The organism is Hoylesella marshii DSM 16973 = JCM 13450, from assembly GCF_000146675.1.
In the GTDB taxonomy this organism is placed as follows: domain Bacteria; phylum Bacteroidota; class Bacteroidia; order Bacteroidales; family Bacteroidaceae; genus Prevotella; species Prevotella marshii.
The window spans coordinates 745,987-796,448 of the sequence record NZ_GL397214.1; the positions used below are offsets into that span (position 1 = coordinate 745,987).

Annotated in this window: 32 protein-coding genes and 1 riboswitch; of the genes, 11 read left to right on the forward strand and 21 right to left on the reverse strand. The window is 49.3% G+C overall.

What is annotated here, in order from left to right:
* Positions 1-63: 63 nt before the first annotated feature.
* The 8 genes from HMPREF0658_RS03170 to HMPREF0658_RS03205 all read right to left on the reverse strand — a co-directional run bounded on the left by HMPREF0658_RS03170 (position 64) and on the right by HMPREF0658_RS03205 (position 9,991).
* Positions 64-549, reverse strand: coding sequence for a DUF1896 domain-containing protein (locus tag HMPREF0658_RS03170; RefSeq protein ID WP_006948486.1), 486 nt, complete (start codon positions 547-549; stop codon positions 64-66).
* A 52-nt stretch (positions 550-601) separates the two neighbouring features.
* On the reverse strand, positions 602-1,870 hold the full coding sequence (locus tag HMPREF0658_RS03175; protein ID WP_004352898.1) for a site-specific integrase: 1,269 nt from the start codon (positions 1,868-1,870) through the stop codon (positions 602-604).
* 4 nt (positions 1,871-1,874) lie between these two features.
* Positions 1,875-3,095: a site-specific integrase gene (locus tag HMPREF0658_RS03180; RefSeq protein ID WP_006948487.1), complete on the reverse strand. Its 1,221-nt coding sequence runs from the start codon at positions 3,093-3,095 to the stop codon at positions 1,875-1,877.
* A gap of 801 nt (positions 3,096-3,896) precedes the next feature.
* On the reverse strand, positions 3,897-5,795 hold the full coding sequence (locus tag HMPREF0658_RS03185; protein WP_006948489.1) for a YgiQ family radical SAM protein: 1,899 nt from the start codon (positions 5,793-5,795) through the stop codon (positions 3,897-3,899).
* 31 nt (positions 5,796-5,826) lie between these two features.
* Positions 5,827-6,156: a hypothetical protein gene (locus HMPREF0658_RS03190; RefSeq protein WP_006948490.1), complete on the reverse strand. Its 330-nt coding sequence runs from the start codon at positions 6,154-6,156 to the stop codon at positions 5,827-5,829.
* Between the two features lie 46 nt (positions 6,157-6,202).
* Positions 6,203-9,094 (reverse strand): golvesin C-terminal-like domain-containing protein, encoded by a 2,892-nt coding sequence (locus HMPREF0658_RS03195; RefSeq protein ID WP_006948491.1) that lies wholly within the window; start codon positions 9,092-9,094, stop codon positions 6,203-6,205.
* Between the two features lie 4 nt (positions 9,095-9,098).
* Positions 9,099-9,653, reverse strand: coding sequence for a 1-acyl-sn-glycerol-3-phosphate acyltransferase (locus HMPREF0658_RS03200; RefSeq protein ID WP_024990936.1), 555 nt, complete (start codon positions 9,651-9,653; stop codon positions 9,099-9,101).
* Between the two features lie 65 nt (positions 9,654-9,718).
* Positions 9,719-9,991: a hypothetical protein gene (locus tag HMPREF0658_RS03205; protein ID WP_006948493.1), complete on the reverse strand. Its 273-nt coding sequence runs from the start codon at positions 9,989-9,991 to the stop codon at positions 9,719-9,721.
* A gap of 283 nt (positions 9,992-10,274) precedes the next feature.
* Between HMPREF0658_RS03205 and xerA the strand changes: the two genes are divergently transcribed.
* On the forward strand, positions 10,275-11,222 hold the full coding sequence (gene xerA / locus HMPREF0658_RS03210; RefSeq protein ID WP_006948495.1) for a site-specific tyrosine recombinase/integron integrase: 948 nt from the start codon (positions 10,275-10,277) through the stop codon (positions 11,220-11,222).
* A 251-nt stretch (positions 11,223-11,473) separates the two neighbouring features.
* On the opposite strand, the gene HMPREF0658_RS03215 is transcribed toward xerA, so the two are convergent.
* The 6 genes from HMPREF0658_RS03215 to HMPREF0658_RS03245 all read right to left on the reverse strand — a co-directional run bounded on the left by HMPREF0658_RS03215 (position 11,474) and on the right by HMPREF0658_RS03245 (position 23,356).
* Positions 11,474-12,721: an ABC transporter permease gene (locus tag HMPREF0658_RS03215; RefSeq protein ID WP_006948496.1), complete on the reverse strand. Its 1,248-nt coding sequence runs from the start codon at positions 12,719-12,721 to the stop codon at positions 11,474-11,476.
* A 99-nt stretch (positions 12,722-12,820) separates the two neighbouring features.
* Positions 12,821-15,019: a cytochrome c biogenesis protein CcsA gene (locus HMPREF0658_RS03220; RefSeq protein WP_006948497.1), complete on the reverse strand. Its 2,199-nt coding sequence runs from the start codon at positions 15,017-15,019 to the stop codon at positions 12,821-12,823.
* A gap of 845 nt (positions 15,020-15,864) precedes the next feature.
* Complete coding sequence (locus HMPREF0658_RS03230; RefSeq protein ID WP_006948499.1) at positions 15,865-17,592, reverse strand: di-heme oxidoredictase family protein; 1,728 nt, start codon at positions 17,590-17,592, stop codon at positions 15,865-15,867.
* Positions 17,593-17,686: 94 nt separating this feature from the next.
* A complete protein-coding gene (locus tag HMPREF0658_RS03235) occupies positions 17,687-19,033 on the reverse strand; it encodes an imelysin family protein (protein WP_006948500.1) in 1,347 nt (448 codons plus the stop codon).
* Between the two features lie 43 nt (positions 19,034-19,076).
* Positions 19,077-20,390, reverse strand: coding sequence for a hypothetical protein (locus HMPREF0658_RS03240; RefSeq protein WP_081439452.1), 1,314 nt, complete (start codon positions 20,388-20,390; stop codon positions 19,077-19,079).
* A 272-nt stretch (positions 20,391-20,662) separates the two neighbouring features.
* A complete protein-coding gene (locus HMPREF0658_RS03245) occupies positions 20,663-23,356 on the reverse strand; it encodes a C10 family peptidase (protein ID WP_244860895.1) in 2,694 nt (897 codons plus the stop codon).
* Positions 23,357-24,067: 711 nt separating this feature from the next.
* Here HMPREF0658_RS03245 and HMPREF0658_RS03255 point away from each other — a divergent pair.
* The 4 genes from HMPREF0658_RS03255 to HMPREF0658_RS03270 all read left to right on the forward strand — a co-directional run bounded on the left by HMPREF0658_RS03255 (position 24,068) and on the right by HMPREF0658_RS03270 (position 28,523).
* Complete coding sequence (locus HMPREF0658_RS03255) at positions 24,068-25,024, forward strand: LuxR C-terminal-related transcriptional regulator (RefSeq protein ID WP_006948504.1); 957 nt, start codon at positions 24,068-24,070, stop codon at positions 25,022-25,024.
* 39 nt (positions 25,025-25,063) lie between these two features.
* Positions 25,064-26,131: a mannose-1-phosphate guanylyltransferase gene (locus HMPREF0658_RS03260; RefSeq protein ID WP_006948505.1), complete on the forward strand. Its 1,068-nt coding sequence runs from the start codon at positions 25,064-25,066 to the stop codon at positions 26,129-26,131.
* A gap of 72 nt (positions 26,132-26,203) precedes the next feature.
* Positions 26,204-27,289, forward strand: coding sequence for a GDP-mannose 4,6-dehydratase (gene gmd / locus HMPREF0658_RS03265; protein ID WP_006948506.1), 1,086 nt, complete (start codon positions 26,204-26,206; stop codon positions 27,287-27,289).
* A gap of 55 nt (positions 27,290-27,344) precedes the next feature.
* Positions 27,345-28,523, forward strand: coding sequence for a GDP-L-fucose synthase family protein (locus HMPREF0658_RS03270; RefSeq protein ID WP_024990934.1), 1,179 nt, complete (start codon positions 27,345-27,347; stop codon positions 28,521-28,523).
* Positions 28,524-28,620: 97 nt separating this feature from the next.
* Here the strand turns inward: HMPREF0658_RS03270 and HMPREF0658_RS03275 are convergent, their stop codons facing one another.
* A complete protein-coding gene (locus tag HMPREF0658_RS03275; RefSeq protein WP_006948508.1) occupies positions 28,621-29,358 on the reverse strand; it encodes a nitroreductase family protein in 738 nt (245 codons plus the stop codon).
* Between the two features lie 541 nt (positions 29,359-29,899).
* Here HMPREF0658_RS03275 and HMPREF0658_RS03280 point away from each other — a divergent pair.
* The 6 genes from HMPREF0658_RS03280 (at position 29,900) to rodA (ending at position 36,350) form a co-directional block, all read left to right on the forward strand.
* Complete coding sequence (locus HMPREF0658_RS03280; protein ID WP_006948509.1) at positions 29,900-30,493, forward strand: bifunctional phosphoribosylaminoimidazolecarboxamide formyltransferase/IMP cyclohydrolase PurH; 594 nt, start codon at positions 29,900-29,902, stop codon at positions 30,491-30,493.
* Positions 30,494-30,622: 129 nt separating this feature from the next.
* Entirely contained in the window at positions 30,623-31,645 is a 1,023-nt protein-coding gene (locus tag HMPREF0658_RS03285) for a rod shape-determining protein (protein ID WP_006948510.1), read from the forward strand.
* Between the two features lie 4 nt (positions 31,646-31,649).
* Complete coding sequence (mreC, locus tag HMPREF0658_RS03290) at positions 31,650-32,516, forward strand: rod shape-determining protein MreC (protein ID WP_006948511.1); 867 nt, start codon at positions 31,650-31,652, stop codon at positions 32,514-32,516.
* Between the two features lie 11 nt (positions 32,517-32,527).
* Complete coding sequence (gene mreD / locus HMPREF0658_RS03295; RefSeq protein WP_006948512.1) at positions 32,528-33,025, forward strand: rod shape-determining protein MreD; 498 nt, start codon at positions 32,528-32,530, stop codon at positions 33,023-33,025.
* A 24-nt stretch (positions 33,026-33,049) separates the two neighbouring features.
* Positions 33,050-34,900 carry a penicillin-binding protein 2 gene (gene mrdA, locus HMPREF0658_RS03300; RefSeq protein WP_006948513.1) on the forward strand — a complete coding sequence of 617 codons (1,851 nt, stop codon included), beginning with the start codon at positions 33,050-33,052 and terminating at the stop codon, positions 34,898-34,900.
* Positions 34,881-36,350: a rod shape-determining protein RodA gene (rodA, locus tag HMPREF0658_RS03305; RefSeq protein WP_006948514.1), complete on the forward strand. Its 1,470-nt coding sequence runs from the start codon at positions 34,881-34,883 to the stop codon at positions 36,348-36,350. Before mrdA ends, rodA begins: the two co-directional genes overlap by 20 nt.
* 657 nt (positions 36,351-37,007) lie before the next feature.
* On the opposite strand, the gene HMPREF0658_RS03310 is transcribed toward rodA, so the two are convergent.
* The 6 genes from HMPREF0658_RS03310 to HMPREF0658_RS03335 form a co-directional block, all read right to left on the reverse strand.
* Positions 37,008-38,732 carry an acyl-CoA dehydrogenase family protein gene (locus HMPREF0658_RS03310; protein WP_006948515.1) on the reverse strand — a complete coding sequence of 575 codons (1,725 nt, stop codon included), beginning with the start codon at positions 38,730-38,732 and terminating at the stop codon, positions 37,008-37,010.
* Positions 38,733-38,780: 48 nt separating this feature from the next.
* Entirely contained in the window at positions 38,781-39,803 is a 1,023-nt protein-coding gene (locus HMPREF0658_RS03315) for an electron transfer flavoprotein subunit alpha/FixB family protein (RefSeq protein WP_006948516.1), read from the reverse strand.
* A 3-nt stretch (positions 39,804-39,806) separates the two neighbouring features.
* A complete protein-coding gene (locus tag HMPREF0658_RS03320) occupies positions 39,807-40,676 on the reverse strand; it encodes an electron transfer flavoprotein subunit beta/FixA family protein (RefSeq protein WP_006948517.1) in 870 nt (289 codons plus the stop codon).
* 375 nt (positions 40,677-41,051) lie between these two features.
* Entirely contained in the window at positions 41,052-41,426 is a 375-nt protein-coding gene (locus tag HMPREF0658_RS03325; RefSeq protein WP_024990933.1) for a RidA family protein, read from the reverse strand.
* Between the two features lie 222 nt (positions 41,427-41,648).
* Positions 41,649-48,230 carry a DUF4465 domain-containing protein gene (locus tag HMPREF0658_RS03330; RefSeq protein WP_006948520.1) on the reverse strand — a complete coding sequence of 2,194 codons (6,582 nt, stop codon included), beginning with the start codon at positions 48,228-48,230 and terminating at the stop codon, positions 41,649-41,651.
* A 204-nt stretch (positions 48,231-48,434) separates the two neighbouring features.
* Positions 48,435-49,493, reverse strand: coding sequence for a hypothetical protein (locus tag HMPREF0658_RS03335; RefSeq protein WP_006948522.1), 1,059 nt, complete (start codon positions 49,491-49,493; stop codon positions 48,435-48,437).
* Between the two features lie 235 nt (positions 49,494-49,728).
* Positions 49,729-49,923, reverse strand: a riboswitch (cobalamin riboswitch).
* Positions 49,924-50,462: the final 539 nt, after the last annotated feature.

Sequence of the window (50,462 nt, forward strand, 5' to 3'; positions counted from 1 at the left end):
CAGGCTGCCGTTGTACCTTTGCACGATAAGAAACGGCATCAGGGACTTTGCGTGCGCCTTTGCTTACAACGCCTTCGGGCTTGCTTCCTCTGTCAGTCTGATTGTTGGTAGGTTGTTGCTCTCGATGAGCAGCACTATCGTGCCTGTGAGTTCGGTGTAAAGACGGTCGTATTGTCCGCTTGCGGCAAATGTGTCCGTCAAACCGAACTTGTCGAATGTGGCTTGAACAGCCTTGTTCGACAACAATATGGGTGCAAGCTTCTCAGGGAGTGGTGCAGGCAGTTCCCTCTCAAACTCGTTTTCCAACACGGATACAAGCGTATCATACTTGGAAAAATGCAAACCTTGATACAATACCTCACTTGCTATGCTCTCTGCTTCGGGGTGCGAAAAACCTTGTGCCACGGCATCGCAGTAAGCAGTGAGAGCCATGTCTGCCCGTGTGGTGATAAACTCCGTGTCGTGCAATCTTTCGGGGTGATGCTCACTCATATAACTTCTTAATTTCAACCGAAAGTAGGAAAGTTCCTGTTTGTTGTTCTCTTTCATAATCGTTTGGTTTTCAATCGTGAATAATAAATGTTTGGTAATTACTTCCTTTTTATGCTTGTTGCAATGGAACGTTCTGCCGTGCTATCGACTCACAATAACCTTCAAAGGCTGAATGCTCCCTGTCTGTGAGTGCAGTCATGTCCTCCTGTATCTTGTGGTCAGTTATCTTTCCGTATATTTGTGTCGTACCGATATTGCTGTGTCCGAGCATCTTGCTGAGCGTTTCCATCGAAATACCATTGGAAAGGCAAATCGTGGTTGAGAATGTGTGGCGAGCCATGTGAAAGGTCAAGCCTTTCTCTATTCGGCATATCTGCCCGATGTTCACACAAGCTAAAGATGCCTTCCTAATTGTGAGATTGGGGAATATCAAGTCGTCCGCTTTCTTGTCCTTGATATAGAGCGAAAGGATTTGCTTGGCAATGGGCAGAAGTGGGATAATCGCTTCCACATCGGTTTTCTGCCTTTTGATGCGGATTTCCGCCGTGCCGTCAGCATTATAGATGATATGCTTCGGTTTGAGCCGTTGCATATCCACACGAGCCAAACCGGTGAAGGCACAGAAAAGGAATAGTTGCCTTGCTCGCTCAAATTGCTTGTCAATGATGGGCGTTTGTAGTACTCGTTGCAGTTCCTCGGTTGTGAGATACCTGCGTGTTCGGTGTGGTAGTTCCGCCTTGTAGTCCACAAAGGGATCGATGCGGATGTATTTCTTCTGCTGCCCGATGCCGATGATTTTCCGTAAGAAAATGACAACAATCTGAATGGTGGCAAGGGAGAGATTGCGCTCTGATTTAAGGTAGAAATCCAATCCTTCGATAAAGCCATAGTCCAGCTGTGCGTATCGAATATCTTCCTGGTCTAAGCGTTCACACAGATAGGATTTAATGAGCTGCGCTGCATAGATGTAATTGGCAAAAGTCGGCTTGGCAATCGTCAGTCCTACGCATGGACGCTTTTCTTCAATAAATAGTCGTGCTTCCTCCAAAAGAAAACCTTTGGGCTTGTCTTCTTCCATAAGTTCACGTTTCAGCAGCTCGGCAGTGATATAGCCACGTTGCCAGACTAATTCTTGATACTTCGCTTTGGCTTGTTCCTCTTTGCTTTGTAAATAGCGGTTGATTTCTTTTGTTTCTTCGCCTGTTCCTTTGCATCGTCCCTTATGGCTGTCCCAAAGTTCGGGAGCGATTTCCTTGCCCGTGCTGTATTGCACCTGCTCACCGTCTATGGTGATGCGTCCCATAATCGGGCAGCTGCCGTTTTTCTTTTGTTTGGAACGGTTGATATAGAATAGTGTCTTGAATGTGCTTCGTGCCATAATGTCAAAGTTTTAAGGTGAATGTATCTTGTATGCGTTGCTGCACTTTCTGCATATCTCGATGGATTCTCTCGGAGGAAACAGCTGCATAAATTTGTGTTGTTCTCAAATTTGTGTGTCCGAGCATACGGCTCACCGTTTCAATAGGTACACCTGCCGAAAGCGTGATAAGCGATGCAAAGGTGTGTCTTGCCATGTGAAAGGTCAGCGGAGTTTCCATCCCGATGTTTCTCTGTATGTGGTGTATGCCATTGAGGATAACATCTGTGGTCGGCACGTCAAAGACAAAACCTGCACGCTTTCCCCTGTACCGCTCCATTATCGCCCAAGCAGGAGGAAGTACCTGTACACGGTATGGGGTCTTAGTCTTCATGCGCCTACCCTTGATGCAGAGTTCACCCTCTTCCAAGACGATGTTTTCCTCTCTGAGATTGCGCACGTCAGAGATAGCCAGTCCTGAAAAGCAGGAGAAGACGAACAAATCACGGACAATGCGGTAGTTCTCCCATTCAATCTCCAAGTCAATTATCTTTTGTAGTTCGTCTTGCGTGATGCTTCTCGGCTCGCCCTTTGGTCGCTCGTAACTGTAGCCCAAGAACGGATAGAAGTCCAGCACACCTTTCTTCACCGCCATGCGGACGATGGTCTGCAAAGTAGACAAGGTACTCGATATGCTGCTGCGTTTCAGTTGGCGGTCGATGGTAAGATAATACTCAAAACCCTCGATAAAGGTATTGTCCAACTGTGAAAGGGGAATGTCGCTTACCTTGTACTTCTTTTGTACATACTCACAGAGCAGGGAGAGCTGGTAGGTACGGAGTTTGAGCGTCTTTAAGGCTCGGTCGATACCGATACGTTCCTTTGTCTGTGTGAGATACTCCCCAAAACTCTCCAAGAGCAAGGCCTGACGGTGGATTTGCCCCTGATAGGCATCCCTCACGTCGGTGGCGGTAAAGGCTTCTTCTCTTTCACTGAATTCGTGAAAGCGTGCGTGAATGAGTGCGGTGCATTCACCGAGTTTCTGATTGACAGACACCGCCATTGCACTCTTGCCGACGAGCCGTTGCTTACGACTGTCCCAAAGAGTGAGAGGAGTCTTGCACTTGGTGGAGAATCCTGAATGGGTTCTGCCCACTGAGATGCGCCCGATGACAGGCACAAGTCCTTTCTTGTCGGTTCGTTTCGCCTGAACGAAGAACGATACTTTCAGCTTGTTTTCTTTCATTTTTCTGTCGTTTTTTCTAAATTTCCTTTGTTTGCAAAGGTACAGATGAACAAGTATTCCTGAGCGATGCAGAAAAATGAAAGATGAGGAATAAACACCTAAACAACAACTATTTACATTCAATCCGTAACCCCTTTTTGCTTTTTCTTCGATGGGTTACGATTTGGTAACGGAACTCCTGCCGTTTGATGCTCGTTTTTGCTAATCCCCATAATGGCAGGAAAATGCTAAATAATGATATTTCAAATAGTTACATTCCCTGTATTTCCCTCTGTTTCCCTTAATTCTTAATGACTGATTACGCCCGCAAAGGTTGCCGACCCTTCCATGTACGAACCGTATCTGTGCCCCATACAAACGCCATCTGTACCGGATATGAATGCCGACTTATCATCCGTCACTTTACAACCTTGAGAAGTTACAATCTCTAACTTTCAGCCAGCAAAAACCAAGAAATCATCATAAAATCGGCAAAAAAAGTTATGAATGGATTACTGTCAAATACTTTTGTCCCGAACTCTCGCACGGTGCATCTTGCAATGGCCATTGATACGCTCTGCACAAAGGGTGGAGAAAGGTCTCAACGAGCGAGCCATTTTTTGCTCACCAGCAAACTTTTTTCTGCTCACCAACAAACTTTTTTCTGCTTACCAGCAGAATTTCTTTTGCTCACCAGCAGAATACAGGATGCTCGCAGGCAATGGGACAGCAATCCCCGGACAGGGCGACAGAAGGGTAACCGCCCATAGATAGCGGTGCAACTTCGTAGCTCGAACTCACATCGGAGATGCGGATGCGGCATCATTTTCTTCGCCCGCGTTTGGTGTCTTTCCGGTGCTGAGGTGGTTGACTCTTGAGGGCAGGTTCATGTTTATCATAGAGTTGTTTCATCAATTCCGGCTTGTCGATGCGCCTCAGTTCGCGCTCTATGTTGCGTCGTTCTTCGGGTTTGTACCAGAAGAAAAATTGGCGTTGCGCCAACTTCTCGCGCGGTGTCTTGGCACTGTACACGGGTTGAAGCGTGTAAGGGTCGTAGCCGGTGTACCACGTTTCGGTGCTCACGGTCATAGGCGTAGGCGTAAAGTCCTGAATCTGTTCGAGTCGGAAATCGAGTCTCTTGGTCTTTACAGCCAAATCGGCCATGTCTTCTTCGCGGCATCCCGGGTGACTGCTGATAAAATAAGGTATGATTTGTTGCCGAAGATTCTCTTCTTTGTTGATGGTATCGAAGATGCGCTTAAAGGTATAAAACTGCTCGAAAGAGGGCTTGCGCATCAGGTGGAGCACATTGTCGCTGGTGTGTTCCGGTGCCACTTTCAAGCGTCCACTCACATGGTTGCGTATCAATTCCCGCGTGTATTCGCGTGCCGATTGGTTCACTTGCTCGTCTTTACTGCGGTGGAGCAGCAAATCGTATCTCACACCGCTGCCGATAAAACTCTTCTTAATGCCCGGCAGGCGGTCTACTGCACGGTATATATCGAGCAATGGAGAGTGGTCGGTGTTTAGGTTCGGGCATATCGCGGGGTTAATGCACGAGGGTCTCTTGCACCGCTCACACAGTTTCAGATTACGGCCGGCCATGGCATACATGTTGGCCGACGGGCCGCCGAGGTCGGATAGATAGCCTTTGAAGTCGGGCATATCAATGACTTGTTTCACCTCTTTGAGTATGCTCTCTTTGCTCCGAGAGGCGATGAACTTGCCTTGATGTGCAGAGATGGTGCAGAACGCGCAGCCGCCGAAACATCCTCGATGCAGGTTCACGGAGAATTTAATCATCTCGTAGGCGGGCAGTCGTTTGTTCTTGTATTTGGGATGTGGCAGTCGTGTATAGGGAAGGTCGAACGAGGCATCTAACTCCTCAGAGGTCATAGGTGGATAAGGCGGATTCACTACGGCATATCTGCCCTCCACGGCCTGTATGAGTCGTTGGGCGTGCATCTTGTTGGATTCCTCTTCGATGTAGCGGAAGTTTTCGGCTTCGGCACGCTTGTCGCGCAGGCATTTCTCATGGCTGTGCAACACGATGTCTGCTTCTGTAATGCCGTGAGGTATCTCTTCCTTACGTGCCAAATACACCGTTTGCGGAATGTCTCGCACCTCCTTGATGCTGCGACCTGCCGCCAATTCCTTGCAAAGCTGCAACACGGGTTTCTCGCCCATGCCATAGATGATGAGGTCAGCGCGGGCATCGCATAGAATGCAACGCATCAGGCGGTCTTGCCAATAGTCGTAATGCGTAAGCCGGCGCAAGCTCGCCTCAATGCCGCCCAGTATCACGGGCACATCGGGATAGAGGTCTTTTAGGATATTGCTGTAAACGATCGTGGGATAATCCGGCCTGCAGTCATGTCGGCCGTCGGGGCTGTAAGCGTCTTCGCTGCGGAGGCGTTTGTTGGCAGTATATTTGTTGACCATCGAATCCATGCTGCCGGCCGACACGGCAAAGAAGAGCCGCGGGCGTCCCAACTTGGTGAAATCGCGGTAGTCTCCGTGCCAATCGGGTTGCGGAACGATGGCTACACGCAGACCGGCTGCCTCTAATACCCGTCCGATAACCGAGGGGCCAAACGACGGATGGTCTACGTACGCATCGCCCGAGAAGAGTATCACGTCGAGCTCTTCCCATCCTCTCAGCGCCACTTCTTTCTTGGTCGTGGGAAGGAAGTCGGTCAGTTGATAATTCTTTGCTGCCAAAATGCTTGTTTCCTTTGCTTTCTTCGGCTGTTTACTCCTGCCTTTGTTCAGGCTCTTCTGCCGTTTCTTCTTCTCCGTTCCACTTGATAAAGAGCAATGCCAGGTTATGAAGCCCGAGGGCTTTCATATTGTTGTTGTAAATGACATCGAGACAGAGGTCGAGCAATGCCTTGTCTTTTCCTGCATCGGACTCTAATATGGAGCGGACGTTGAACCGAAGTTTGTCTAACACGCTCTCGTCTATAATGCCATTGCTGTCTATGAGATTCTTAAACAGAGCATATTTCTTGATGGTCTGCAGGTGGTCTTCCGATATGTCGATGGTGCGGGTACCGGATGCGTTTGCTTGTATTTTATACATATTGTATTAGGTATTTGATGATTTACTTGGGATAATGAAGACCGGCTTATTGCAGCAGAAAGTCGATGATTCCTCGCATGAGTGCGGCTTTGCTCCCCTCTTTCTTTATACATTCTAAGGGAAAACCGAGGGTCATACAGCGATAATCGGCACCTCGATAAGCCACGGCAGCACTGCGCCGGTCGGGATATTGCATGACGGAAAAGGCTGTCGATACGGGTTGCAGCACATCGGCCGAGGCTGCGGCGTAGTGCTCTTCGTTGATTTGTCGGTAAATATCGAATGACGTTCCCATGCCCGTCACACGCTCGATGCTGTCGGCTTGGTTCACACCGCCGTATCTTACTTTCAGTACTTTGGCCAAGAATGCCTGTTCGGCGGCCGACTGCATATCCGTTCCTACATAAGAACCGCTCACCAACAGCCGACCTCCCTTGGTGACATAGGTAGCCAACAGATGCTGCATCTGCGGAGAGAACGTCTTGTAAGGCACGAGCGAATGTCCGTCGTCGCACTCATTGCCTAACAGCAAGTCTACCATGGCATAGCGTGACAGGTCGATGCGGTGGCGTTCGATGGCCTGCGACGAGCAACTCACCACGTTGTAGCGCGTGGCCGACAGCATAGCGCGTGCATGGTCAGCGGTATAGTTGAAGTCGTTTCCTGCAAGAAACATCCCCGCCCATTCGTCACCTCCGTAACCCAACGCGCCCTCTCCTTCTTGGCCGGTTCCGGCTCTGTCGAAGCATTGTTGCTTACCATTCCAACCGGCTGTAGCACCGTATGTAAGGCCAAAATCATGGTCGAAATCGAATCCTATGCCGGTAGAGTCGTTTTTGATGGCAGGAGAAGAGAGTCTGTGAAAGCCATTGACAATCAAAATCGTGCCAACGGCATCAGGATGAAATACGGCCGACAGCACTTCCGTCGGGAAACTCTCTCCACCTCGGTTTACGGCTGTTACCTTCAATCGGTATAACTTATTGGGCTGTAATTCCACCGTGTGAGTGTTGTCCTCCACACGGGTGCCGTTATCAAAGCCCCCTGTTCCTGTCGCCATATATATCATGTAAGCAGAGGGAGTGGCAGTAGGTTCTTGCAAGTCTGTCGTCGCGTCCCATTTCAAAGTCAGACGATTGCCGTGCGAAAGCTCGGTTCGGAATCCCGATGGCGGCAGAGGTTGCACCACGTAAGGGTAGCCGTGTTGTGCTGCCTCGTAGCGTAGCAAGGACTTGTAGACAGAACGTGCAAAGGTAAATTTGAAGTTCGGGTCTTGTCCGTAGCGCATATCAGGGAAGTTCTGATGCGATAATGTCTCTAAAATAACAGCAGGAACTTCGGGCAGACGTGTCTCCGAATAGTTTTTATCCCACAGACCTCTCCGTGGCCAGCTGGTATATTGATGGCTGATATCTCTGCACAGACCGGTCAATAGACTGTCTGCCAATATACACGAAGCCATGCGCGAAATGCCTGCATTCAATTTTCCGTTGTTGAAATCTGTAGTGCAGATGGCCAGCGAACCCAGCAGAGAGGTGCTGTCTTGGGCAAATCCGGCATCGCTGTGAACGGCTAACGACAGCTCGAACGGTACGCCTCTGCCCTGCAAGGACGGCATATAAACAGAACCGCCTCCCAGCCAATTCGTCATATGAGAACGGGTGTTGATATCGTCGGAATAGTCATCTTGTCCTGCTCTTCCACCATATACATCGTATGGAGCACCTGCCCATTGGGCAAAATACCGCGCTCCCTCCAACGCACGGGGCAGCCCGCTCACCGTTCCACCTCGTTCGATGTTGCCCATTCCTCCACCGAAACGAACGGCATCGGTTGTCACCACACCACGGTGAGCCGAGAGATTAGATACCGATACTCGATTAAATTCGTTGTAACCGGCGTCGAAGTCAAACGTACCAAGATAAACCCATGTACTGCCTCCCATGGTTTGATTCACACGAAACTCGGTCACTATGCCTTGATGATACACACGGTACAGGGCATCGTCTACACTGTTTGGAAGTGTCTGATAGCTCACGTAAACAGCATATCTGCCCGCCTTTTTAAAATGCGGTTGGTAAGATACCTCACTGCCATACTTGCCTCGAGAGGTTTTTATCTGCCGTGCCGTGCCCTGCAAGAATGGATTCTCACCGTCGCAATATGGTTCCGCATGTTGTGCGAAACCGGGTTGAGCGGTTGTTGTCCATTCCTTAGAAAGGTTCACTTCTATATAATACGGCAGCCTCACGCGGTCATCATTGTCTATAATCAGTTCCTCTTTCTGCCAATCTCGCTCTCTGGGTGTATAGACAACGGCACCGGCATTCTCTAACATCGGTATGAGATAGGGTACTACAAGGGTTTGTGTGTAAAGGTCTTCAGTGGTGCCGAAGAGGTTCGGACGTTGCCATTTCCATTGCCCCTTGTCTGTGTTGTAGTATCTGCCATGGCTTGCCCACACGACAAGGTGGCGGTTTTGCAGTCCATGGGTGGGAGTTGATGGTCGCGAAATGTTGCTGACCCAAGGCTTGCCGACATATTCGATGTCACCCCATAAGCGTGGCAGCGTAGGGTCGTCAGAGGGAGTATGGGGTATGAGTTGTTCTATCGGCAGGCTACAGGCATAGGCTTTGAGTTGATAATTGCGGTAGGTTCTGGGCAACGCCTTGCGTATCTTTTTATAGAAATCGTCAACAATGTCTTCTGTCAGGTCGATGTTGGCGAAGTTGTTATCTATGGTAAGCGTCATTGTTTTGCCGGTATCATCGATACGGCAGTCTGTCATTCGATAGTTGCGTGCAGACATATCGTGCCGCGGATGGTAAGAAGCAAAGAAAGCATCAAGACGTTTCCGCAGCGACGGCGACGGAGTTTGAGCCACGGCAAGCCCTACTATGCCGGCAAGGATGAGTGATAATACGAGTCTTTTCCCCATCTTTTCACACCTCTCCTATGGTAAAGTTCTGTGGATTTTTCCCCTTATAATCCTTGAAATACAGTTTTATGTCGCGCATCTCTGTCGTAATATCGCCCGTAGGTACAATGCTTCGTGTGCATTGTATCAGTTTCCGCTCATAGTCTAAGCCGTACAATAAAATGGGAATGCCTGCTTTTTGGGCGATGTAATAAAAGCCTCGCTTCCATTCAGGGTTGAGAGAGCGGGTGCCTTCGGGTGTGACACAAAGCTGGAAATGGTCGGATGTCTCGGCCATAGTGGCCAGATAGTCGGTCATACTTGTATGCTTGGAACGCCACACAGGTATGCCTCCTAAACGGCGAAACAGCACGCCTAACGGCCAGAAAAACCATTCTTTCTTCATCAGAAAGTTAGACTGCATACCCTCGGCGAAGGCATAGAGTTGCCCGATAAGGAAGTCTCGATTGCTTGTATGTGGAGCTAAACATATAATATATTTAGGTGGGTGGGGCACGGTTACATCTTTTGTCCACCCCATCCGCCTATATAGCAGCCAGCTGCAAAATCTTTTCAACATGAATGCTTATCAGATATATTTATAAATAAGGTGTGCAGACATCGTCCTGCACGGCAAGTTGCGTCTTATTGCAGATTGCCTATCTGGTCGATGATTTCCGATACCTGTTTGTTGAAATGCGTCACAAGGTCTTTATAGAACACCTTGGCCGGCATTCCTTTCTCCGGATGTGAGATGCGACGGATATAGTCCGAATGCACTTTCAGAATAGTGGATAACAGGCTTTGCACATCGCTTTGGTCGGGCTTTCCTTCGTAGAGTGAAGCCGCTACACACTCTGCAAACAGCTCGCTGCAAATGTAGTTGATGGTGCGTTTTAAGTCTTTTTTGTTTGTCATTTTCGTTCTTGCTAATCGTTAAGACAAAGGGGATGGGCAACTTTCCAACCATAATGGACAGCATGTATCGCTTATGAATTGTTACCCCGTTAGAAAGCCAAAGATAGAAAAAAAATAAGAAATGGCATCAAATATGGAAGAAAATCTTTCCAAAATATCTTTTTATGGCTCTCATGCGGTGGTTGGAAGAATAGAAAACCTGTTTGTATCATGAACGGTGCTACTGTTGGAAGAATCCATACGATTTTTTTGTATCTTTGCCCCATCAAATTTTGATACAAAGATGGTGAAACAATACAGTCCGCAAACAGAGATGGTAAAGGCTTATCTGCGCTATCTGAAGCTACAACGCAACTATTCCGGCAATACGTTGGAGGCTTACCGGCGCGATTTAAACAGACTATTGGTCTATCTGAAGCAGGAGGGATTGACGCCAACAGAGGTGAAGTTAGAGCATTTGCAGCATTTCTCTGCTCAATTATATGATTGCGGCATCGGTGCAAGGTCTCAAGCACGTGTGCTGAGCGGTGTACGTTCATTCTATCGTTTCTTGCAATTAGATGGCTATATGGAAAGCGATCCCTCCGAATTGCTGGAATCTCCGCAGATTGGAACACATCTGCCCGAGGTGCTCTCAACAGAGGAGGTGGATCGTTTGGAGAACTCTCTCGACCTCAGCAAACCCGAAGGACAACGCAACAGGGCTATTATCGAGGTGCTCTTCAGCTGCGGTTTGCGTGTGACGGAGCTGGTTTCACTACGTCTCTCAAATCTTTATCTCGACGAAGGCTTCATCCGTGTCTTGGGCAAAGGACGCAAAGAGCGGTTCGTACCTATTTCTCCACGTGCCATTAAAGAACTGAAACTGTGGTTTTATGACCGCAACGAACTGAAGATTCGCGCGGGAGAAGAAGATTATGTGTTTCTGAACCGGCGTGGAGTGCACCTCACCCGAACCATGATACTCATCATGATTAAACGTCAGGCCACAGAGGCGGGCATTCAAAAAACCATTAGTCCGCACACGCTACGCCACTCTTTTGCCACTGCACTCTTAGAAGGCGGTGCCGATTTACGTGCCATTCAAGTCATGCTTGGACATGAAAGTATCAGCACAACGGAAATCTATACACACATCGATACGACCACATTGCGCCGCGAAATCTTAGAGCATCACCCACGCAACATCCACTACGAGGAAGAAAAGAAAAAGCTCTGTCAACCAGACTGATTATCCCCTATTTTCTCCAAGCTATCCTTTTACACGCTGAAAGCTATCCTTCTATCTGCTAAAAGCTATCCTCCCATACCCTAAAAGCATAGCTCTCCCAAACAAGGGGCAGAACCTCTGTAAACGAGGTTGTCCCCGTCGGGGTTTTAAGTATCTTGTTCAAGAAGGGTCTAAGTATTAATCCAGCGGTCAACTTATATTTATGAAGCCACAAAGCGATGAGCTTTTCATATCGAAATGATACTGCGGGGTTAGTCGTAGCGCATAGATTTAGCCGGACTGATGCGTGAAATCAGGTAGCTGGGGGCTACGAGCACAAAAACACTGACCGTAAGTGTGGCCGCGTTGAGTAGAAGCAAGAGCGGAAGATTGATTTCAACAGGCACAGTATCTACATAATAAGTGGAGGCATCGAGGCGAATCACCCCCGTATATTGTTGCAGCAAGCAGAGCCCAAGTCCGAGTGTATTGCCGATGAGCATGCCTTTGCCGATAATAAAGACGGCAAACCAGAGAAACGTATGGCGAATACTGCGGTTGCGTGCCCCCAAAGCTTTCAGCAGACCAATCATGCTCGTGCGTTCGAGAATGATGATTAACAGACCGCTAATCATCGTAAAGCCCGACACACAGACCATCAGCACGAGGATAATCCATACGTTGAGGTCGAGCAGGTTAATCCATGAGAATATCTGCGGATTAGCATCCTGTATGGTTTCCGACGAATAGGTCTCGCCATACTTGTCGGTGGTACGGTTCACCTTGCGCACCACGATATCTTCTACATCGGCGATGCAGTCGAAGTCGTCTACGGTCAGCTCGGCACCGCCGGCTTGGTCAGATTCCCATCCATTCAACTTCACTGCGGTATATAGGTCGGTAAAGCATACGGTTTCATCGAAACGCGTGAGGTTGGTTTGATAGATGCCGGCCACGGTAAATCGTCGCGCTTTCACTCTGTCGTTGTCTATGAAATAGGCAAAGACCTTGCTGCCGGTATGCAGACGCAGCTTATCGGCCATGATTTGCGAGATAAGCAACCGGTTGCTACTGCTCATGTCGCTAAACGCGGGAATGGCACCTTCCACGAGATGGCGGTGTATGAATGTAGTATCGAACTCTTGCCCTACCCCCTTGAGCATCACGCCGAGAAAGTCGTTGTCGGTCTTCAATATGCCTTGCTTCAGGGCAAACCGTTGCACGTGTTGCACACCGCGAATGCCTTTCAGCACACGCACCATGCTGTCGTTCATACATACGGGATAAGGTTCCGAGCCTTGCAACGTCATGAAGTCGGCCACGGTGATGTGTCCGCCGAAACCTACCACCTTGTCGCGGATGGAATGTTTGAAACCCAGCACCACACAGACCGATACCAACATGACGGCCAAACCGATGGCTACGCCCAACGTGGCGATACGGATGGCAGGACGCGACACCTTGCGTCGCTCGTCGTTTTCAGCATAAATGCGTCGTGCTATGAAGAAAGGAAAGTTCAATGTCTCGTTTGGATTTGGTTTGTCATTCGGTTTGCAAAGGTAGTTGAAATGGCAGATACCACAAAATAAAGCCCTCGTTTTTTAGTGGAATGGACAACCTTACGCGTAGGCATGCATGCCGCCCAAGAAATAGTTGACCCCGAAATAGGTCATGAGAATCGTGAGGAAAGCGAGGGTCATATAGATATGGTAGGCGTGCGGCCGCGCCAGCAGGGGCAAACTTTGCTTGTGCACGGCGGCGCCGTAGACCATGAACGTGATAAGCGCCCACGTTTCTTTCGGGTCCCAGCTCCAATACTGCCCCCATGAAACGTTCGCCCATATTGCCCCGATAAAGATACCTGAACCGAGGGCAGCGAGTGCAGGGTAGAGAAAGAGTTGCGAGAGCACTTGCAACTGTTGGGCATGACGCGGGACAAACAGCCCCGTCAGTCCACAGATAAATGTAAAAGAAAGCAGCGCATAGCCTATCATGATAATACCGACATGCACCGTGAGCAACGGCGAATGGAGCACAGGCATGATGGGTGTGATGGCGGGATCCATAAGGCTGAGATGGCTCACCAGCAGAAAGAATCCCGACAGGATAAGGCCGAACATCACCACCGCTTCCATCCGACGACACAGCAAGGCTGCCAACAAGATGAGCCATGCCACGAAGAGCATTGTCTCGTAGCCGTTGCCCATGGGAATGGTGCCCGAAATTATCCAGCGCAGGGCGAGGCAAAGTGTCAGCGAGAGGAAAGAAACGAGGAGTACGCCGACCGATACTCGTTGCACCCAACGAGTAACGTACAGCTTGCAGGGGCGTCGTGTGAGACGCAAGATGAAGAAGAGCAACAAGGCAAGACCGGCAACGAGATTCACCACAAAAAGTAGCGTGGCAAATGGCACGACATTGTAGATTCGTTCGGCGCAGTCTGTCCATATGCTGGGCAGCGATGTGCCGGCATGTCGTCTTTGGAATTGTTCGAGTCCTTGCAACACTTCTGCTACGTGGGCGTTGTTACCGGTCAGCGCATCGGCATAGAGCGTGGAGAAGACCTCGCGCATGTAGCGGACATCGGCTGCCGGTATGGCTGCCGGATATTTCTCCGTGGGCGTGTACCACAGGGTGCGACCGCCCGTTGTATAAGGGAAGATTGACAGAAGCGCGGCCTGCCGGAGTTCCATCACCAACTTTACTTTCTCGTCGAGTTCCACGGCTTGGCGATGGAAATCGTCTTGCGCACCACGGTAGTATTCCTCCACATATGCGGCCAGTCTGTAGCCACCCATCGCACGGTCGAAAAGTGCATTCACCGACACGTAGTCGGGCAGTTGCAGCGTTTCTTTGAACACGCCTCTTTTGACTTTCAGCAACAGTTCGTCTGCCCATTCATCGCCCCAAAAGATGAACCCTGTGAACACCTGCTCGGCGGTGCATCCCTTGTAGGAAGCCTTTCCACAGAGTTTCTTCGTGAAGTCGCGAGCGGGCGTTTGCAAGAGGCATACGCGGTCTTGGTAGAGTATGTGGAGGTGGCCGAAACGGTCGGCGACGTCTTTAGGGAAGGTTGTCGTGGCATTCACGTCCAACATACAGAGCCATAACACAGAGACGAGCATTCCTTTGCGCAACAATGGATGTCGCAGCAGGGTACGGAACGTGCCGTCGCGCCGCATGAGCAAGGCGATGAGAGAAAAGAACAGCAGGGCATAACCCGTATAAGTAACGGGGATGCCATAGGGGTCGCTGTTGATGGCGAGTGTGCTCCCGCGCATGTCGGCATCGTAAGAGCTTTGATAAAATCGCACACCACGATGGGTCATGATGTGATTCATTGAGACAATGGCCGGCTGTCGGTCGTTGCCATCCATCACCGTTACTCGCGATTCGTAGTCGGCCGCGGCCTTTGTTCCCGCATGATAACGTACGTGGAAGCCATCGAGTCTGATACGGAAAGGCAGTCGATGCGATGGCATGCCTGTTTCTCCGTCGGTGCGATAATAACGGTCGGTGGTTTGTCCGACGCGCAACGGCATTGTGCCGCGAAAAGATGTGAGATGCGTGAGCAAGGCACCTGCAAGAATCACGACGAATGAAAGGTGTAATGCCACAATGTTCCACTGTCGCATGCGCGACCTTACGATGTAAAGAACGCCCAGTGCCGTCAGGATGCCCCACAGCAGGGAGAACCACCATGCGCCGTAAATGCGGGACGAGACGTAGTCGGTGCCCATGAACTTCTCTACGACTGTAGCTGTTGCCATCGTAAGAATCAGAAGTATATACAGAAGAATCAGCGTTCTCTTTATCATTGTTTCACTATATATTATATCATACGCGAGTTCGGGATAAGGCTATCGGACTGTAAGCCCCGAGGGGGCGTAAGACCTTAGGCAGGGTGTGAAGCTCGTAAGAGCGTCACACCTGATAAGCATGTGTAAAAAGACGAACCCCATAGGGGTGACGGAGGGGGGAGGGTTAGTGTTCTGTCGCCCCTTGCTTCCTCTCCGTTTCAGCGAACTTCGTTTCAGGGCTTAGACTGCGGGAATCCACAACACAGGGGCTGCGCTACTGCTTACCCCTGTCTAAGGTCTGTCGCCCCCTCAGGGCTATTGGGTAAGATTCTCTTATCCCGAACTCGCGTATATCATGTGTGGATGGGGAATGGTGGCAACTGCCGCTGCTCCGGCACACACTGCGACAGCATGGTTCGGCACTCGGGAAGTCCCGGCAGAGGCTCTGCCGAGACCGCACGGCACTCATTTGTTAACGGCACAGGCTAAATCTTAACACTTGGCACTCATCTGTTAACGGCACAGTTGATATTTTAACCGTTTGACACTCATCTGTTAACGGTGCAGGCTAAATCTTAACACTTGGTACTCGTGCGGTCTCGGCGCACACTGCGCCGGCATGGTTTGGCACTCATGCAGCCTCGGCGAACACTGCGCCGGCATGGTTTGGCACTCATGCAGCCCCGGCGAACACTGCGCCGGCATGGTTTGGCACTCATGCAGCCTCGGCGAACACTTCACCGGCATGGTTCGGCACTCATGCAGTCCCGGCGCACTCTTCGCCGACACCGGTCTGCATTTGCACATAAAAAGAAAGCGCATGCTGAGATACGCTTCCTTTTTATACGCTTAAAACAGTTGCATCAAATAGACCGCAGGAACTTGACTATTGCGTCGCGGTCGGCTTTCTTGAGGTAATAGAACCGTTCGGCAGACTTGTAAGCATCGCCTTTCTTGCTGTAAGCATGCCACATGATGGCCTCTATCTCGTTGCGGGCACGACAATCGTGCAGACGGTCTTCGGCGCCGGTATTGGCCATCGATAAGCCCCGTCCCCACAGCGGAGTGGTTCTGCACCACGACCCGTGGATGTCGTTCTTCATGCCTAAACGATGCTGCACAAAGTCGGTATAGGGATAAATGGTCTGATGGGGATATTTCGGCAGATTCAGGTTGCCGTTTACAATCGGAGCCGGCGCCCAATAATCGTCCTTTCCCGTCTGCCATTTCGGCCGGTGACAGTTGGCGCAACCTATTTCCATAAACATTTTCTTACCGCGCTGCACGACAGGGTCGTTCAGATTTCTTGCCCTCGGCACAGCCAATCCACGATGCCACACCATGTATTGCCAGAAATTGTTGTCGGTCATCGACGGCGCAAACTTATGATACGGATTGTCCAGCTGATTGGTCTTCGGGTCTAAGAGTGCCTTGACGGCAGCCGAGATACCGGCATCCGTTCCATCGGCATAGTAAGGAGATTTAGGATTCTTCTTGATGGCTGCAATCACGCTGCCGGTCTTCGACATGGCCGTAGCCCATGCCGTGGTGGTGTACAACCGAGGTCTGTCGCTGCGTATCACATTTGTGATATTCCACATGGCATTGGCACCCGGCCCGTCTTGCAACGAAGCACGCGTCATGGCATACGTAAACCGCTTCACCTTCATCGTGCCGTCGGCCAACCGATACCATGCTCCGTTGTTCGTGCCCAATGCGGGATTGCCAGCCCAATCGTTCTTATCCTTGTCCCATATACCCGGGTTCAGGGCAAGATACTTGGCTTCGTGCTGATATTGCTTCTTAATGGAATCTTGCGGGATGGCATCGATGAGGCCGGTGCCATACAGTCCGATGGTCGATTCAAGCCGGAAAGCAAGGTTCGTGGGCTTGGGGTCGGTATTGAAAGCGGCGATATCTATGGATAACTCCGGATAGATAAGGCTGTATGCTTCGCCGTCGGGGAAGGTCATGGGGAGGCCGCTTTCCATCGCTGTTACAGGCTTCCATGACAGATGAATGCCCGACTCATCCACAGGCGGAAGGAATGGCGATGTTGCTCTCGTTTGCGGCATTCCCGTTACCTCACTGATGTAGGGACCGTCGTTGCTGTTGGCTCCATCCACGGGATGATAGATAACGAGCAGATAACCGTTGCCTCTCATATTGGCACGGTAACTCTCCATGCGTCTGCCATGACCGTATCCCGGATGGCAATCGATACAGGAGGAGCGCACGTATGCCGGTCCAAGACCGGTAAGCGCTTGTATCGGGCTGTGTGCACTGAAATAGTGCTCAAACATGTATTCCCCCTTTTTGAACGCATCTCCTAAGTTCGTGGCTTCTATGGCCGGCGTTTCGTCTTGATAACAAGTGCCGCTGGTGTTCTCGGTGGTTCCCAAATTACCGCCCGGATACCATTCTTCTGCAGAGAAATTGCCTACGGCCTGACCTACGTATTTGTAATCGTCTTCATCCGTATTGGTCTTTATACCGTTGTCGTCGTTGTCCGAACAGGATGTCAGGACAAGGCCAGCAAAGACTCCGAACAACAGTACACTGCTGATGTTGCACTTTAATAATCTCATCATGTTTATCTTTCTTTCGTTCTACATGTAAAACGTTGAGTTGTGCCTATGATATTTCCATACCATGGGCACAACTGTCTTTATCGGTAAAACTACCTTAGTTTGCGAGAATCCAATTGGCTGATTCGTTCAGCGCCTTGTCGAGGTCTCCAATTTTATCCATCGCTGTCTTCACGTAAGTTGCGCCCGGATCCTTTACGAACGAAGTGCCGCTGTTCTGACAAGCCTTCAAAGCATCGAGTGCTGCCGTGAGTTTGTTCTGCAGATTATTGGCCATCTCACTGTTGTACTTCTGCAGATAGGCGATGATAGAGTTGCTCTCGTACTTGTCTTTATTCAGATTACCATACAAGGCATTTTGAATGCTCATGATATTGCCATAGAAATCAGTAAATGAGTTATAGCTGTAGGGAGACTCTATGTAGTTGGGATCGTCTACGACATCGTTGCCGTTCTCATCTTTATGTGTTTCCGGCTTACCGATAGCAGAACGATATGCCTGTCCCATCTTCTGATTGGCTACCTCAGAACAGATGTTCGAGCATCCGGCCACAAGAATTGCTTCCACAGCTTTCCTCCATGTCTGATAGGTACTTGTACCTGTATTGGCTGCCAACATATTGGCACCATACGACAGGTTGCTGTTGCCTACGGTCACCTTGAAGATGTCGGGGTATGCCGCTTTGCAGGCATCAAGACGTGTTTTGTGCGCGGGAGTAGCATTGTCGCCTCTCCATGCTACTTCGAGTTGATACACTCTGTCACGCAGATAGGCTGCGGCAGCCGTAGCAAAGATGAGTTCTTCTTTGGCCGTCACGTTCTTTCCTGCGAACGGTTGCGAACCGTCTTTCTCTTTAAACGTTTCCTTGCTGCCATCGTTGAAAAAGGTTACATTGCGGTTTTTACCATCACGGAAGAAGATAAACTCTATACCGTGGAAGCCACGGTTTTCCTCTGCCATGTCGGTAATGACGGCGATGTAGCCGAGATCGCTTTGATTGTCTAACTTTGCCATCTTGGTGTTGTTTTGCAAGTCGGAAGCCAATGTGGGAACAACCAACGGCCATGTGTCAATATTGGGGTCAATATCAAAGTCGGAAGCAGCGCCATAAAGCCATGCTTCGCTTTCCTCCCAATGACTGCGTGCTACTTTGTAGTTTGTGCAAATTGCGTCTATTTCGCTTTGCGTAACAGTCGTTCCGGCTTTCACCTTTGTTTTCAATTCGGCAATCTTTTTGTAAAGATTGTCTGCTTCGTTAGCCAGATTGGTATAAGTGGGAAACACCACTTCGTTTACATAACGGGTAGTCAGTGATTGCAATTCCTCATTCTGTACTTTCCTTCTTTCTGCGGAATTGTCATTGTCTTCGCTACACGATGTAAAGCTGACAGTAAATGCACCTGCAACAGCAAGAAGCAGTGCATACGTAAAAATTCTTTTCATGTTGAATCTGTATTATGTTTATAATGTGTGGTTGATATTTCTTTTAGAGGAAGAAGCCTTCATACGCCACGCCCAAATTGATACTGGGTTCATTGTTGAAAGCTTTGTCGAGGAAACGCTGGGAATAATGTGCCTTGATAGCTACTTGCGGGATGGGATGATAATTCACGCCCACAGCCACGCATTTCCGTTTTGTATATCCGTAAGACGGCTGCGAACGCTCCTCTCGGTAAGAATCGTAATAATCATATCTGCTGAAGATGTAGAGTTTTTGGTTGTCGTTACGCAGTCGGGGTATCTGGGAAAAGATGTCATAGCCAGCCTCAATGCCTATTGCCACAGCGTTTTTCCCCACATAAGTCTTATTATAGGGAGAGGTCTTAGGCATGTTGAGCTTGGCACTGTTCAGCATTGGTGTGCCTGATATGTAACCATAGTCAGCTTGCCCCCTTACGAGCCAATTATACCGGTTATAAGTGAAGTCGAACGAACCGATACATACCAATGCCTTGGTGCCGCCAAACGTCTTGTTCTTCCCTTCCATATTGTTGGGCGAAGTATTATGCATGGCCTGTCCTATGTAACCGCTCAGTCCCAAGCGAAGACCGTTTAGGGTATAGTTGTCTAAGCGAAGCGCGAATCCGTACTTATTGGCCGGCTTAAATTCATAGGGCGAACCGCTGCCGTTGTGTATCCAACCGTCTCTACTGAAGAGCAAAGCGTTCAAGCCGGCAACCATCTGCAACTCATAGCGGAAGTCTTTATAGCGTCCCCAAAAGCTAATGCCCGTATCGTGCCATGTGCTCGGCAGAATAGTATGTTCTCCTTCCGGACGATACACAGTGAAGAAGTTCAACGGCTCATGGTGGGCGTTGTTCAACCCCACGGGTACCACAATATGTCCCATACGAATGTTAGCCCACTTGCCAAAGGTCTTCTGTATCCAAAACTGCTCAAGCTCTACTTCACCACCTTTCTCAACTTCGGTTTCGTATTCACCACCTTCATCGGCCTCAAGTTCTACGGCACTACCCGTTCCGGTATGCTCGAATTCTATTTCAGTGCCCAATGTCCAGCCTTTTCCAAAATCGTAGCCAAGGTAAATAACGGCATGGGGAATATCGAAGCGACCATTGCTTGGATCGTCTTTATATTTCTTCGGACTGCTGTAGCGGTAAACATTATCACTGTAGAAGTTGCGGGAATAAGCCACTTCTCCATAGCCGCCAAGACTCAATCGGTTACCCGACGCATGGCTCATCACACTATCTGCGGCGTTCACCTGCCCCTTTACGGGAGCGGGAAGCAGGGCTACGAGGAAAAAGATTATCTGCAAAATCGTTGAAAGTCTGTTCATTTTATAAGTCTGTTGGTCTTCAAATCGTTGGCAAAGGTACGGGAAATCCATCGTATTAACAATACTTAAAAAGCACTATCATTTGTTTATAATCTCTCTCTTACCTACCTACTAACGATGAACAAAACCCGTGTTCTCATCTATTTTATAGATGGAATACAAGGAATAGGCTGACGAATAAGGACGCGGGAAATAGACTTGTGCCCTCAACAAGGTTGTTGTTGAGGGCACATGACATAGGTTGGGTTTAATAGATCGATGCTGAATACATCTTACCGCAAGGCTTCGGTATCAGGCCGGTGAAGGAATTTATAAATGCGATGTTGTCTTCCTGCTTCTATTCGCAGCAGATATACACCTTGTTCCAGACCTTGAAGAGAGATTGTGGCATAACTTCCATCCATGGCCGATACCTGTTTGACAAGCGTACCGCCGACGTTATACAATCGTAAGGTTCTCAAATCGCTACCCGAGACTGTTAGTTGGTTGCCATCGTGCCTGATGTCGAAAGAGGTAGTGGCTGTGGGTGCGGTGTCTATTCCTGTAGGTACGTCATGGTAAAGGGTGAGTATATCGCCTTTCCGCTTGAGGTAACAGGTGGGTGCCTTCGGATTTTTCAACTCCACGTCCTTGCCTTCTATCTGCCCCATCACAATTACCCGATAGGTATGTCCATCGGCCAATTGCAGATTGCTCTTGCGCAGCCAATAGCTGTAGAGCGGCACTTCGAAGGATGAAGAAATGGTGACATGGTCGTCGAACCCTCGTATTTTTATCTTTTCCTTTGTCTGTATGTCTTCGCAGAACATAGAAACGATACCTTCGTATGTCCTGTTTTCCGATGTGCGCAGCGCGACGGCGAGCTTGAAGTTAGGCACTCGCGAGATGTCGATACTGCCGGATGCAATCTTCTCGTTCGAGTCGTCGGCCAGAAAGACTTCAGCTTTTTCCATGAGAGGTCTTTCCTGTGCTTTTACCACATCAATATAGGCAGCATCCTTGTCGTGAATATTGTTTATTGGGCAGGGCAGGGTTTCTGCTTCGTCTGCTGATATTTCGAGCTTCACTTCATAGCGTCCTATAGCAATACCGGAGGGCAATGAAAGCACGATGGGTATTTCTGCTTCGGTAAAGCCCTCTATTTCTGTCGCCTTATCGGCACGCGTGTTCAACACAACCGTCTTGCTCGCATCAAGCAGCTGCACCCTTAGGTAACAATCGCGGGGCACTCCGTTGAGGTTTTTCACTGTGAAAACGGCTTGCACTTTCTCACCTTGTTCGGCTTTATCTGAGAGCCTTGGCTGTGCCATCAGCTGGAAATGAGCGTCTTCAGTACAAGTTTCGGAGATGCGAGCTGCGCCATTTGCTAATTCCACTTCTATGATGGGAGCTTTCTTCATGGGGAGGAACTCGTCCCATGAGCCGTCGTCTTTACGGGCTACACACACGGGAATAAGGCGATAATATCCGTTCCCGAGTCCTGCTAGACTAATCTTTACGGGCTGTGCCTGATTTATCAAGAAGTCTCGTCCCATAAAGCCTGCGTGGTCGGCGCCATAAATGCGCTGCGTGAGACCGCCGCTTGCATGGTCGTCAGAATAAGCCACTTGCTTTAGATTTCCCCCTTCGTCGTAGACGGCCACACCGATATCGCCTTTAAAGGGATTGCCTCTGTTTACGAAAGAATTCATCTCTACGGTTATCGTCTGCGACGGGTTAAAGGTTTTACCTGTTACGTCTTTCAGCGAGAAAGAACCTCCCTCATTGAACATCAGTTGCGGGGATGTTTCTAATAGACCTCGCTCTATGGCCGGATATTTTCCGTTGTTGGGATGTGCAAGGATTGCCGTAATGGCGCGGTTAAAGGCCAAAGGCTTGCCTTGAAACTCGTTTCCGGTTTGCGATAGGTTGAGAGCTGTGAGCGAATAGTAGGCATCGCTTTGTCCTTCCCAACCGAAGTTCATGTGAAAGAGACCGTTTTTGTCGAATCCGTCTGCCACCCACGCATGTCCCGAGGCAGAACCAGTGGGACGACCTTCCAGATAAACAGGACATCCGTTGAGTAACTCCTGTCGCAGTATCTCGGCAAAACGACTCGGCCCTTCCACCGCCCTTGTAATGTATGCAGCCGTGTAATCGAAATTCTTTTGCAGGGCTTGATACGCGAACAATCCCTGTGTACCGCTCGCATTGGGTGTATACTGCATAAAGGAAGCTATGCCGACATCGCTCATCAACAAGGCGACGGCATCTTCCTGTGCAGACGTTGCATGCACGGGATAGCGATAATCGGGCAACATGTTTGCCCAATCGTAGTGCGACTGACTGAAATCAGCACTTTTCTTGGTGTTATAGTAGGTTACGTTATATTCGTTCTTACCGCGTCCTTGGGCAGGCCATTGATAGTAATACATCATCTGCGCCACCGCCGTGGCCACGCATCCGCTATAGGGATAGCCGGTTTTAGCATTGAATGGGTGCGACTGTCCCCATTTGCTTTTCAGCAACGGAGACACGGTTTGTGAGTACTGACCGGCACGGGTATTGCCTTGAACAATCACCTTTCCTTCTTTCAGTACTTCAAACGTTTGCCGATAGCCTTCCAAGAGCAACTTTACGCATGGATTGGCGTTCAGCGTATCGAGTGTTCTCTCGGTGCTATAGGCCAGCACTTCACCCATTTCGTCGTCGCCAGAGACGATAACAAAGCCGCGCCCCCGTGCGTCGTTGAATATATAATAGGGAGCTTCTGTTGTTCGATTGATACCTCTCGTCTGTGCTTTTGCGCTATTGTTGTGAGACAGCGTAACGTATCTTTTTGCAATCTGAGCCGCTTTTTGCGGATTAATGTCTTTGCCATGAGCCGTCAGTGATACGGCAACGAGCATACCTGCGATAACCGATAATACGGCTACGGCATGGTGTCGATAACCTTTTCTTTCCATTGTTTCTGTATTCTGCTTCATTTCTTTTATGCGGTATTCCATTTCTATTATCCTGATTATTTGTTTTTTGCTATCCCGATAATCTTCGGAAACGGGTGCAAAGTTAATACTTTTTTCTCACATAAATCACTACTTGCACGTCTTATTGACGCTTCCCGACCACACATATCGGTTATACATCAAACCAACGGTTTGCCTATCAAATTGTAAAAGCATAGCTCCAATGCGCTGAAAGCATAGCTCTGACATCAGCAAAGCATAGCTTTGAGCACGTAAGAGGCATACTTTTAGAAAAACGTCCTTATGATTCTGGTTTTCAACCGGTTACAAATAAGACGAAGAGGTGGCGTTTTTATCTGTGCGAAAGCCGAAAAAGAAAAGAAGTGCAGCTTTCTGTTTATCTTCCCATCTTCAAGCCCGTATAGTTCAACTGAATTGGCATGTTCCACTGAGCCATCTCGAGTGATGTTAAGCTAAGCATCCCTGCACTTCTTCTTTTGTATCCGTTTATCATGATGTGACGTTGCAAAATTACGCCGATAACAGCAATCTTGCAATACTTAAAAATCGGTAATTTGATGAAATACTCACTTATAGGTATGTCAAGAGACAGAACCATACCTTATTATATGATAGAAACAATATACCCATAAATAATTATTGCGTAATTCAAAAAAAAACACTTATTTTGCATATCCTTTCGAAAAATCCTAACAACAAATAGGTAACGTCATGAGAAATCAGAAAATGTATGAACCTGATGATAAAATGATAACCATCATCAGAGATGATTATAGCTTGTTGCAGACACTCAGTGGCTTCGGAATCAATTTGGGTTTCGGAGACAAAACCGTGAAAGAAGTCTGCGAAGAGCAAGAGGTAGACACGTACACCTTTCTTTGTATCGTGAATTTCAGTGTAAATGAATTTCATAACTTTGAGGATGTAGAGAAACTCTCCATACCTACTTTGCTGCAATACCTGAAAGCCAGCCATGCGTACTTTATTGATTTTCAACTGCCTTACATACGAAAAAAACTGCAATCGGCACTTGACGAGAAAGACAATCTGGCGCGTTTGATTCTCAAACTCTACGACGAATATGCTCATTCGGTGCGTATGCACATGCAATACGAAGACAAGACAGTGTTTCCTTACGTGGATTCACTACTCAACAACACACCCAGCAGCAATTACGACATAGAGACTTACTCCAAACATCATGGACAGATAGACCTGAAGCTGAAAGAGTTGAAGAATATTATCATTAAATACCTGCCGAACGACGGCCTGCATAACAACCAGCTTTACGCCACTTTGTACGACATTTACAACAATGAGAACTGGTTGGCGATGCACGCCGAAGTGGAAGACCATATCTTTGTGCCAGCTATCCGGCACTTGGAACAGAAGTCGAAGCAGAACGACGTGTCGGTGAAAATTTCCAACATGATTAACCAAAACCAAACTTCCAATGAGAGCTTAAGCGATCGCGAGAAAGACGTCATCGTGAGTTTGGTACAGGGAATGACAAATAAGGAGATAGCCGACCACCTCTGCATCTCCATCAACACTGTTATCACCCACCGTCGCAACATCGCCCGAAAACTGCAAATACACAGCCCCGCAGGTCTCACTATCTACGCCATCGTCAATAATCTGGTAGACATCACAGCCGTGAAACTATAAACAGAGACCTTGCATACCTTATCATAAAACCCTTATCCTATGACTCCCAAGAATCATCATCTCGTTATCATGGCCGGAGGAGTGGGCAGCCGATTTTGGCCAATGAGTACTGCCGAATGCCCAAAGCAGTTCATCGACGTACTCGGAGTTGGCAAATCACTGCTCCAACTCACAATGGAACGCTTCGCAAACATTGCATCCCCCGAAAACGTATGGGTCGTAACCAACGAGAAATACGTAGACATCGTGCATGAACAACTGCCCGATGTACCCCGTACCAATATCCTCAGCGAACCTTGTCGGCGTAATACCGCACCCTGCATCGCCTATGTGAGCTGGAGAATCAAGACCCGTGATGCCAATGCCAACATCGTTGTGACACCCAGCGACCATATTGTGACCAATGTCGCAGAGTTCAAACGCGTCATCAATGCAGCACTACAATTCACCGGAGAGACAGATGCCATGCTTACATTGGGCATGAAACCCACCCGACCGGAAACCGGATACGGCTATATTCAAGCAGATCTCACGTCGAGCAGCCCGCGCAACAAAGAGATATTCCGTGTGGATTCGTTCCGAGAAAAGCCCGATTTACAGACCGCGTTGCAATACATTGAACGGAAGAACTATTTTTGGAACGCCGGCATCTTCATATGGAGCGTGAAGACCATCATCAATGCTTTCCGCATATATCAGCCCGCTATGAACCGTCTTTTTGAAAGTATGACCGACATTTACGGCACCGAACGCGAGCAAGAAGCCATCAACCGCATGTATCCCGAGTGCGAAAATATCTCTGTAGACTATGCTATTATGGAGAAAGCAGAAGAGATTTTCGTCTGTCCCGCAGACTTCGGATGGAGCGATTTGGGAACTTGGGGCGCACTGCTCATGCAAACCAAGCACGACCTTTACGGCAACAGTATCATCGGAAACAATGTCTCTGTCTACGACACGCAAAACTGCATCATTCATACCACAGAAGAGAAAAAAGTCGTCGTACAAGGACTTGACGGCTATATCGTGGCTGAAAAAGACGACACATTGCTCATCTGCAAACTCGCAGAAGAACAGAAAATACGTAGCTTCGCAGAAGAGGACTGACCCTGCACCAACAAGACGTTACCACGATGATAAGTCCCGATACCCCGCTTATCGAAAAAATACATTTGCAACATGAAGAAAAAGACAGCCCTTATCACAGGTATCACAGGCCAGGACGGCTCTTACCTGGCCGAATTGCTCATAGAAAAAGGTTATGAAGTGCATGGCCTCTTGCGACGCTCGTCCTCCTTTAATACCGCACGCATCGAACACCTATACCTCGATGAATGGGTACGCGACATGAAGAAAGACCGGCTCGTAAATCTTCACTGGGCAGATATGACAGACTCATCCTCACTTATCCGCATCATCGGGGAAATCAAACCGGCAGAAATCTATAACCTTGCTGCACAAAGCCACGTAAAAGTGAGCTTTGAAGTGCCCGAATATACCGCCGATGTAGATGCCGTAGGTGTACTGCGCCTCTTAGAGGCCGTGAGGATATGTGGGCTTGAGAAAACTTGCAGAGTGTATCAGGCAAGTACATCGGAACTCTATGGAAAGGTGCAGGAAATACCACAGACCGAGACGACACCTTTCTATCCGCGTTCGCCTTATGCTGTAGCTAAACTCTACGGCTTTTGGATTGTGAAAAATTATCGTGAGAGTTACGGCATGTATTGCTGCAACGGCATCCTCTTCAACCACGAGAGCGAACGGCGCGGAGAAACTTTCGTTACACGCAAGATAACGCTGGCTGCTGCCCGTATCGTGCAGGGCTATCAGGACAAACTCTACCTCGGAAACCTCGATGCACGACGGGATTGGGGATATGCACGCGACTATGTGGAGTGCATGTGGCTCATGTTGCAGCAGCAACAGCCTGAAGACTTCGTGATAGCAACGGGCGAGATGCACACTGTACGCGAGTTTTGCACGTTGGCTTTCCGAGAAGCGGGAATTTCATTGCATTGGGAAGGCAGCGGCATCGACGAGAAAGGTATCGATGAAAAGACGGGACGCACGCTTGTAGAGGTAGATGCCAAATACTTCCGCCCCTGCGAAGTAGAACAACTATTGGGTAATCCCGCCAAGGCAAAGAACTGTTTGGGATGGAATCCCACCAAGACTTCTTTCCGCGAACTTGTACGGCTGATGGTAGAACACGACATGAAGTTTGTTCGCAAACTTCATTTGAAAGACCAACTTTCCCAATAAACGAACTGTCGATACATGCTCCATCTGCGTGTATCGACAGTCCTATCTGCTTATTATGACACTGAATAAAGACACAAAAATCTATGTGGCAGGCCATCGCGGCTTAGTGGGGTCGGCCATTTGGAACAACCTCGAAGCCCGCGGTTACCACCATCTGGTTGGACGTACACATGCCGAACTCGACCTTACAGACCAAGCCGCCGTACGTCGTTTCTTTGACCGAGAACGTCCCGAAGTTGTTGTTGTAGCAGCCGCCTATGTGGGCGGTATCATGGCGAATTCACTCTATCGGGCAGATTTCATCATGCAAAACATGCAGATGCAATGCAACGTTATCAGCGAATCCTACGCTCATGATGTGCGGAAGCTACTCTTTCTCGGCTCTACCTGCATCTATCCTAAAGATGCCCCTCAACCGATGGAGGAAACAGCGCTGCTCACTTCGCCCCTCGAATATACCAACGAGCCATACGCCATTGCTAAGATTGCAGGTCTTAAGATGTGTGAAAGCTATAATTTGCAATACGGAACAGACTACATCGCCGTGATGCCTACCAATCTATACGGGCCTAACGACAACTTCCATCTCGACAACAGTCACGTCATGCCTGCCATGATGCGTAAAATATACCTTGCACAGCTCATTCACAAAGGAAGATGGGACATGATAAAATGCGACCTCGACAGCCGGCCTGTGCATGGTATCGACGGGTCGGCCACACAGGCCGATATTGAACGCACACTCGCCCGCTACGGCATTTACAACCATCGCGTTGTGTTGTGGGGGACAGGGCATCCGTTGCGCGAGTTCCTTTGGAGCGAAGACATGGCTGATGCTTGCGTACATCTCCTGCTCAACATTTCCTTTAAAGACATTATCGGCATTGAGAATTATTCATCGGTTATGCTTGGAGAAAAGGCTAACGCACGCATAGACCGTAACGCCGACACGGCTCGTGGGGGTGCCTTGCCACAGCTTGGAGACATCCGTAACTGCCATATCAATATCGGCACGGGTTCCGAAATCTCTATAGCTGACCTCGCCCACCTCATCGCCCGTACGATTGATTTTCAAGGAACAATTGATTTCGATACATCTAAACCCGATGGCACGCTACGCAAACTCACCGACGTCTCCAAGCTCCATTCTCTCGGGTGGCACCACAGCGTGGAACTCGACGAGGGAGTCGCCCGATTGTTCCAATGGTATAAGACCTCCATCGGTATCTTCTGATACTATGAAGACAGCAAAGGAGAACTTGCATATTTAACTGTAAACATGCGGCAAGAAGGGAAAGAAAAGAAAGGAATGGAAGCTCGTATGAGTTATTCTACAAAAAACCTTGACGGCGTAGGGCATCAAGAAAGGTTTTCGACAACGCCTCATTGTCTTTCCGTGTATATCGAATGTCGGTAAATACTTGAGCAAGCGTTTCCTTCCCATTGATTTCCACGAAATGCCTATTAGCGTCTAAGTTCTCTTTCTCTGTATAGCAATCATCGATACGCGCAGAGGTGTAGTCACTGTAGGTTTCTTCATGGACGATGGCACGTAGAGGCAGTCGGTCTGTCATGGGTGGTTCTTCATCAGGCCAACCCAGCGTAATGGTGGCTACGGGCATCACTAATTGAGGTAACTCTAAAATGTCGATGATTTGCTGCGGCATATAAACCGTTGTGCCGAGGTAGCAATAACCAAGTCCTTCTTCGTCGGCAAGATTGCATAAGGTCTGCGTATATAGCAGGGCATCTGTGGCAGCATTGATAAACGAGAGGAAATTGTCGTAGCCCGGATGACCTTTTCTGAAACTTGCCCATGCTGTAGTACGCCGGAAATCAGCGCAGATGGTGAGCACCACCGGTGCTTGCGTAACCATGGGTTGATTGAAGTGTACCGGTGCAAGACGGGCTTTCATCTCGTCACTGCGGGTAACGATAACACTGTAGAGTTGCAGGTTGCCCATGGTTTGTGTCCTTTCAGCCTCTGAGAGCAACCGATTGAGCAAGTCTTCCGATATGGGTTTGTCGGTATACTTACGTATAGTTTTCCTTGTAAGAATCGTTTTCATCTCTATTTTTTGTTGTTGTTTTATTGCTACAAATGTAGTATTTTTTATTGAGATACAAGCGGATTTTCATCAGTTGCATGCAGACGATGAAAAATTCACAACAAAAATCGGTGCTTTTTCACACGTATGATAGAGGGGTAATAATCCTTTTCGCGACATCCCGAAAAAGATAGTATGAAAAGATTCATGGCGATATTGAAAATTTAACAGCCTCAGTTTGCCATTTTCACAGTGTCAAATTACAAATTTGACACTGTCAGTTTTTTAACCTTAATCGGTCACGAGAATGCTTACTTACCTTTTTTATAGGAATGACACAGCTTCCTGTCATCTTTTATTCACTTGTCGGCATCTTGTCTGCCACCCTCTCTCAACGTACTCTACTACGCCTTCGACAAAATAACAAATCATCTGATCGGCCATTCAACAAAATCTGTACAGGAGTTAATGATTGATTGGGGATAAAAAAAGAATGATTCTTTCCACATTATCCATACTTTTTCGTACCTTTGCAACATTCAAAACGTAAAGTACGCAAGCTATGGCTGATACAAAAAGAATTAAGACAGCACTCATTTCCGTTTACCATAAAGACGGATTAGACCAGTTGTTGGCCATGTTAGATGCCGAGGGCGTGAAGTTCTTCTCCACAGGAGGCACACAGAAGTTTATAGAATCGCAGGGTTACAAGTGCAGCACAGTAGAGAGCATCACAAGCTATCCATCTATCTTAGGTGGCAGAGTAAAGACATTACACCCGAAAGTTTTTGGCGGTATATTGGCACGTCGCGACAATGAAGGCGACAAAACACAGATGGCTACATATGAAATCCCAGCTATCGACCTTGTTATTGTAGACCTCTACCCCTTCGCTCAGACAGTTGCCGAAGGTGCTTCTGAAGCCGAGGTTATAGAGAAAATAGATATCGGAGGTATCTCTCTTATTCGCGCCGGTGCCAAGAACTTCAAAGATGTAGTTGTCATACCAAGCAAGGCTGAATACAGCATACTGCTAAATATTCTCAATGAGAAGGGGGCGCAGACTGACATTGAAGAACGCAGAAGATTGGCAGAGCAGGCTTTCGCTGTGAGCAGCCGTTATGATACAGCCATCCACGCATGGTTTACAAGATAATCACAGCACACCACATATTATCGAAATTTTAATATCAACGGCAGCCACAAAGAACCGGAATACAAAGCGAGATATTCACGCTTCATCTCCTGTTTTCGTCTGCTGCCCTTAAAAACGAACAACATAAACATGGGATTTTTTTCTTTTATCCAAGAAATTGCAATGGACTTAGGCACTGCCAACACCATTATTATCAGCGATGATAAGATTGTAGTGGACGAACCATCGGTCGTTGCCCTTGACAGACGTACCGACAAAATGATAGCCGTCGGTGAGAAAGCAAAACTAATGTACGAAAAGGCGCACGACAATATACGCACTATCCGCCCACTGCGCGATGGCGTGATTGCCGACTTCACAGCCTGCGAGCAGATGATGCGTGGCCTCATCAAGATGGTGCACACAGGCAGTCGCTTGTTTTCTCCATCGCTACGTATGGTCATCGGCGTGCCATCGGGTTCCACCGAAGTAGAGCTGCGTGCTGTGCGCGACTCTGCAGAGCATGCCGACGGGCGCGACGTGTATCTCATCTTCGAACCTATGGCCGCAGCTATCGGTATAGGTATCGACGTAGAGGCACCTAAAGGTAACATGATAGTAGACATCGGTGGCGGAAGTACCGAGATTGCGGTTATCTCACTTGGCGGTATCGTATCCAACAACTCCATACGCACAGCCGGTGATGACCTGACAGCAGAGATACAAGACTACATGAGCAGACAGCACAATGTAAAAGTGAGCGAGCGCATGGCAGAACGTATCAAGATAAACGTAGGGTCGGCTTTAACCGAATTGGGTGAAGATGCTCCCGAAGACTACGTAGTGCATGGACCGAATAGAATAACGGCATTACCCATGGAAGTACCGGTATGCTATCAAGAAGTGGCACACTGTCTGGACAAAACCATTGCCAAAATAGAGAACGCTGTGCTATCAGCCCTTGAGAACACTCCACCCGAATTGTATGCAGACATCGTACAGAACGGTATCTATCTGACCGGCGGCGGTGCACTGTTGCGCGGTCTTGATAAACGTTTGAAAGACAAAATAAACATCACTTTCCATATAGCCGAAGACCCGTTGCACAGTGTAGCAAAAGGTGCAGGCATTGCATTGAAGAACGTAGACCGTTTCTCATTCTTGATGAGATAGGAAAATGCACAACTTAGTAGAGTTCCTCGCTAAATTCAACCATTGGCTCGTCTTTATTATACTGGAAGCACTGGGCTTCACGCTCTTGTTTCACTATAACAGTTATCAGGGAAGCGTGTGGTTCAGTTCTGCCAATACTGTGACAGGCATATTCTTTGAATGGAGCGCAAAGGTGGAACAATTCTTCGGTATGGTGAAGATGAACGAAACACTAACACGACGGAACATCTACTTAGAGCACAAGGCTGCGAGATTGGAGGAGACTTTACGCGACCGCACAGATGCAACGGAACAGCTCTACACAGCACAGAAACAGTTGCCGGAACGCTTTCGGTTTATCCCTGCAAAAGTAATCAGCAATTCCATACATCTGAAAGACAACCTGATGACCCTTAATAAAGGGGAGACAGACGGTGTGAGGAAAGATATGGGCGTGGTATGCGGAACGGGGATTGTTGGAATCATATATCAAGTGTCTACCCACTATTCCATTGTGCTACCCATACTTAATTCGCAGTCGAATATCAGTTGCAGCATAGAGAAGCGAGGATATTTCGGACAGCTCCGATGGGATGGCGGTTCTTCCCGTATAGCCTATGTAGAGGAAATACCGCGTCATGCGCGCTTCCGTCTCTATGACAGAGTGGTAACGAGCGGCTACTCATCCATCTTTCCGCCCGGAATCATGATAGGGAAAATTCTCCATGTTTACAACTCCAAAGATGGCATTTCATACAGCTTGATGGTAGAACTATCTACAGACTTTTCCAATCTGCGCGATGTTTGCATCATCGATGACAGCATGATGAAAGAACGGATAGAATTAATGCGTAATGCACAAGATTTGATGAAACCCAAAGATAACTTATAAAGAAAAAGACGATGGGCTTGGATTTATTACGCCGATTAACCGTGTTTATCGGTCTCTGCATCGCGCAGACGTTGGTATTGAACCATATCCACCTCTTCGGCTGCGCCACGCCGTTGCTATATATATATATGGTGGTGCTGTTTCCACGCAACTATCCCCGTTGGGGGATGTTATTGTGGAGCTTTCTTTTAGGCCTATCTATCGACATATTTTCAAATACGCCCGGTGTTGCAGCCACAGCAATGACCACAACAGCCTTTCTACAACCCTACTTACTTACTCCATTCCTTCAACGGGAAACTCCTGCAGAGCTAAAACCCGCAATAACCTCGATGGGTATGGCACGCTTCTCTTATTTCACCGTGCTGATAGTATTCGTATATTGTATCTTGCTTTTCAGCATAGAAGCCTTCAACTTTTTCAACTGGCTGCAATGGATAGAAAGCATCGTCGGCAGTACGGCTCTCACCGTATTACTTATTTTGGTGATAGAGAATGTCAGGCGGTAATAGCTCCCAAGCGCGTAATCACAGATGAAAGACTACGAATTAGATAAGAGAAGATTTGTCATTAGCGGGGTAGCCATTGCGATAGTGGTTATCTATATTGTGCGGCTCTTCGTGCTTCAGATTATGAGCGACGACTATCGGAAAAGTGCCGACAGTAATGCTTTCCTGAAGAAAATAGAATATCCATCGAGAGGTATTATCACAGACAGGACGGGAAAGCTGATGGTATACAACCAACCGGCCTACGACATCATGGTGGTGATGAACGAAGAGAGTGGACATCTCGACACATTAGAATTTTGCAAGGCACTGGGCATCACGAAAGAGTTCTTTATCCGCCGAATGAACGACATCAAGGACAAAACGAAAAACCCCGGTTATTCCCGCTTCACCCAACAACTGTTCATGAATCAACTCTCCGACAAAGAGTTCAGCGTATTTCAGGAAAAGATGTTCCGCTTCCCCGGATTCTATATACAGCGCAGAAGCATCCGGCAATATTCCTATCCCTATGCTGCCCATATTTTGGGAGATGTAGGCGAAGTGTCGCCCGCCAACATTGAGGAAGACGATTACTACCAACCGGGCGACTACATAGGAAAGTTAGGCGTCGAACGATACTACGAGAAACAGTTGCGCGGCGAAAAAGGCGTACAGATACTGTTGCGCGATGCCCACGGGCGCATACAGGGAAAATATCAAAACGGAGACTACGACAGAAAACCTCGTCCGGGGAAAGATATCACGCTGAGCATTGACCTCGACCTACAGGCACTCGGCGAACGACTTCTCGAAGGGAAGATAGGGAGCATCGTGGCCATAGAACCCTCTACGGGAGAAGTACTCTGCATGGTTTCATCGCCCACCTACGACCCGCGCATGATGGTAGGAAAGAAGCGCGGAAGAAACCATCAACTCCTTTCGCGCAATGTTTGGAAACCTTTGCTCAACCGCTCTATTATGGGACAATACCCGCCCGGGTCTACCTTTAAAACCTCGCAGGCACTCACCTACCTCACCGAAGGCATCGTCACGCCCCACACAATGTACCCCTGTTATCACGGCTTTTATTATAAAGGACTCCACGTGGGATGCCACGGGCACGCCTCACCCATTGCCGTGGTGGGAGCGTTGAGCACGTCGTGCAACGCATATTTTTGCTGGGGACTGTACCACATGATAGGCAACCGCCGCAAGTATGGCCGCCCGCAGACAGCACTCGACACGTGGCGCGACTATATGGTGAGCATGGGATTCGGCTATAAGTTAGGAATTGACCTACCCGGAGAGAAGCGCGGACTGATACCCAACTCCGGTTTCTACGACAAAGCCTATAAAGGTGCATGGAACGGACTAACCATTATCAGTATATCCATCGGGCAAGGAGAGGTGAATCTTACCCCGCTCCAAATCGCCAATTTAGGTGCAACGATTGCCAACAGAGGCTACTTCTATACCCCCCACGTGGTGCGAAAGGTGCAGGGCGAACCGCTCGACACGACTTTCACTTCGCGCCATTACACTAAAGCAAGCCGAAGTGCCTACGAATATGTCGTAGCCGGCATGCGCTCGTCGGTGGTAGGCGGCACGTGTCGTGCGGCCAACAGAGCCGACTATTTGGTATGTGGAAAGACGGGAACGGCACAGAACAGAGGGCAAGACCACTCGGTCTTCATGGGTTTCGCACCGATGAACAAGCCCAAGATTGCCATCGCCGTATATGTGGAAAATGGCGGATTCGGTGCAGACTACGGCGTGCCCATCGGCTCGCTCATGATGGAACAATATATTAAAGGTAGGCTCTCGCCCGCAAGTGAGGCCAGAGCAAGAGACTTTCAAAGAAGACGTATTGCGTATGGAACGGCAAACAGATAGACAACGCGGCGTGTTACAGTCGTTGGACTGGTGGACAATCGGCATCTACCTCGCCCTGCTCGCTTTCGGATGGATAAGCGTCTGCGGCGCCAGCTACACGTATGGCGATACAGACATTCTAAGCCTCGACAGCCGCTCGGGCATGCAAATCGTGTGGATAGGCACGTCGGTCTGTATCGGCTTTGTCATCCTCATGCTCGACGACCGCTTCTACGACACGTTTGCATACATCATCTACGCTGCCCTGTTGCTGCTGCTCTTCGCCACCATCTTCAATCCCCACGAGATTAAAGGCTCGCGCTCGTGGCTCGTGCTCGGCCCCTTGCGTCTTCAACCCGCAGAGTTTGCCAAGTTTGCCACCGCACTTGCCGTCGCGAAGCTCATGTCAAGCTACGGGTTCAACGCCGGCAACTTCCGCCACATGATGGCAGCCGTGGGCCTCGTGGTCTTACCCATGCTCTTCATCATCGGGCAACGCGAAACGGGCTCCGCCTTGGTTTATCTTGCCTTTTTTCTCATGTTCTATCGCGAGGGAATGCCCGGCAGCATATTGTTCACCGGCATTGCTATGACCATTTACTTCGTAGTGGGCATACGGTTTGAGGCAACACCGCTCTGGAATACGCCCACCTCCACCGGTCGTTTCGTGGTATTGCTGTTGGTGCAACTGTTTTCTGCCGGCATGGTATGGGTTTATTGCAAGCATTGGAAAACAGCGCTGCTCGTCGTGGCCTACGCAGTCGGCATCAGTCTGCTTGCCCTTCTCGTCTCCCGATTTATCATAGCGTTCGACATCCTGCCCATACAGCTCGGCATCACTGCGGCGATGCTCATCTACTTTGTGTATCAATCATTGCGTACCCGCGTCAACACCTACCTCTTCATCGGCTTATTTGCCATCAGCTCAGTAGCATTCTTCTATTCTGCCGACTATATGCTCAATCATGTCATGGAGCCTCACCAACGCGTACGTATCAACGTGTTGCTCGGCTTAGACGAAGACCTCGCCGGTGCCGGATACAACGTGCACCAAAGCGAGATAGCCATAGGATCGGGCGGTCTGCAAGGCAAGGGATTCCTCAATGGCACGCAGACAAAGCTCAAGTTCGTGCCCGAGCAAGACACCGACTTCATCTTCTGCACCGTAGGCGAAGAAGAAGGATTCCTCGGCTCCGCAGGCGTGTTGTTGCTGTTTCTCATATTGATACTCCGCCTCATCCACATAGCCGAGCGACAACCCTTCCGTTTCGGCCGTATCTACGGCTACAGCGTGGTCAGCATCTTCCTCTTCCACGTCTTCATCAACGTAGGCATGGTGCTCGGTCTCACACCCGTCATCGGCATCCCCCTACCCTTCTTCAGCTATGGCGGCTCCAGCCTCTGGGGCTTCACCATACTCCTCTTCATCTTCCTGCGCATCGATGCCAAACGCAACATGGTGTATCGATAACGAAACACGACAACAACAAAAACTTTTCTTCGTGGGAAACTGCCTATTACCGCTATAGGAAAGGCGAACTCACCCTTACACACCCGCACAGCAAGAGCAGATGTGAGACCTCTTTCGCGAGTATGGCTACACCGAGGCACTCGCCTTTAACCCCTCTCTCAAGTATAGAAGTTGTTGCCTCTATATAAGGAAGTCATCGCTCTTCGACGTAGAAATCCTTGTTCTTATATAGGGGAGTCATACCCATTAGCTATGGGAGTTATACCTCTTAGATATAGGACTTGTGCCCTATGAGATACGTAGGTATTTAAATTATCATCGGGTTGATAAATATTTTTCAGCGTGGTGATAAATATTTTTCATCGGGTTGATAAATATTTATCACTAAGTTGATAATTCGATTATCATAGTATAGAAGGGGTAACAGATGCAGTATCGTCCCGGTTCTCTCCCTGTTATCTTTTGTCGAGAACCTATAAGACATCATCGGTTGTCAGCAATCGGGGCAAGTCAGCAAGGATACTTTAGACAAAGGGGCGTGCGGGATAAGGATTCCCTACCTCGCGGAGATTGACAAATAGAAAAGATGCCCATTGGTTGTCATACCATTGGGCATCTCTGTGTAGCGGCCTTTCTGCCGAAAAACACGGCGGAAGGTTATTCGGCTTCGACTGTTGCTTGCCGGTAATCGGCGAGTGTGGCGGGGTCGAAAGAGCTGATGAAATGATGATGGGCAACGACCTCTTCCTCTGCGCGGGCAACAAACACTTGCGCGCTCTTGGCAAAAAGCTCGGGTGCCTTGCCTGCATCTTCGATAATGAGGAGCGACATGATGACATCTGCCGTCATGTTGTAAAGGCGACGGGCTAAGAAGTCTTGCAGCTCTTGGTCTCCTGCCTCTTTCACTTTGTCGATGGCTTCGCGAAGCATCGCGGCGAGCTTTTCGGTACGTGCCTTGAGCGGTTTCATCGCATCGGCCACGTCGCCGGCCAGCATTTCATCAATCATGGCCGTGTAGGTGCCGTTGGTGATATAACGGATGGCAGCAACTACCTGCAATTGGGTGGTTCCCTCGTAGATGGAGAAGATGCGTGCATCGCGATACAATCGCTGGCACTTGTATTCCATGATGAAGCCCGAACCGCCGTGCACCTGTATGGCATCGTAAGCATTCTGGTTGGCGTATTCGGAGTTCATGCCTTTGGCCAGTGGTGTGAAAGCATCGGCAAGTCGGGTGTAACGCTTCTGCTCGGCTTTCTCTTCGGGAGTGAGTTTGCGCTCACGGGCAATATCGTCGAAGGCTTTGTAGAGGTCTACGTAACGTGCGGTCTGATAGAGAAGGCTGCGTCCGGCATCGAGTTTGGCCTTCATCACAGCGAGCATGTCGTAGACAGGTGCCATGGCGATGATGGGCGTACCAAACTGCTTGCGCTCACGGGCATAGGCGAGGGCTTCGTCGTAGGCGGCCTGACTCACGCCGACACTTTGGGCTGCAATACCGAGGCGCGCTCCATTCATGAGTGCCATGACGTATTTGATAAGTCCCATGCGGGTGCTTCCACATAGCTCGGCTTTGGCATTCTTGTAGACAAGTTCGCAAGTGGGGGAACCGTGGATACCGAGTTTGTGCTCAATGTGGCGCACATCAACGCCGCCTTGGTTTCGGTCGTAGATAAACATGGAAAGCCCACGGCCGTCGCGGGTGCCCTCTTCAGAGCGTGCAAGGACAAGGTGTATGTCGGAATCGCCGTTGGTGATGAATCGCTTCACACCGTTGAGCAACCAGCATCCGTCTTTCTCGGAATAGGTGGCTTTGAGCATGACGCTTTGCAGGTCGCTTCCGGCATCCGGCTCGGTGAGGTCCATAGACATGGTTTCTCCGGCACAGACGCGGGGTATGTATTTCTGGCGTTGTTCTTCGCTACCGAACTCGTAGAGTGTCTCGATGCAGTCTTGCAGCGACCATATGTTTTGGAAACTCGCATCTGCTGCGGCCACGATTTCCGAAGCAATGGAGTAAGGTGTGATGGGGAGATTGAGCCCACCATATCGGCGTGGCATGGAGATTCCCCAAAGGCCTGCCTTGCGGGTGGCATCAAGGTTTTCGTAGGTTTTAGAAGCATATATCATGCGTCGGTTCTCGTGGTGAGGCCCTTCAAGGTCTACGGCTTCGCTGTTGGGCTCGATAATGTTGGCGGCGATGTCGCCCATGATGTCGAGCAAGCGGTCGTAGTTTTCCATCGCATCGTCGAAATCAACGGGTGCATCGTCGTAGGTGTCTTTATCGGCAAAGTTGCGTTCTTTCAACTCAACGATGCGCTTCATCAATGGGTGGTGGAGGTGGAACTCCAACTCCGGATGGTCTTTATAATAGTTTGCCATTTGGTTTTCGTTTAAACGGTGGCAGTGTCTGTGCACGGCCGCCAAGATTTATTTGCTGTTGCTCTTGTAGTATTTGATGAGTTTGGGGACGACCTCTTCTACCGTTCCGACAATCACATAGTCGGCAATGGCATTGATTGGTGCGTCGGGATCGCTATTCACCGAGATGATGATACCGCTGTCTTGCATACCCACGGTATGCTGTATCTGTCCGGAGATGCCACAGGCGATATAAACTTTGGGATGGATGGTGAGCCCCGTCTGACCTATCTGTCGGTCGTGGTCTGCCCAGCCGGCATCCACTGCCGCACGACTTGCACCTACCTCACCATGAAGCTCTTTAGCGAGCTTAAAGAGCAGGTCGAAGCCTTCTTTGCTGCCTACGCCATAACCTCCGGCAACTACTACGGGTGCACCCTTCAGGTTGTGTTGTGCCGTTTCCACGTGTCGCTCAATGACTTTCACAACATAGCACTCGGCGGGCACATAGTCTGCAACATTGGGATAGACTGTTTCGCAGGGATGGTTTGCATCGAGTATCTCACGCTTCATCACTCCTTCACGCACAGTAGCCATCTGGGGACGGTTGTCGGGATTGATGATGGTGCCGACGATGTTTCCGCCGAAAGCGGGTCGAATCTGATAGAGCAGGTTCTCATAGTGCTTCCCTGCTTTGCGGTCGTCATAGTCGCCAATCTCGAGTTGGGTGCAGTCGGCTGTTAATCCACTGGCCAATGCTGATGAGACGCGCGGTCCGAGGTCACGCCCGATGACCGTGGCACCCATCAAACAAATTTGCGGTTGCTCTTGCTTAAACAAGTTGACGAGAATTTCGGTATGAGGTGCAGACGTGTAGGGGAAAAGCCCTTCACCATCGAAAACAAATATTTTGTCGGCACCATAGGGGCGTATCTGGTCTTCCACCTTGCCCTTGATACCTGTTCCTGCTACCACAGCGTGCAGCTGAACCTTTAATTGGTCGGCCAATTTGCGGCCTTTTGTGAGCAACTCCTGCGACACTTCGAGTACGCGCGTGCCTTCAATCTCACAATATACAAATACGTTGTTCATAGCTCAGCCTATAATTTTTTCGTCTAACAATTCTTTGATTACGCTTTCCACGTCGGCATCGCTCGCCGTCAGTGTCTTGCTTTCCTTGGCTTGGAAGGCAATGTTCTGAATGGTTTTCACCTTTGTAGGCGACCCGCTAAGTCCGCATTGCGACGCATCACCATCGATGTCGGCCACCGACCACTGGTTCAGCGTGAGATAAGGACGGCTTTCATAAAGTGTGGAATAAGGATTATCGGCCGACCGCTCCAAAGGACAGGTGGCACGTTTATATTTCATTACCAACTTGGTATTGCAGGGACGACAGGGCGCAGCACTACCGTTTACGGTAATCACCACGGGCAACGGTGCTTCCACAGTTTCCACTCCGCCATCGATATGACGACGTATTGTGGCTTTTCCGTTTTCGATTTTCAGTATTTCCTCTGCATATGTCACCTGATTGATACCCAATTTCTGGGCTACCTGCGGGCCAACTTGCGCTGTATCTCCATCAATGGCTTGACGTCCGCCGATAACAATGTCTACATTGCCTATCTTTTTGATGGCCGTAGCTAAGGCGTAGGACGTAGCCAAGGTGTCGGCACCGGCAAACAGCTTATCGGTTAATAACCATCCGGTATCAGTGCCGCGGTAGAGGCCTTGACGGATGATTTCGCCGGCACGGGGCGGCCCCATGGTGAGGATTCCTACTGTGGTGCCCGGAATTTGCTCTTTAATGCGCAGAGCCTGTTCGAGCGCGTTCAGGTCTTCGGGGTTGAAAATGGCAGGCAAAGCAGCACGATTGATGGTGCCGTCAGCCTTCATTGCGTCTTTCCCCACATTTCTGGTATCAGGTACTTGCTTAGCAAGTACAACAATTTTCAAACTCATAAATAAGTATTGTTATGTGAATTTTCAACTGCAAAAATACACTTTTTTTACATCTTTCCAAAGAAAAAGTTACCAAATAACAAGGACTTCACTCATTGGAATCACACCATCCAATGGTTTCAGCAACAGGTTTATTTCCTATTTTCGGTTGAATTTCGCAAAATAGTTATCAATTTCCGGACGCAATTCAACACCCGGTTTTTCAAAACAATTCAATAAATCTGCAAGCGAAAGCTTAACTTTGAGGCGATGAAAGCTATGCTTTAAGGGCGTAAAAGCTATGCTTCGACAGGTTCAAAGCACAGCTTTTACAATCGGGTGTGTGAACGGTTGCAGGTCAGCAAGTTACATGCGTCCCTCCATTCACAGTGCGACTTACTTTTCTGCGATGCACTCCACTTCTACCAAAGCTCCTTTGGGAAGGGTCTTCACAGCAAAGGCCGAACGGGCGGGATACGGTTCCTTAAAGAACTCGGCATAGACTTCATTCATCGCTGCGAAGTTATCTATGTCGGAAAGGAAAACGGTGGTCTTTACCACATGTGTGAGGTCGATGCCTGCGGCACGAAGTACGGCCTGCGCGTTGGTGAGCGACTGCCGCGTCTGCTCTTTGATTCCACCTTCAGCAAATGCGCCGGTTGCGGGGTCGATGGGTAATTGACCGGATGCAAAAACGAAACCGCCGGCCTCAATAGCCTGACTGTAGGGTCCCACGGCTTTGGGTGCCTGCTCTGTGTGAATGGTTTTCATGTTTTTTATCTGTTTAAAAGTGATTTTATAAGTGGTGCAAAGATAAGAAATAACGGGCAAACAACCAACACCCTACCACATGTTTTTCACTCCTTACTTGGGTTCATACAAAGCGTATAGAGGTACAGTCCAAAGCAAAGAAAGAGGCTGAAAACGGAAAAAGGGTCCGCCACATCTTATCGTGGCAGACCCTCTCAACAAGTATGAAAGAAAAAAGTTATTCTATCTGATAACAACGCGGCGTGTCGTAGAACGGCCATCTGTCGTTACTTTCACAACGTAAACGCCTGCATTCATAGTTTCCGAATGTACGGACGAAACGTTGCCCGAAGCCGTCAGTGTGGTTACCAAGACACCATTCGCTGTAAAGATGTGTGCCGTGGCAGTGCCGGTAAGACCGCTTACGTAGATGCGTTCGTTGTCAACAAAGACGTTGAGAACACCAACCGATGCATCAGCACCATCGATACCTGTGGTATATGATACGGGGATGCGCACAAACTGTATCTTTCCTTTCTGCGTTGCACTGACGAGCACAGAGAACGTCTCGGATTTGCTGCCGCTTATCTTCAGATGACCATCGGCTGTGATTTCTACCTGTGATTTCACGGTAGGAGCCAAGGCATCGGCCAGTGCGTAGGTAACGGTAGCCGAAGAACCATCGAGCGTGAAGAGGTCAGACAGTTTGATGGTGCTGCTCACCGGCTGCACAGGCGCATCGGTAATCTTACGGTGACCGTTGAGGTTGTCCATACAGAAGTACATCGGCGTGGTCAGACCAAAGCTGTTCTTCTTGGTTCCCGACAACTTAAACGTGAGATCCTTCACCTTGCCTAAGCTGCGCAGGTCTACCCATTGCCATGTGTCGAGATAGTAATGGTCGGCTGCATTGTTCGAGCGATAGTCGGCCAGATAGTAGTCTACTTGAGCCTTGGTACCGTCGGCATGCTTACCGGTGATGGTCACTTTATAGTAGTCACCTTTCTTGAAACCGCCGGCTACGGAAGACATTCCGTCACCGTTCTTCACGGCATCTACCACCCACGCTGTATTCGTGATATAGAAACCGCGGATGCTGTCGCCGTCGGCCTTATTCAACACGTCGATAGAACCGCCCTGCGGATAAGCCACCAGATAGTTGGCAGACCCGTCTACGCCGCTTGTTGTAGCACTGTTGAACTGGTCGCGCAACATGTGAGCGCCGTCGTAAGTGCCTGCAGTGGCATTGCTATAGGTGAAGTTACACCACGTGGCTATATCCGGATAATAGTTGTGGGCAAACCGATAGGTACCACTCACGAAGGAGATGTCGTCACCGGCCTTCAACCAATGAGCGTCATTGTCTAAATAGAGGTTCTCAAACGTGGCCGTAACGGCATCGCCCGTCACTGTGATACGGCAGGTATCGCTGGCAGTCTTACCGTTTTTGTCGGTAACAATGACCACATAATCGTCGCATTCCGTCGGCGTAACAGTGGCAGAAACCTCTTCACGCTTCCCGTTGAACCACTTCACGTTGTAGGGCGGAGTTCCCTCTGTAGCGGTAGCTTTCAACGTTACCGGCGAGCCGAGAGCAACGGTTTGGTCTTCTGCTTTCACCTTCGGGTCTTTGGCTTCCGCAATTTGCTCTTTAGAGGCCTTGAACTTCGAGGTAGCAACCACTTCGCCGGCATTACCGCGAAGGTCTTGTAACACGATGTAAGCAATATACTCTTCGTTCTTCGTCAGAGAGGTGAGCGAAGTGGAAACGACAGCACCCTTGTGCAGACCGACAGTCTTCGTAGCGGCGAGTACTTCGGCCTTGGTGGGCGCAGTCTCTGAGGCTTTCTTCACCAAAATGTGCGCCTTGCCGGCCTTGTCTGCCTTGAGATAGAGTGAAGCGTCGGTATCGGTGATGTCGTTTACCTGCGGATAACCGGACATCAGCGTGGGAACGGCTGCAGCATCATTGTATTCATAGGCACCGATAGTGGGTGTCGAAGCATTGCGTGCCGTGCCTTCGATGTCGGTAGCAACATAGGCAAGGGGTTGCGCCGTGAGCAGATGCCCTTTGGCAGCAGGCGCGAGTACATCGGCACTGAGGAAAGTCACCTTCTCATTGTACGAGTCTGCCTCGTCAGACTTGGCTTTCCATTCTGCCAAGGTCTTGATGTCCGACTTGTCGTTGGCCAACACCGTACCCGTTGTAAACAGCACGTTATGGGCGTACTTCGCAGTCTTCACATACTTAGCTTGCTTGAATGAATAGACATAACCGCCGGCTTCGTTTTGCAGAACGTTGTTCACCACATTCACATCTTCTCCCATTTCATTATCGAAATACAAGGCGGAAGACTTCGCTGTGCCGGTGATACGTATCGTATTGTAGGCAATGGCGAGGTGCGAAGAAGCAAACTTGAGGTAAATACCATTGGTAGTAGATATCTTGGCATTCACGCAGATATCGTTGTTCACAATGCAGGCAGGTGTTGTCGCTGTGCCATTGATACTGCGCACGTAGAGACCTTCCGCATAGTTATCCGTGGCAAGATGAATCATATTGCCTTCCACACGCACAGCACCCTCGGCATCGATGTCGATACCATTGAAGTCGCTCTTATCGGTAGATGTGTTCTCAATCGTGTTGTTCAGAATTTGCACGTCTTGCTCTCTCACCACATAAATGGCCTTAGAGCCCTGATGGCGGAACGTATTGCCACTCACGACACCACCGATTTGCTTCGGTAAGTTCACATATCCTGTGCCTGCAAGGTGTACACCGGTATAGCCGCCCTCGAGCAGACAGTTCTTCACCGTGAGGTAATCATTGTTCTGATAGGCCTTGTCGCGGGCAGTTTGATATATCAATTTGATACTTTGCTGGAAAGTAGTTGTCATGGCCGTGTGGATATAGCAACCATCGATGGTTACATGACGGCTCATATTGCGCATAAAGACTACCGAAGGATGTTTCAAGTTGGTCGTAGTAAGTTCTACGCCACGAAGCGTGGTATAGTCGGCACCATCGAAAGTAAACACACCGCGGTCTTCTTCCTTCACAGTTCCGTCGTACTTAGGCTCGGTGTAGATTTCGTAGTAAATCTTCACGTCGTGGTAGTCGCCGCTTTCCGACTGAATGGTCAGCGTGTTGGCGGGCGACATGCCCGGTACTTCTGGCACGAGGATATGCTCTTTATAGACACCTTTCTTGATGTTGATGGTCACAGGTCCATCAATACCCTCTTTGAGTGCATCGATAGCAGACTGAATGGTGGCATACTGCTGGCCTTGTCCTACAATGAGCGTTCCATTCTTACCGGCCTTCACCTCGGTAGAGGCAGTAACGGCAGTAGCTGGTGTTACATCGGAACCCGAAACGGTGATGCCGTTCAGTTGTGCTGAAACAGCCGTGCCAATGGTTGCCGTGGCCTTCACGTCATAGGTAATCCAGAAATGATAGGTACCCTTATCGGCAATGGTGTATTGTCCGTTCACGACGTAAGGCACACTCGATGCCGAACCGAACACATTGTTTTCGGCAAACGATGCTTCCTTGTCCGTCTGGTATACGTGTACGTTGGAAACGACAGCCTCGCCGGTTGCCCCCACATTGAACTTCGTCACATCGAGCGTTCCCTTATCACCCTCGACAGCCATCTGCACATGCAACATGCGCACGTTTGTCTGTCCTTTCATGATTTTGGCGGGAGCGGTGGCTTCCACACTGACTGACTGCACAGACAGCTGTGCGGGAGTAAAGGCACTTACCTCTATTTCAAAGCCCTCACCTACGGTCGTCTTGGTCACGTATTTAATGGTGAGCTTGCCATCTGCGGCCTTAGAAACAATCTCCGTGCCTTCCGATTTCCTGTCTAAGAGGAAGTCTTCTTTCTCTTTTACACGGTCGCCGTAGTACACATACATCTTATCGGCATAAGTGAGATGCCAGCTTTTGGCGAGCAGTTTCACGACGTCGCCCGCCGTCTTCGGGGCAAAAGTGATGGTACCGGTAAAGTTTCTCGACTCATCACCCGCGGGTCCGCCATCGTCATATACCAAGAGAGAGGTGCCGGCAGCAATAACTTTCTCGTCGTTGGCTCCGCTTTTCAGTGAATAGAGATTCTTTATCACGCGTTCACCGTCAGGGTCGGCTGTTGTCACCGCTTGTTCCGTGCCCGATACCTTGACACCTGTCACGGCGGCATCGAGTTTGTCTTCGGCCTTGGCATCAGCTTTCACGTCGTAATGGACGCGGAACCAGTTGTTGCCTTCCGACAGTTGGAACGGTGTAGCCAGCGGTAGAACCACGGTGGCATCACCGGCTGTAAGAGAAGTAAGGGTGACTAATGGCGTGGCAGAAAGTACCTGATTATCGGTTCCTGCACTAAAGACAGCCACCTTGTCTATATTCTTCTGCGAACCTTTCAGGTTGAGGGTAACGGCTTGCAATTCGAGTGCATTTTTATCGCCGGCAGTCTGCACGTTGAAGCTCAACACGGCTTTGTCTTTCTCGCCCGCAGAGACGATATCGGTTGATGCCTGCTCTGCCGTGACGGTACCCAATGTCATGGGTTTCGACTGATACTCTTTCACCTGTGCTACAAAGCCTTCGCCAAGGTAATAAGAGGTGGAAGACTTGGGATTGAACACGATGGTCAATGCACCATCGGCCGATGTAGAACGCAAGATATGACCGGGGCCTTTGTCTTTGTCGGCAGCCGACGAGAGTTCCCACAAGGGCGTACCTGTAGCGTTCTTGCCGCTGTAGACGCGGAAAACAGCTCTCGTCTGGAAATTATTGCTGCTATAATAGAGATTGAACTTCGAGAAGTCTATCTGCACCACATGTCCTGCATGGGCAGGCACGAACGTTGTCACACGGTCGGATGTACCGCCCTCATACTTATTACTATGGAAGGAATTGGGTTGCGACTTAAATTCCATCGTTCCGTTTACCGTCTTTGTACGGCTGCCCTCTAAGGCAAACACCATATTCTGCACGGTACGGTCGCCGTCGGGATTGCCATTGGCAAATGTATGCGTGGCATTTTCAAACGTCACGGACACGGCCGTAGCGTCTATCTTTTGGCCATTGACGGCTAATTCCTGCACATCGTAAACAAGCCAGAAGTAGTTGTCGCCCTCCATCAGTTCCATTTCCGAAGCGGCCTGAATGGTGAACGCGTCGGCGGTCACTGCCGTCTCGCCCACTTTCTTAGCTGTAGAGAAAGCATTGCTTGTCTTCGTATAATATAAGGTGGCTTTAGCTACTTGTGCAAACGTGTTGTTGGTAGTGAACTTAAAGTTTTTCACTTTCAACACGGGCGAGGTGTTCTCTGTGGTCAACTTCACGGAGAGTATCTGCTCGTCGGTGTCGCCGGCACATACCGTACCTTCGGTTATCTGTTTCACCTCGGCGGCTTTCACGGTCATGGGCTGCGGCGTAAATTGCGACACGATGGCCTCGAAACCGTCGTCGGTATTGCTGTTGTCGCTCTTGAAAACCACGGTCAGTGCGCCGTCGGCCGACGTAGAACGCACCGTGCCCGTATTGTCTTTGACAAATGTGCGTAGCAGTGCGCTGGGCTTCACATCCTTTCCGCTGTAGACGGAAATGCTTTGCTTATAGATAGAACCATAGGCTATCTTCATCTTCGTGAAGTCTACCATCACTTTCTTGGTGCCATCTGCGGGCAAGAAGGTAATCTTGCCGTTGAATCCGGCCGACACCTTACCGTCTTTTCCACCATCGTCGTAAAAATTGAGCGGCGTATTGCCCACCGTTACCGTTTGGTCTTCATTGGACATGAGCACGACAGAGGGTACAGAAACCGTGACGGGCGATGCAGCCGTAAAGCCGCTGATGCCTGCAGGCTGTGCCTTGGTGGCAAGCCCCGATATGTTTACCTGCACCTTGGCACCGATGGCGGCATCGCCTTTGAAACTGCCGACGACGGAATAGGTGTTGCGTCCTTCGACCAACGCGTCTTCCAAAGTAAAGGTATAGGTCGTGCCGTTTTGCGTCAGTGTGGCAGCGAGGGGTTCTGCATTGTTGAAGCTCTTGGCATCGCCTTTATAGAGTTTCAACGTCATAGGGTCTACCGCACTTTCGTTGATGGGTAAGGTAAAGTTTACCTGCGTCAGTGCATCTGCATTGCTGAAGCCCGCGGTCTGTACGTAGGCCGTAGCGAGATTGATGTTGGAACGCAATGTAGGCGTGGCCGACACATGGTCGTAAGAAGAGCCTGCACCCGTTATGTGCATGGGCGTTGTGCTCACACATTTCACCTTAGCTACCCAGCCGTCGCAATCAACGGCATCGTAGAAGAGGAAGCCCACAGCGATGGAGCCATCGACAGCCGACGAGGTGTACACCTTATTTGTATGCGTACCTGTCAGTTCGCCGAGCACGTTGCCCGCGGGCAACTTCATGTCCGAGAACTTCGGTTGCTGCTTGGTGAAAGGGAACTTGTTTTCGGGATCGGGGTCTCCGGAATACACTTTGAGCAGGGCGGGCGTAGAGGTTGTCGAACCTTTCAGCTCCACTTTCTCAAAGGTAATCTGGATAACTTGTCCGGCCACAGCTGGTTTGAATACCGTCATGGACTGGGCTTGGTAGCCATCGTCCTCGTCTACTTCAATCTTCCCCGTTCCTTCGGGGTCGTAGTAGGTGATTTCCTGCCCTTGAGCTACCGTGATGGTTTTCTTGCCCAAAAGGGTTTGGTTCACCGTGTTGCCGCTTTGCGCCTGTGCCTGTATGGGCACCGACAACAATAACGGCAGTAGGGCGAATGCCCAAAACAATGCGTAAAATCTTTTTTTCATTGCTGGTTATGATAAATGTTGGTTGATTGGTTTTATTTCTTTGTTTTACTTCTCTGTCCGAGCGAAAGAAGGAAATGTCGGCAAGTGCTTATCCGGCGTTCATCGCCCGTGTTATCAGGAGATGCCGCCTCTTTTCATCTTTCAACTACTTAGAGAGCTGTTGATAGCTCACCACTATGACAGACGACTTCTTTAACGAGTAAGTTACTTGACGATAACCTTGAGTACCGTTCCGTCAGACATGCGCACGATGTTCACACCTCGCAGCGGCGCATCGAGTTTGCGGCCGTCTATGCTGTAGCGTCCCACCTCTACGGCATCGGCCGACGTCACTCCATTGATGCTCGTGGCAATGGCAGCCAACGATTCTTCCAAATGCAGGTCTTCTGCGCCTAACACCTCCGTAGAGGTTTCGCCGAGCCAACCGCACATCTGGTTCATACCATTGTAGACGCGTATGAAGTCTACGAAATCTATCTTCACCGGATTACGATGCGCATCTACCGCCCAATCGAAATCGAAACTGCACGCATCGCGGTCGCTGTTGGGTTTGTTGTCCACATAGCCGTATCTAAAGAAGTATTGCACCCAGTATTGCGAACCCGATTTACCTATATCCCAACCATTCTGCGGCAGACGTGTGCCTTTGAAAGTTGTCATGGGCGGGAGCCACAGGGGATAGAACTCTTGGGCGTGAAATTGGTTGCGTTCCACCTTTCCCGAATTGCCTTGATTGTCTGTCCACGGGATGTCTTCCATATCCTTGCGGGTATAAGTCAATTCATAGCCATAGACGACTTTGCCCACACTGTCTACATCGCAGCTGCCGGAAAGTTCATACCACGGATCATCAGGCTTGCCGTTGCCATTCACATCCTTGGAAACCATCACGATACCGGGTTCGCAACTGCCCCTTCCGGTACCGGAAGAAAAGGCATTTCCCATGATGTAGACATCTTTCTTGCCCTTGATATTGGCAATGCTGTGGTCGAAATGGAAAGTCACATATCCACCATAGGCACCCAGCGTAATGAGTGTTCTTTGGTCATTGGCCAAACATTTGGTACATTTCTCGGCCATCTTTTCGGGTGTATCGTCCTTTTCGTATTCAGGAAGTTTGTTTACGAACTGACCCGGCGCGGGAACATATTCATCCACGGCCTTGATGTAGATGCTGTGCGTAGGCACATCGTCTTTTCGCTGAGCTGATACCCATGTGGCAATCGATATGCCCAACACACATAGAAGTAGAGATTTTTTCATAAGTCTTTATATTAAAGGGTTAAAACTTTATCGAAACAAGAAGAACATCTATACAAGAGCTTGTCCGTGCATACCCCGATATTGCAGGCACCGCAGGCAAGATATGCCGCACAGACCACTGCGCCGCATATACGCCTGCGTCGCAACAGTCATTGCATTGAGCAATGCCCATGTTCGTCTTTTCTTCATCTTAAGATTGGATTAACTTCTCTGGCCTTCTCCACGAGACCCGAAGAAATATCATGATACAATGGCAGGTCTTCTGACTACACCGTCCGAAAGCGAACACCTTCCCGACCCTATACCGGCATCAGTGGCACATCGTTCGCCTCGCGAAAAGGACGGTTCACAGCAGCGGGACTGTCCGGGAGTTACACCCGATTCCCTTTTCATCACCGATGATGGTGAACCTATTGCACGTGCAAAAGTAAGCATCTTTTCAGAAAGATGCAAACTTTTCCAACAGAAAAACAGAATAAGAGATATGCGAGTTCGGGATAAGGCCATCTGGGCTGTAAGCCCCGACGGGACGTAAGACCTTAGGCAGGGTGTGAAGCTCGTAAGAGCTTAACCCCTGATAAGCATGTGTAGAAAGATGAACCCCGTAGGGGTAACGGAAGATGGAGGCATAGTGTTCTGCCGCCCCTTGCTTCCTCTCCGTTTCAGCGAACTTCGTTTCAGGGCTTAGATAGCGAGAATCCACGACACAGGGGCTGCGCTATCACTTACCCCTGTCTAACGTCTGTCGCCCCTTTGGGGCTATTGGATAAGATTCTCTTATCCCGAATTCGCGTAAGAGATAAAGCTATCCAGCCAAAAGTCAAAGGAATTTATCTCTAAAAATAGGCAGTTGCTCAACTGTCTGTTCATACTTGCCCAACTGTCTGAAAATAGTTGGCCGACTCTGCATGAAAAGTTGGCCAACTTTGCGCAAATAGTTGGCCAACTTTTTCCAACGAGTTGCCCAAC

Excerpts from the sequence above, each read along its gene's own strand:
- HMPREF0658_RS03330 (WP_006948520.1), bottom strand. The coding sequence starts at position 48,230 with ATGAAAAAAAGATTTTACGCATTGTTTTGGGCATTCGCCCTACTGCCG.
- HMPREF0658_RS03170 (WP_006948486.1), bottom strand. The coding sequence starts at position 549 with ATGAAAGAGAACAACAAACAGGAACTTTCCTACTTTCGGTTGAAATTA.
- HMPREF0658_RS03335 (WP_006948522.1), bottom strand. The coding sequence starts at position 49,493 with ATGAAAAAATCTCTACTTCTATGTGTGTTGGGCATATCGATTGCCACA.
- gmd (WP_006948506.1), top strand. The coding sequence starts at position 26,204 with ATGAAGAAAAAGACAGCCCTTATCACAGGTATCACAGGCCAGGACGGC.
- HMPREF0658_RS03260 (WP_006948505.1), top strand. The coding sequence starts at position 25,064 with ATGACTCCCAAGAATCATCATCTCGTTATCATGGCCGGAGGAGTGGGC.
- HMPREF0658_RS03205 (WP_006948493.1), bottom strand. The coding sequence starts at position 9,991 with ATGACAAACAAAAAAGACTTAAAACGCACCATCAACTACATTTGCAGC.
- HMPREF0658_RS03175 (WP_004352898.1), bottom strand. The coding sequence starts at position 1,870 with ATGGCACGAAGCACATTCAAGACACTATTCTATATCAACCGTTCCAAA.
- mreC (WP_006948511.1), top strand. The coding sequence starts at position 31,650 with ATGCACAACTTAGTAGAGTTCCTCGCTAAATTCAACCATTGGCTCGTC.
- HMPREF0658_RS03235 (WP_006948500.1), bottom strand. The coding sequence starts at position 19,033 with ATGAAAAGAATTTTTACGTATGCACTGCTTCTTGCTGTTGCAGGTGCA.
- rodA (WP_006948514.1), top strand. The coding sequence starts at position 34,881 with ATGGAACGGCAAACAGATAGACAACGCGGCGTGTTACAGTCGTTGGAC.
- HMPREF0658_RS03190 (WP_006948490.1), bottom strand. The coding sequence starts at position 6,156 with ATGTATAAAATACAAGCAAACGCATCCGGTACCCGCACCATCGACATA.
- HMPREF0658_RS03195 (WP_006948491.1), bottom strand. The coding sequence starts at position 9,094 with ATGGGGAAAAGACTCGTATTATCACTCATCCTTGCCGGCATAGTAGGG.
- HMPREF0658_RS03310 (WP_006948515.1), bottom strand. The coding sequence starts at position 38,732 with ATGGCAAACTATTATAAAGACCATCCGGAGTTGGAGTTCCACCTCCAC.
- HMPREF0658_RS03280 (WP_006948509.1), top strand. The coding sequence starts at position 29,900 with ATGGCTGATACAAAAAGAATTAAGACAGCACTCATTTCCGTTTACCAT.
- HMPREF0658_RS03270 (WP_024990934.1), top strand. The coding sequence starts at position 27,345 with ATGACACTGAATAAAGACACAAAAATCTATGTGGCAGGCCATCGCGGC.
- HMPREF0658_RS03255 (WP_006948504.1), top strand. The coding sequence starts at position 24,068 with ATGAGAAATCAGAAAATGTATGAACCTGATGATAAAATGATAACCATC.
- HMPREF0658_RS03230 (WP_006948499.1), bottom strand. The coding sequence starts at position 17,592 with ATGATGAGATTATTAAAGTGCAACATCAGCAGTGTACTGTTGTTCGGA.
- HMPREF0658_RS03180 (WP_006948487.1), bottom strand. The coding sequence starts at position 3,095 with ATGAAAGAAAACAAGCTGAAAGTATCGTTCTTCGTTCAGGCGAAACGA.
- HMPREF0658_RS03325 (WP_024990933.1), bottom strand. The coding sequence starts at position 41,426 with ATGAAAACCATTCACACAGAGCAGGCACCCAAAGCCGTGGGACCCTAC.
- HMPREF0658_RS03220 (WP_006948497.1), bottom strand. The coding sequence starts at position 15,019 with ATGATAAAGAGAACGCTGATTCTTCTGTATATACTTCTGATTCTTACG.
- HMPREF0658_RS03245 (WP_244860895.1), bottom strand. The coding sequence starts at position 23,356 with ATGAAGCAGAATACAGAAACAATGGAAAGAAAAGGTTATCGACACCAT.
- HMPREF0658_RS03275 (WP_006948508.1), bottom strand. The coding sequence starts at position 29,358 with ATGAAAACGATTCTTACAAGGAAAACTATACGTAAGTATACCGACAAA.
- HMPREF0658_RS03315 (WP_006948516.1), bottom strand. The coding sequence starts at position 39,803 with ATGAACAACGTATTTGTATATTGTGAGATTGAAGGCACGCGCGTACTC.
- HMPREF0658_RS03285 (WP_006948510.1), top strand. The coding sequence starts at position 30,623 with ATGGGATTTTTTTCTTTTATCCAAGAAATTGCAATGGACTTAGGCACT.
- mreD (WP_006948512.1), top strand. The coding sequence starts at position 32,528 with ATGGGCTTGGATTTATTACGCCGATTAACCGTGTTTATCGGTCTCTGC.
- mrdA (WP_006948513.1), top strand. The coding sequence starts at position 33,050 with ATGAAAGACTACGAATTAGATAAGAGAAGATTTGTCATTAGCGGGGTA.
- HMPREF0658_RS03240 (WP_081439452.1), bottom strand. The coding sequence starts at position 20,390 with ATGAACAGACTTTCAACGATTTTGCAGATAATCTTTTTCCTCGTAGCC.
- HMPREF0658_RS03320 (WP_006948517.1), bottom strand. The coding sequence starts at position 40,676 with ATGAGTTTGAAAATTGTTGTACTTGCTAAGCAAGTACCTGATACCAGA.
- HMPREF0658_RS03200 (WP_024990936.1), bottom strand. The coding sequence starts at position 9,653 with ATGTTGAAAAGATTTTGCAGCTGGCTGCTATATAGGCGGATGGGGTGG.
- xerA (WP_006948495.1), top strand. The coding sequence starts at position 10,275 with ATGGTGAAACAATACAGTCCGCAAACAGAGATGGTAAAGGCTTATCTG.